Below are 57671 nucleotides of genomic sequence, written 5' to 3'. Positions count from 1 at the left end.
ACACCAACAGCCCCCCTCCGATGAGCAGATAGTAGATCAGCCCGAAAACCGCCCCGGCAGTTCCAAGACGGTTTGAGTAGGCCTGTAGCGCTGGTGCAAGAACATTGGGAATGGCCACGGCGAAGGCAAATGCGACGATTGCGACTGGCGCGACGAACAGAATGCTGGCGTTGAGGCTGACTACCAGAAGCCCGCCAATCACGATCAGCAGGCAGGCGGCGAGGACCAGGCGATCCGGCCGCCAGCCATACTGCAGCAATGTCCGGTTTGAGACGGCGCCAGCCAGGGTGCCGGCGGTCAGGACCACCCCGCTGTATCCGGTGGCAATTGCGGAGTATCCGAGGTCTTCAAAGTAGAAGGGCGCCAGCTGATAGTAGCTGAACAGACACAGGTTCAGGAGGGCGACCAGACCTGCGGACCGCCAGATATGTCGGTCCTGGAACATGTCCGCTATCGTCGCCCGAAGCGAGGGGGGAACGTGCTCGGTGCGACGTGTCTCGGGTAAACTCACGGCTGTCCAGACCAGAAGACAGAAGGCCAGCGCTGTCAGGGCGAAGAAGACTCCCTTGTGAGACGCCAGTTTGGCGATCAGCGCACCTGCCGCCATTCCAAGCGCCGGGCTGATCGCGATCGCGATACCGACGAGGGAGAACACTCTTGTCAGTTCCGCCCCCTGGAATCGATCACGCAGAATGGTCTGCGTACCGATAGAGCCAACCGCCGCGCCGAATGCCGACACCATCCGGGCCGCAAGCAATATCGGAAAGTCGGAACTCAAGAGCGCAGCCAGTGTGCCCAGGCCATAGACTGACAGGCCCAGAAGCATCGACGGTCGGCGTCCCGCCAGATCGCACAGGCGTCCCCAAAAGATGACGCCCGCCGCAAACCCTAGGAAATACAACGAAAGCGTCAGGCTGGCCGTCGATGTGGAAACGCCATGGGCCTTTGCGATGCTTGGCAGCGCAGGGCTGTAGATGGTTTCAACCACTTGCGGAAACATGAGGAGTGCGACCGCAAGGAACATGTTCGGTCTTCTGGGCATAATCCCTCCTAGAGGCTTGCAGGAGGTCTCCCTATAGCTTTAACGATTCTGGTTGGTTATAAACATTTGGACAAAAAACTTCTCAAATCGGACAGATCATGATGTGGCTCGATCGGGAATCCCAATTCGACCCTGACAGCGTCGGTCAGCCGGTGTTTGGCATTGCTGCCAGAGATTTGTCGCATCACGATTCAGGCTCGCATGCGCATCGGATGGCGCAGCTGTTGTTCGCCCGCAGGGGGTGTATGACGATCACCCTTGACGCCAAGCTCTGCCTCCTGCCGCCGACCCGTGCAGTCTGGATCCCGGCAGGCCTGGTGCACCGCGCCCAGATGAGATCGGCGGTTGACTACCGGTCGGTCTATTTCCACCCCACCTTTGCGCAGGATATGCCCCTGCAGATCGAAGTCTTTGAAGTTTCCGATATTCTGCAGGCGGCGCTTGAACGCATCGCGGTAGCGCCTCTGGATGCGGACTGGACCATGGGCGTCGCCGGGAATCTGCTTGCCGTGTGCATGGATGAGATCCGAAGGGCGCCCCGCGTTCCCACGCTTTTGCCGTTGCCATCCGATCCCCGGTTGGCGCGACTGGATACGGCCAGCCTGCCGCCGCCGCTTGGGCAACTGGCATGTGAGGTGGGCGCGGGCGAGAAGACCATCGGCCGGATATTCCGGCGCGAGACAGGTATGTCCTATCAAGAATGGCGGCAGCAATGGCGTCTGTTGAAAGCCTATGAGCTCCTGGTGGCCGGCACATCCATCTCCTGTGTCTCGCAAGAGTTGGGGTTCGCCAGCGACAGCGCGTTTATTTCCTTCTTCAAACGCTCGGCAGGGGTGACGCCGAAGAAATATGCGCGATCCTTTAAGCCTTGTGCCAATGCAGCCGCGACGCAAGAGACAGGGGCGTTCTGACCGTTTGGCGCGGGGAAACGGGGACTTTCGCTGTTCCCAGCAACAGCCAAGCGGCTTTCGTCCGAAATGCCTCTAGGCGGCTAGATCGAGCGCGGTCGTGATGCAGTCGCCAAGGGCGAGGAAATCCTGTTTGCGCGGGGAGGAGCGGCGCCAGGCAAGCCCGACGGAACGGCGTGGCTGCGGTTCGGTGAAGCGCAGCAGGGCCACCCGGTCGTCGCGGACTTCAAGCGGGGCGCAGATTTCGGGCAGCAACGTCACCCCGTATCCGGCCGCAACCATCTGCATGACGGTCGATAGGCTGGTCGCTCCGAAGGTGGAACGGGTCGAGGGCCGCAATCCCTCGCAGTAGTTCAAGGCCTGGTCGCGCAGGCAATGGCCTTCTTCCAGCAGCAACAGCGAGCCGCCGTCGACGGACGCCGGGTCGATCCGCTTGCGCTCGTCCAGCTCCGGCGTGGCGCGCACGGCCAGAAGGAAACGGTCGGCAAACAGAAGCAGCGTCTCCAGATCGGGGCCGCCAACGGGCAGGGCGGCGAGGATCACGTCCAGGTCGCCCTGCTTCAACTCGGCGACAAGCGCTTCGGTCAGGGTTTCGCGGACCCTCAGATCAACATTCGGGTAGGCGCGGGTCAGGGCGGGCAGAATGCGCGGCAGCAGATAGGGCGCGATGGAGGGGATGATGCCGAGACGCAGCGTTCCGGTCAGCACTTCGCCAGCATGGCGGCCATAGTCGATCAGGTCGCGGGTTTCGGACAGGATGCGGCTGGCGCGACGGGCGATCTCCTCTCCTTCGGCGGTGAGCCGCACCGCATTCGGACGCCGTTCCACCAGGGCAATGCCAAGGGTCGTTTCCAGCTCCTTGATCTGCATCGACAGCGCCGGCTGGGAGACCGCGACGGCCTCCGCCGCGCGGCCGAAATGGCGGTGGCGGGCAAGCGCCTCGAAATAGCGGAGTTGGCGGAGCGTGATCATGGTTATCAGATAAACTTATCAAGAGGCGATTTCAATGCGATTGGTGCTGATCATCCTGCCTGTGCCATGGTTGTCCTTGCAAGATCCGGGACGCGGCCAACTGGGGGAGCGGCGCCCGACATGAGGGAGACTGACCATGAGTGACAAGCCCGTTTTGACGACGACGGCCGGTGCGCCGATCTCCGACAACCAGAATTCGCTGTCCGCCGGTCCCCGCGGGCCGCTGTTGATGGAAGACTATCAGCTCCTGGAAAAGCTGGCGCATCAGAACCGGGAGCGCATTCCCGAGCGGGTGGTGCATGCCAAGGGCTGGGGGGCCCATGGCACCTTGACCATCACCAATGACATCACCCGTTACAGCAAGGCCAAGCTGTTTACCGAGGTGGGCAAGAAGACCGACATGCTGGCGCGGTTCTCCACGGTTGCCGGCGAGCAGGGGGCTGCGGATGCGGAGCGCGACGTGCGCGGCTTTGCGCTGAAGTTCTACACCGAGGAAGGCAACTGGGATCTGGTCGGCAACAACACGCCGGTGTTCTTCATCCGCGACGGCTACAAGTTCCCCGACTTCATTCACACCCAGAAGCGTCACCCGAAGACCAACCTGCGCTCGGCAACGGCGATGTGGGATTTCTGGTCGCTGTCGCCGGAAAGCCTGCATCAGGTGACGATCCTGATGTCCGATCGCGGGTTGCCGCCGAGCCCCCGGTTCATGAACGGCTACGGCTCGCACACCTACAGCATGATCAACGCCGACAATGAGCGGTTCTGGGTGAAGTTCCACTTCAAGACCATGCAGGGGCACAAGTACCTGACGAATGAAGAGGCGGCCGATGTGGTCGGCACGACCCGTGAGAGCTATCAGGAAGACCTGTTCGGTTCCATCGAGGCGGGCGACTATCCGAAGTGGCGCATGTGCATCCAGGTGATGCCGGAGGCGGATGCGGAAAAGACCCCGTACAATCCGTTCGATCTCACCAAGGTCTGGCCGCATGGCGACTATCCGTTGATCGAGGTCGGCATCATGGAGCTGAACCGCAATCCGGAGAACTATTTCGCCGAGATCGAGCAGGCGGCCTTTTCCCCGTCCAACAAGGTGCCGGGGATCGGTTTCTCGCCGGACAAGATGCTGCAGGCGCGGGTGTTCTCCTATGCGGATGCCCATCGCTATCGGCTGGGAACCCATTACGAGGCGCTGCCGGTCAACCGGCCGCAATGCCCGGTGCACCACTACCACAAGGACGGCAGCATGAATTTCTTCGGTCAGCAGACCGGGAATGTCGATGCCTATTACGAGCCGAACTCGATGAACGGCGCGGCCGAGGATCCGGCCTACGCCGAGCCGCCCTTGCGCATCTCCGGCGACGCGGAGCGCTACAATCACCGGGATGGCAATGACGATTACGTCCAGGTCCGGGCGTTGTTCAACCTGTTCGACGACGGCCAGAAAAGCCGCCTGTTCTCCAATACGGCGGCGGCGATGCAAGGGGTGCCGCAGTCGATCATCGATCGCCAGCTTGGGCATCTGGACAAGGTCGACAAGGCCTATGGCGACGGGGTCCGGGCGGCGCTGGCCGCTGCGGCGGGCGCACGCGACGCCGCCGAATAGGCCAAGGCGAAAGACCCTGCTCCTTCTTCCGAACCGCGGCGGCGCAAGCTGCCGCGGTTTTCGGTTGAGGCGCCTTTAAGTTTTGGCCGCGACACTGGCCGCCATCTGCGACGCTGGTTTTGGTCGCGAGAGGCGGGAGGTGCGTCCATGGCGGTAAGTGAACGGCGACCAGGGCTCGACCTTCTGCGTGTTGTCGCCGTCGCGGCTGTTGCCTGGTTTCACTTTGGCTTCCGGATGCAGGTCACCGGCGAGGCGGGGCCAGCCGATTTTGGCGCGCCCGGCGGTTTCGCACGCTATGGCTATCTCGGCGTCTCCGTCTTCTTTGCCATTTCCGGCTATGTGATCAGCATTTCGACCGAAGGACGCGGCGCCTATGGCTTCGCGGTCGCTCGCTTCGCGCGGTTGTGGCCGGGCTTCGTCGTCTGCATGAGCCTGACCGCGCTGGTGACGCTCTTGGTGCCCGGGCTCGGCTTTCCGATCACGGCCGCGCAGTATCTTGCCAATCTGACCATGGCGGCGCCGTTTCTCGGCCAGCCGTTCATGGATGGCGCCTATTGGTCGATCGTGGTGGAAATTCTGTTTTATGGCTGGGTGGCGCTGCTGATGGCCTGCGGTCTCTGGCAGCGCTGGCCGGTGGCCATCGCCATCGTCTGGCTGGTGATTGCCGCGCTCGACCAGGCAGTGATCGGCAGTGGCCTTCTGCGCAAGCTGTTCCTGACCGATTTCGCCGGGTTCTTCGTGTTCGGCATGATGCTGCGCGCGTCGGAACGCCAGGCCCCTGGGGCGCGGGTGGTGCTGGCCGCCGCGTTGGTGCAGGCGATCTCCGGCGGTGTGTTGTTTGCGGCGCGGCTGCCTGCGGTCTATGGCGGGGAGCTGTTCGATCCGCTGACGGTTGCCGGCCTCGTTCTGGGGTCGTTGCTGCTGTTTTTCGGGCTGTCGCGCCTGCGCTTGCCGGAGGGGCCGACAGCGGCCGCCGCGGTGGCCGGGCGGATGACCTATCCGCTCTATCTCCTGCATCAGCACATCGGCTATGCGATGTTTTTCCTGCTCGGGCCGGTGTTGGGCGGTGCGGGAAGCGCACTGGTGCTGGCCGTCGCGCTGGGCGGCGCGGCGCTGGTCATAACCGGATGGATCGAACAGCCAGCGGCGCGCGCGGTGCGGCGCGGCGGGATGTGGCTGGGAGAGTGGGCGCAGGCGCGCGCGGCGCCATTGCTTGTGGCCAGGCGGCGCCGTTGAGACCCTGCTTGTCGGGGAGTGCGGGACGCTGCCCCAGTGTCCACCTGCCAGGATGGGGCGGCTTGCTCTGGTTTCTGATCAAGCGCCTCTCCGTATTTATCCTTAATTCATTATCATTTTATGCAACTTTAAGAGTAGTTCTATTAATCATAATTCCAATTCTAAGTCTGATTTCGTTTAAAATAACTATTAAATTTCAGCTTCTGCTGTGAATTTTCATTCACGTGTCTTATGTAGTAATGACATTGTGATTCTTCGGCCCTCAGGATGATACGATGTCGAACCTACCTAATACGGAGTTGGTGAACTTCGAAGCGCTGGCGCGGGACGGGGATATGTCGCGTCGCAATGAGCTGGCGCAGAACGTTGCGGCATTGTTTTCTCTCACCTCCGAGAGCTGCTCGGACGAGCAGATGGAAATCTACGATTCGGTATTGCACCGTCTCTCCGAGATGGTTGAAGCGCAGGCGCGGGAGTTCATGGCCAGGCAGTTGGCCGCCCTGCGCCGTGCTCCTGAGCAGACCGTGCGCCGGTTGGCCGGTGACGAGATCGGTGTGGCTCGCCCTCTGCTGGAGCGCTCGACCATCCTGCGTGACCGGGATCTTGTGCAGATTGCCGAAAGCAACGGCGATGATCATCGGCTGGCGATTGCCGCGCGCGAGGTGCTGTCCGAACTGGTCACCGATGTGCTGGTGAAGACCGGCAGCGCGGGCGTGCAGCGGGCGGTTGCCGCGAACGAGGGGGCGAGCCTGTCGCGCGCGGGCGTGGACAGGCTGCTGGAGGCCTCTGGCCTCGATGAAGAGTTGCAGCTCGCGCTGGCCGGACGTGGAGACTTGGGTGAAGAGGATATCGCAGCGCTCGCGTCCTTTGCGAGTGAGCGGGTGCGGGTGCGTCTGTTCAGTGGCGGCGATGCCGCTACGCGGGATGACCTGCCGAAGGCGGCGCGGATCGCCGCGCAGCGTATGTCCAATGACTACTGGCTGAAACGCTACGACTTCGAGACCGCGATGGGCCGGGTGAAGGCCTTGGCCCGGGGGGAGGGGATCGACGAGGGAACCTTGCTGCGGTTCATCGACGAGGACCGGTTTGCCGAGGTGGTGGCGACCTTCTCGGTCCTCGGCGATATCGGTCTTGAAGAGGCCATGCACTGGATGGTGCGGATCGACACCGACCCGTTCCTGGTCGTGGCCCGGGCCTGTGGGCTCTCAGCGGAAACCGTTCAGAGGCTTCTGGCGATCGGGCCCTGGCGGCATCGGTTGCCGGATGAGCGGCGGAAGCAGGCGGTTGACCGTTACGCGACCCTCAACGTCAAGTCGGCGCGGCTGTTGCTCGACCAGTGGCGCGGCCGGATCGCCTGCTAGGGTCTGACCCTCAGGTCGCGCCTGGTCGATGTCGTTGAATATTCACACTGAAGAGCGGTCTGATAACCCTTTCTTCAGGCGTTTTTTCTACGCCTGACGCGACGGCGTGTGCAATACTGGATTGCAACGCCGAATGTTGGGGGTCGTCATGAGATTTTTTCAACAGGTCTTCAGTGGGTGTCTACGCAAACTGCCGATAGCGGCGGTGGCGTTTACTTGCTCGCTTCTTTTCATGATGACGGCTGGCGGCCCTCTTGCGGCTCAGGAGGTGAAGGCCACGGGCACCACGATGCCCGCTCCCTCCATGCTCCCCGGTGGCGGCGAGCAGATGAAGCTCATGTTCCAGGTTCGGGACGCCCTGGAGCAGACCTTGCGCTCCGCCGAGAATTTCTCGGAACTGTCGACATCCGTTCTCCTTTCCCAGTCTCCCGATGGCACGCTTGGTTGGCTCACGACGGTCGTTCTGGTGTTGGTCCTGTCAGCGGCCATCGGCCTGGCGGCGCTGCATCTGTGCGAACGCTGGGCGAGCGCGCGGTTTCTCCGCCTCTATGATCCGGAGCCGCAGCACCGGGCGGGAAAGATCGGCTATCTGCTCAGCCGGGCTCTGAGCATGGGCCTTGGCGTTGCCGCCTTCGCGCTCGTGTCGGTGCTGATCGCGCTCTTGCTTGTCTCCGGACATACGCCGAGCCGGATCTCGGTGTTTGCCGGGCTGGAAGCGCTTCTTGTGTTCCTGCTGCTGCGCATCGTCTTTCTCAACGTGCTTGCGCCGGACCGTTCCGCACATCGAATGGTGGCGATGGGCGACCGGGATGCCCATGGCCTGTATCGCTGGCTGATGGGTGTGTCCTTCATCACCTTTGCCGCCATGGGCGTGTGCAACTGGATGGCGGCAATGGGGCTTGAGGCGAGCGCGCACAAGCTGGCCCTGATCGGCACCGTGACTGTGTCCTGCCTTCTGCTGGCAGTCGTCATTGTCCTGTATCGCCGTCCGTTGGGGCGGCTCCTGGTGGGGGACCCGCAGGCGGAGGCGTCGGTCATCGGCTGGCGCCGGGTGCTGGCGCTGCTCTGGTTGCCTCTGGTGCTGGTGTATTTCCTCGCTGCCCTTGCGATTTCGGTGGTGCGGGTGCTGCTGGACCAGCCTTCCGCGCTCGGACTGGTCGCCGCGCCGGTGATGGCGGCGCTGCTCGGCAGCGTGCTTTACGGGGTCCTCGTTCTCTTGATCGACCGGTGGTTGCTGCCTCGCCTTGATACCGAGAAGGCCCGCCAGAAGTTCGAGGCGGAAGTCGCCCGCGCGACCGAGACCGCCCTTGGCGCGGAAGATGCGCAGGCGGAGGCGACAGAGGCACAGGCGCAGGCGGAGGCGCTGGATGCGGAAAACGCCCGCTCGCCCTATCGGCACCTGCTCGACCATGGCGCGGCCATTCTCTCCATTGCCGTCGCCGTCGGGTTCCTGTTGATCCGCTGGGGGGTTCCGCTGGCGGACGACCGGTTCCTGGTGGCCAATCTGTTCGAGATTTCGCTGGTGATTTTCGCCAGCTACATGGCCTATCACGCGGTGGCGATCACCATAGACCGGCAGATCGCCCGCGAGACCGGTAACGGCAACGGCAAGCCGGGTGAGGATACAGGGGAAATCGGCGGTAAGGGCGAAACCCGGCTGGCCACCCTGCTGCCGCTGTTCCGCAACTTCCTGCTGATCAGCATCGTCGCGATTGCCGCCATGCTGGCCCTGTCGGAGCTGGGGGTGAACATCGCGCCGCTGTTTGCCGGTGCCGGCGTCGTCGGGCTGGCGGTCGGCTTCGGCGCGCAGACCCTGATCCGGGACATCTTTTCCGGCGCGTTCTTCCTGTTCGATGATGCGTTCCGCAAGGGCGAGTACATCGACATCGGCAGCGTGAAGGGAACCGTGGAGAAGATCTCGATCCGCTCCATGCAGCTGCGTCACCACAATGGCCCGCTCAACACGGTCCCCTTCGGCGAGATCCAGTTCGTCAAGAACTTCTCCCGCGACTGGGCGGTGATGAAGCTGGCCTTCCGCGTCACCTACGACACGGATGTGGAGCGGATGCGCAAGCTGATCAAGAAGTTCGGCCAGGAGTTGCTGGAGCATCCCGAATACGGTCCGAAGTTCCTGGAGCCGGTGAAATCGCAAGGGGTGACGGCGCTTGAGGATTCGGCGATGATCGTCCGGGTCAAGTTCATGACCCGTCCGGGGCAGCAGTTCGAATTGCGCAAGGTGGTCTATGCCGGCATTCGCGATCTGTGCGAACGCGAGGGTATTCACTTCGCCCATCGCGAGGTGACCGTGCGCGTGTCGCAGGATCCGGACGATCCGCGCCAGTTCTCCGAGGAGGAGAAAAAGGCGATCGGCGGGGCCGCCTTGCCGGCGATCGAACAGCAGCAGGCCGCCGGACAGGCCAGTGCGGCGAGCAATGACGGGCGATAACCGGCGCTGACCCGGCCGGTGGAGCCTGGCCCCGCACCGGTCGGGTTGCCGGAAAGGCGGGGGCGGAGGGCTGGAAATGCGCAAGCTTGTCCTGTCGATGGTGATCAGTCTCGACGGGTTTGTCGATGCGCCCGGCGGCGAGTTCATCGCGCCGGACTGGTCGGCGGATCTCGATGGCTGGACGGACAGCATGGTGGCGCGGTTCGACACCCTGCTTTATGGACGGGCCGCCTGGGAACTGATGGCGGCCCATTGGCCCGCCGCCGCGCGGGAGGCCGGCGCCTCGCCGGCGCAGCAGCGTCTGGCCGCCTTCATGAACGCCTCGCGCAAGATCGTCTTCTCCCGTCGGCTCAAGGATGCCACCGCCTGGGAAAACTCGGTCATCGCCTCCGCCAGCCTCGTCGATACGGTGGCTGCGGAGAGGGGCAGGCCGGGCCGGGACATGGTGGTGTTCGCCGGGGCGAAATTCGCCCAGACGGCCATTCGCGCCGGGGTGGTCGACGAATACTGGCTTCTGACGCTGCCGATGCTGTTCGGCGGCGGGTCCCGGCTGTTCGAAGGGCACTGCCAGCGCGAGCGGCTCGCGCTGCTGGAGACCCGACCACTGGATACGGGGGCGGTGTTCACACGCCATGCGGTGCTGCGGCCGGAGCAGTGACGGGGTTGATCTCTCCTCAATTTAGGTATAAAGATATCTTTATATCTTCCTGAGGGATTCTGAGATGGACACAGCACCGCTGTTGAGCGCGGACCAGTTGCTCGCAGGCCTGCGCACGGTCGGCGAGGAGACCCGGCTTCGCCTGTTGGCCCTGCTGGCCGATGGCGAGTTGACGGTCAAGGACGCGACCGCGATCCTCGGGCAGAGCCAGCCGCGCATTTCCCGCCATTTGAAACTGCTCACCGAAGCCGGTCTGGTCCAGCGCTTCCCGGAAGGGGCCTGGGTCTACTATCGGCTCGGCGATGGACCGATGGGCGATCTTGCCCGGCTGTTGCTGACCCGGCTCGACCCGGACGAGGCGCTGTTTTCCGCCGACCGGGTGCGGCTTGCCGCCACGCGCCGGGCAAAGGCGGAGGAGGCGGCGGCCTATTTTGCCAATCGCGCCAAGACCTGGGATCAGGAACGCTCGCTGCATGTGCCCGAAGAGGCTGTGGAGAAGGCGATCCGCGAGGCGGTCGGCACGCGCCCGTTTGATGCGATGCTCGATCTGGGCACCGGCACGGGGAGCCTGCTGTCGCTGTTTTCCGATCAGTATGCCCGCGCGCTGGGGCTTGATGCCAGTCATGACATGCTGGCGGTGGCCCGCGCCAATCTGGACCGTCAGGGGTTGCGGCATGCACAGGTGCGACACGGCGACATCTACGCCTTGAACGTGCCGAAGGAGAGCTTCGATCTGATTGCCATCCATCAGGTGCTGCATTATCTCGACGACCCTGGCCGGGCGATCGGCGAGGCCGCGCGGGCATTGCGCCCGGGCGGGCGCATGCTGATCGTCGATTTCGCGCCGCACGGGCTGGAGTTTTTGCGCGATGCCCATGCGCACCGCCGGCTCGGCTTCGCCCAGGATCAGATGCGTCGCTGGCTGCGGGAGGCGGGGCTCGATCTGGTGAAGACCCGCGATCTCGTTCCCGACAGTCACGACAAGGAACACCTTACCGTCACCATCTGGCTGGCGCGCGACCCCAGGGTCGTCAGCGATTTGCCTGTTTTGAACCCAGCCCAAGAGGTTGCCTGACATGACATCCCCGGACAAGTTCCGCCGTTTCGAGCTGGGCAACCCCGGCGCCGTCTCCGTCTCCTTCGAGTTCTTCCCGCCGAAGAGCGACAAGATGGAGGCCAAGCTGTGGTCCGCCGTGGAGCGGCTGCAGCCGCTCGATCCGTCCTTCGTCTCCGTCACCTATGGGGCCGGGGGGTCGACCCGCGAGCGCACCCATCGCACCGTCTCCCGCCTCTTGACGGAAACGGCGATGGCGCCGGCCGCCCATCTTACCTGTGTCGGCGCCTCGCGCGGCGAGATCGACGAGATCGTGCGGGACTATGCCGACCTCGGCGTGCGGCACATCGTTGCCTTGCGCGGCGATCCGCTGGAGGGGATCGGGGCGGTCTATCGGCCGCGCGAGGATGGCTATGCCTACGCCTCCGATCTGGTTGAAGGCATTCGCCGGGTCGCCGATTTCGAGGTGTCCGTGTCCGCCTATCCGGAGCGTCATCCGGAAAGCGCCGACTGGAGCGCGGAGATCGACAACCTGAAGCGCAAGGTGGATGCGGGCGCGACCCGCGCCATCACCCAGTATTTCTTCGACAACGATCTGTTCGAGACCTTCCTGGACAAGGTGCGTGCGGCCGGCATTTCCATCCCGATCGTGCCGGGCATCCTGCCGATCACCAACTTCGAGCAGACCATGGTGTTTTCCGCCAAATGCGGCACCTCGATCCCGCATTGGCTGGCGCGCCGCTTTGCCGGGCTGGAACAGGACAGCGAGACCCGCAAGTTGGTGGCCTCGGCGGTGGCTTGCGAGCAGGTGCTGGATCTGGTCGATCGGGGGATCACCGATTTCCACTTCTACACCATGAACCGGGCGGATCTGACCTTCGCGATCTGCCATATGCTGGGCGTGCGCCCGGCGACTTCCGAACAGCAGGCGGCCTGAGACCATCATGACCAGCAAGACGACGCCCGCGCGCGCATTGACCGAGGCTGCGCGCAACCGGATCCTCGTTCTCGATGGGGCGATGGGAACGATGATCCAGGACCTGCGCCTGGACGAGGCGGGCTATCGCGGTGAGCGCTTCGCCGACTGGCAGCAGGACGTGAAGGGCAACAACGACCTTCTCAACCTGACGCAGGGCCCAGGCATTCGCGATATCCACGTGGCCTATCTGGAGGCTGGTGCGGATATCGTCGAGACCAACACCTTTTCTTCCACCACCATCGCCCAGGCCGACTACGGCATGGAGGCGCTGGCCTATGAGCTGAACCTTGTCGGTGCGCGTCTTGCCCGCGAGGCCTGCGATCTGGTCACCGCCCGCGATCCCTCGCGCCCGCGCTTTGCCGCCGGTGCGCTCGGGCCGACCAACCGGACCCTGTCGATCTCGCCGGATGTGAACAATCCCGGTTTTCGCGCGGTGACCTTCGATGAGTTGAAGACCGCTTATGCGGAAGCGGTGCGCGGGCTGATCGACGGCGGCGCCGACCTTCTGCTGGTGGAGACCATCTTCGACACCCTGAACGCCAAGGCGGCGTTGTTCGCCATCGACGAGGTGCTGGAGGAAAAGGGCGTCGATCTGCCGGTGATGATCTCCGGCACCATCACCGACCTGTCCGGCCGTACCCTGTCGGGCCAGACGCCGGAGGCCTTCTGGTATTCGGTGCGCCATTCCAAGCCGTTTTCCATCGGCCTCAACTGCGCGCTCGGCGCCAAGGAAATGCGGGCGCATGTGGCCGAGCTGTCGCGTATCGCCGACACGCTGGTCTGTGCCTATCCCAATGCCGGCTTGCCGAACGAGTTTGGCGAATATGACGAAAGCCCGGAGGCGATGGCGGAACTGGTCGGCGAATTCGCGTCGAGCGGTCTGGTCAACATCGTCGGCGGCTGCTGCGGCACCACGCCGGCGCATATCCGGGCGATCGCCGAGGCGGTGGCCAGTCACAAGCCGCGCGTTCCGGCAACGCCGGAGCGGCATATGCGTCTGTCGGGGCTGGAGCCCTTCGTGCTCACGCCGGAGGTGAATTTCGTCAATGTGGGCGAGCGCACCAATGTCACCGGCTCGGCGCGCTTCCGCAAGCTGATCAAGAACGACGACTATCCCACCGCGCTCGACGTTGCCCGCCAGCAGGTGGAGAGCGGCGCGCAGATCATCGACGTCAACATGGATGAGGGGCTGCTCGATTCCAAGGAAGCGATGATCACCTTCCTCAACCTGATCGCGGCCGAGCCGGATATCGCCCGGGTTCCGGTGATGATCGACAGCTCCAAATGGGAGGTGATCGAGGCCGGCCTGAAATGCGTGCAGGGCAAGGCGGTGGTCAATTCGATCTCGCTGAAGGAGGGCGAGGAGCCCTTTATCCAGCACGCGCGTCTCGTCAGGCGCTACGGCGCGGCGGTGGTCGTGATGGCCTTCGACGAGACCGGGCAGGCCGATACCCTGAAGCGCAAGACCGAGATCTGCGCGCGGTCCTACGACATCCTGGTCAACAAGGTGGGGCTGGCGCCGGAAGACATCATCTTCGATCCGAACATCTTCGCCGTTGCGACCGGTATTGCCGAACACGACAACTATGGCGTCGATTTCATCAATGCCACCCGGTTCATTCGCGAGAACCTGCCGCATGCGCATGTGTCCGGCGGCGTGTCGAACCTGTCCTTCTCGTTCCGCGGCAACGAGCCGGTGCGCGAAGCGATGCACTCGGTGTTCCTCTACCACGCCATTCAGGCGGGCATGGACATGGGCATCGTCAACGCCGGCCAGTTGGCGATCTATGACGATCTCGATCCGGAATTGCGCGATCTTGCCGAGGACATCGTGCTTAACCGCCGTGCCGATGCCACCGACCGGCTGCTTGACGCCGCGGACCGTTTCAAGGGCAAGGGGGGCACCCAGCGGGTCGTCGATCTGGCCTGGCGCGAGTGGCCGGTGGAAGAGCGGCTGAGCCATGCGCTGGTGAATGGCATCACCGACTACATCGAGGCGGATACCGAAGAGGCCCGGGCCAAGGCGGAACGGCCGCTGCATGTGATCGAAGGGCCGCTGATGGACGGCATGAACGTCGTTGGCGACCTGTTCGGCGCCGGCAAGATGTTCCTGCCGCAGGTGGTGAAATCCGCCCGGGTGATGAAGCAGGCGGTGGCCTATCTGATGCCCTTCATGGAGGCGGAGAAGAAGGCCAATGGCGGCGAGGGGCGGCAGAGCGCGGGCAAGGTGCTCCTGGCGACCGTCAAGGGCGATGTGCATGACATCGGCAAGAACATCGTCGGCGTCGTGCTTCAGTGCAACAACTTCGAGGTGATCGACCTGGGTGTGATGGTGCCGGCGGCGAAGATCCTGGCGGCCGCCAGGGAAGAGCAGGTCGACATCATCGGCCTGTCCGGACTGATCACGCCGTCGCTGGACGAGATGTGCCACGTGGCCGGGGAAATGGAGCGGGAAGGCTTCGATCTGCCGCTTCTGATCGGCGGGGCGACGACCAGCCTGATCCACACGGCGGTGAAGATTCATCCCAACTACCGGCGCTCGCAGGCGATCTATGTCACCGACGCGAGCCGGGCGGTGGGGGTGGTCTCCAAGCTGGTCGGCAAGGAGCAGCGTGTCACCTATATCGATGAGGTGCGCGCCGACTATGCCAAGGTGGCGGAAGGCCATGCGCGCTCGCGCGGTGCCTCGCGCCGCAGCTCGCTGGCCCAGGCGCGGGAAAACCGGTTCCGGCCCTCCTTCGAGGCGTACGCGCCGCAAGCCCCGAGCTTCCTCGGCACCAGGGCGATTGCGGATGTCTCGCTGGAAGAGCTGGCGGCGGTGATCGACTGGACGCCGTTCTTCTCCACCTGGGAGATCAAGGGCAGCTATCCGGCGGTGCTGACCGACAACCGCTACGGCCCGGCGGCCAAGGCGCTCTACGACGATGCCCGGCGGATGCTCGATGAAATCGTCGGCAAGCGTCTGCTGTCGCCGAAGGGCGTGGTCGGCTTCTGGCCGGCGGCGGCCCGCAACGACGATATCCTTGTCTATGCGGATGAGGAGCGGGCGGAGCTGCGGGCCACCCTGCACACGCTGCGCCAGCAGATGAGTCGGGACGGCAGCGCGCGCGCCAATGTCGCCATGTCCGACTTCATCGCCGATGCGGATAGCGGCGTGAAGGATTACGTCGGTGGCTTCGCCGTGACCTCCGGCCATGGCGAGGATGATCTTGTCGCCCGCTACGCGGCCGCTGGCGACGATTACAACAAGATCCTCGCCCAGGCGCTCAGCGACCGGCTGGCCGAGGCCTTTGCCGAGCGGCTGCATCAGATGGTGCGCACCGGTCTTTGGGGCTATGCCGCTGGCGAGGCGCTGTCGGCGGAGGATCTGATCGCCGAGCGCTATCAGGGGATCCGGCCGGCGCCGGGGTATCCGGCGCAGCCCGACCACACCGAAAAGCGGACGCTGTTCGATCTGCTGGGCGCCACCGAGGCAGCCGGTATCGAGCTGACCGAAAGCTACGCCATGTGGCCGGGGTCCTCGGTCTCCGGGCTTTATTTCGCCCATCCGGAAAGCCACTACTTCGGTGTGGGCAAGATCGAGCGGGATCAGGTCGCCGACTATGCGGCGCGCAAGGGCTGGGATCTGGCCACCGCCGAGCGCTGGCTGGCGCCGATCCTCAACTACGAGCCGGCGCGCATGGAGGCGGCGGAGTAATCCACCGGCTTGTGTGTGTTTGAGACGAAACGCCATGCCGCGCGGCGCGCCCGCGCGGCATGAAAACACCGTTCACGAAAACAGCCCTAATCCTTCGGCTCTTTTCATCATATCTCCATGTTCAGAGAACGGTGCTTGTCGCACCCCCTGATTGGAGATGTCGTGATGTCAAAGCCCCTGTCCATCCTGAAGATCGAATCCTCCGTGCGCGGCAATGCTTCGGTGACCCGCCGTCTTGCCGATCGTGTGGTCGCGGATCTGCTGCGCGGCGCTCCCGACGCCACGGTGGTGACCCGGGACGTGTCGGGTGGTCTGCCGCAGATCAATGAAGACTGGGTCGGGGCCAACTTCACCGATCCGGCGGAGCGCAACGCGGCGCAGAAAGAGACCCTGGCGCTTTCCGATACCCTGGTGGAGGAACTGCGGGCGGCGGACGTGCTGGTGATCGGCGCACCGGTCTACAATTTCGCCATCGCCTCGACGCTGAAGGCGTGGATCGACCAGATTGCCCGCGCGCGGGTCACCTTCCGCTACACGGAAAACGGACCGGAAGGGCTTCTGACCGGCAAGCGGGCCATCATTGCCTTTGCCTCCTCCGGCACCGGTCTCGGCTCCGACATCGATTTCGCCTCGGGCTATCTGCGCCATATCCTCGGCTTTGTCGGCATCACCGACGTGACGGTCGTGGCGGCGGACCAGATGCTGACGCTTGGAGAAACGCAGGTCGAGGCCGCTGAGCGGCAGGCTGAAGAAGCCGTTGCCCGGCTGCTCGCCGCAGCCTGAGGCCGGCACGATCGGATTCCTGACCGGGGCCCTGCCGCCCGGACCGGTACTGCACGCCAAAGTAGAGAGAACCCAGGGGGCGCCTCGCCGCGTAATGCGGCGAGGACGTTTACCAAAGGGATGAGAGCGTTAGCGGGCTGTTGTTATGGTTGGCGCCATGAATTGCGCCTTAGAGAAGCCCGACGACAATTGCGCCAACGAAGACAAAGGCGGCGCAGAACGCAATGAGATTCAGATTGCGGACATGTGACATGTGTTAGCCTCCCGCTATCTATCCACGTCGTAACTTTATGTTACCGGCGGCTTTCGTCAAAGCGAAAATAATGTTGCGCTGCGAAAAATGCACTCATTGCGCGCAATCGACCTTGGCGAGAATGTTGGTTTTCCGGGAGAAATCTGGCCGCGCGCCGGCTCGGATTTTTTCTGCGGACAAAGAACGCATGCAGGCGTTCGAATAGGTGCCGCTCGGTGGAATCGGTCAAGTGCGGTCGTTGCAAGGGCGCGGTGTGCTTATGCCGCTCTCCCTCCCGGTCTGTTTCGAGGTGGGCCGAGTTGAAGTTGGGTAACAAGCTCATGCGACTGAAAATGAACACTTATTCTCCGTAGATGAGAATTAACGGGACGGAAACTCACCCTTCGTAACATGGCATATGGTTTGTGATGCAGGGGTTGCAAGATGAAGGTCAGCGAGCTTTCCGGACTGGCAAGGGATGGGTCCGCGCAAAGTACGGGCGTTCTGGTTGCAGCGCTTACGGATTTGTTTTGTCAGGCAAAGGCGGAGGAGCGGGAGCGGGTCAGTCAGCTGTTCGGTGAGGTCGTCGTTCGGGTGTTGGGTCGACTGGAGGTTGCGGCGCGGGAGATCCTGTCCAAGCGGATCTGTGCCCATGCGGGCGCGCCGAAGGATCTGGTCTGCGCTCTGGCCACCGATGAGGAACTGACGGTGGCCGCGCCCGTTCTTGAGCAATCCCCCATTCTCGAAGACGATGACCTGGCGAAGATTGCCGGCTCCATTTCCGGCGGTCACCTGCAAGCGTTGTGCCGGCGCGGCAGGCTCAGCCGCGAGGTCACTCGGGTTGTCGCGCTTGCCGGGGAGCAGGAGGTCCTGCACAGTCTGGCGCGCAATCATGCGGCCCATCTTGGCCCCAATTCCTTCGATCTTCTTGTCGCCCGGTCGCGCAAGGATGAGGAACTGCAGATCGCCCTGAGCGAGCGGGCCGACCTGCCGGCGGCGGCGGCGGAGCGACTGGTGCCGTTTCTGTCCCGTGAACTGGCACAGCGGATCAAGGACCTTGGCGACAACGAGGTTCTGGTCAAGGCGATTGCCGAGCGCGCGGCACGCGAAGTCGAGATTCAGCTTCGCGAGTTCAAGGGGGCGAAGTCGAAGACCGAACAACTGATCGACGGGGCGCTGGCCGGCAAGGTGCCGATCGAGCAGATTGTCACGGTCTTTGCCGAGAAGGACCGGGCCTTCGACCTGGGACAGCTTCTTGCGCGCAAGATCGGCTGGCCGGACAATGCGGTCGTCTCCCTCGTCTTCCGTGAGGATGACCAGCCATTGATGCTGCTGTGCCGGTTCGCGAATGTCTCCGATGAAGTCTATGAAAAGGTGGTGCGGATGCGCGCCAAACGGATGCGGCTCTCCTCGTCGACCTCAAGAGAAGCGCTGCACCGCTATCGTCTGATGACGGAGGAGGCGATGCGCCCCGCTCTCAAGGCGCTGGCGCTCAAGATGAAGATGCCCGCGCCGAAATTCTGAGCCCTGCGCGCTTCCTCAGACCTGCCCACGTCCGAGGCAGGCCTCCAGCCAGGCGGCGGCGGCAAGGGCCACCTTGTCGCCATTCCGGGGGCCGAGCACCTGTACCCCAAGTGGCAGGCCAGCGTTGTTGTAAAGGCCGGGCACGTTGACCGCCGGCACCCCCATCAGCGTCCAGATGCGGTTGAACTCCGAGGAGCCGGTGGAGCCGAGCCCGCGGGGCGCGGCGCCGGGGGCGGAGGGCAGCAGCAGGGCATCGATGCCGGAGAACAGATCCTGGCAGGCGCGGCGGGCGTCGGCAGCCGTTGCCTGGCCGGTATCGTAATCGGCGGCGGTGAGGGTCCAGCCTTCGTCGAGGGTCTGGCGCAGATGGTCGCTGAGCTGGTCTGCGGCCAGGTCCCGCTCCGCCGCCAGCGCGCGCGCCGCCTCATAGTCCTGAATGGTCTTGTGGGCCCTGAAGGCGTCCGCGAACACCTCCGGCAGGGAGAGTTCGACGAGCCGGGCGCCGCAGGCCTCGGCGCTGCGTATCGCCGTTTCCAGTGCGGCCTGCATCTGCTCGTCGGCCTCGGCGCCGGGCTGCTGGCGCAGAATGCCAAGGGTGGGAGCGGCGGACAGCTCTCCGTCGACACGCCAGTCGCGCCCGGCCAGGACGCCGGCGGCAAAGGCCGCGTCCTGAACGGAGGCGGCGAACAGGCCGAGCGTGTCGAGGGACCAGGAGAAGATCTTGACGCCCACCACCGGCAGCCGGCCGTAGCTGGGCTTGAAGCCGGCAACACCGCAGAAGGCGGCAGGCCGGACCACCGAGCCGCCGGTCTGGGTGCCAAGGGCGAGCGGGAAGAAACCGGCGGCGACGCCGGCCGCCGATCCGGAGGAGGAGCCGCCCGGTGTGTGCTCCGGATCGTGCGGGTTGCGGGTCGGGCCAGGGTGGAAGAAGGCAAACTCCGTGGTCACCGTCTTGCCGGGAATGACCGCGCCAAGGCGGCGGGCCAGGGCGACGATGGCGGAATCGACCGCCGGTCGATGGCCGGCATGGATCGGCGAACCGTATTCGGTGACGAGATCGCCGGTGTCGATGTTGTCCTTGACCGCGAGCGGCAAGGCGCGAAGGGGGCCGGTGGCGGTGCGCGCCGCCGCCCGGGCGGCGGCGAGATCGCGGCAGGTGAAGGCGCGGATCGTGTCTTCGCGCTTGGCAATGGTGGCTTCGATCCGGTCGAACAGGGCGTCGGGCGTCAGGGTCCCCGCTTCCAGCTCCCGCGCAAGGTCAAGTGCAGACAACATTCGGCTTTCCTCCCTCTTGTCAGGAAGATGTTGCCCATATCCGCACCGGCCGCAAGCGGCGGCGCGGTTTCAGCCGCTGCGCTTGGCGTCCGGATGCAGGGATTTGCCGAGAATATGGGTATCGCGTCCGATCACATGGGAACTGGAGCCGACGATCAGGTTGTCGGGACCGCGCACCAGCGACAGGTTCTTGTTCGGGTAGGGCAGGTTGGCGAGAAAATGCTGCATGCAGTTGATGCGTGCCCGTTTCTTGTCGTCCGACTTGACCACGGTCCAGGGGGCGTCAGCGGTATCGGTGTAGAAGAACATCGCCTCCTTGGCCTCGGTGTAGTCGTCCCACTTGTCCATCGAGGCACGGTCGATCGGCGACAGCTTCCATTGCTTCAGCGGATCGGTCTCGCGCGCGCCGAACCGCCGGCGCTGTTCCTCGCGTGAGACGGAAAACCAGTATTTGAACAGTCGGATGCCGGACTGGACGAGCATCTGCTCCATCTGCGGGCATTGCCGCATGAAGTCGAGATACTCATTCGGCGAGCAGAAGTTCATCACCCGCTCGACCCCGGCGCGGTTGTACCAGGAGCGGTCGAAGAAGACGATTTCCCCACCAGCGGGAAGCCACTCGATGTAGCGCTGGAAATACCACTGGCTGCGTTCCCGCTCGGAAGGCTTGGTCAGCGCGACCACCCGCGCGGCGCGCGGATTGAGATGTTCCATGAAACGCTTGATGGTGCCGCCCTTGCCGGCCGCGTCGCGCCCCTCGAACAGAAGCACCACCTTCTGGCCGGTCTCCTCCACCCAGCGCTGGGCCTTCAGAAGCTCCACCTGGAGGGCCGCCTTCTGCCGTTCATAGACCTTGCGCTGCATCCTGGCGGCATAGGGATAGGTGCCGCTCTCGAACATCTCGCGCACCGCTTGCGGATCATGGCGCATTTCGGCAAGCGCGTGGCGACGCGCGCCCCCGGATCGGGATGCGCTCTCCGCTGCCGGTTGTGGGGTGGCGGCGCCTGCCGGACCTTCCGGGATCTCCGGCGCGACCGTGTGGCCGTCCGGCGTCGTTGTGTCGCTGGGGGCCGGGTCGGGGGCTGCTTGCTCCGTCGGCGTTCCGGCGGCGGTGGTTCCGGTGGCGTCGTTATTCTTGTTCATGTCAGTGCCCCTTGCCCTCAACGTTCGGCGCCGGCCAAGCGGGTGCCGACAAGAAAGTCCTAGCGGTTTTACCGCGCGCCCACGTTGACCCTCATCAAGCTTGGGGGCGAAGAGGCGAGCGAAGACGACACATGCGCCGCCTGGTGGGACGGCGCATGTGTCGCTGAGTGTCGGAAAGCGGGGAAGCCCGTCAACGGCAGAGCTTTTTCACGCCGGAGTAAGTGGTGAACTGGCCGGTGCGAGGATCGAAGCTGCGGTATTTCGCCGAGCAATAGCGGTACCACTCCTGGGTCCAGGGCTCGGGACCGGCGCGGCCAACCACGACCGGACGAGCGGGGCGATAGCCGCGCGGCGCGTTGTAGTTGTCATCGTAATAGTCGTCATAGTACCGGTCGGCCCGGGCCGGGCCGCCGTAGCCCCGGGGGCGGGGCGGCACATAGACCGGATCCGGGTCGATGGGCTCCGGTGCGCTGAGGGCGGAGCCGATGATCGCCGCAGCGGCGAGACCGATGACCCCGGCGGCGACGGCTGCGCCGACATCGTTGTTGTTTTTCTTCTTGTAGTGGTGGCGCGGGCGGTGAGGGCGGTGCCCCTGGTGGTGTCCGCCATGCTGGCGCCAGTGCTTGCGTCCTCCGCCCGCCTCGGCGCTGGTCAGGGTCGGCAGAACCAGTGCGGTGGACAGGACAAGAGCGAGACAGGAGGAAGTCACATGCTTGATGGTCATTGGGCATTCCCTTGGCGGTCAGCTTCGAGTGACGATGGCCCTGTTGTGCCATCGCGCCATTGAACCCTTGCTGAGGCCGCTGTTCATCTGGTGTTCAGCTTCGCGCCATTCCTGTCAGCGACAGAAGCGATAGCGACCGGAATAGGCCAGGTAGTAGCCGGTATCCGGATTGAAGCTGCGATACTTGCGGCTGCAATAGCGGTACCAGCTCGGCGTCCATGGCTCGTAGCGCCCGCGCCGGACCTGCACCGGCGGGTCGATGTAGCGAGGCTGACCGAGGCCTTGGCCGATGATGACGCCGAGAATGCCAGCCGCGGCCGCGCCGCCCCAGTCGTATCCGTATCCGTATCTGTAGCCGTAGTAAGGCCGATAGGACCGGTAGACCGGATAGGGACGATAGGGCCGGTAGGGTCGGTAGGCATGGTTCCGGGGATATCCGGGGCGATAGTGTCGGGGCGCGCGATAGCCACGATATCCGCGATAGTGCTTTCGCTGTCCGCGGTACACCGGGCCGCCATAGCGGCGCTGTCCGCGGCCCCCGATCAGGACAACGGGTGCATCGCCGGTGGCGAGACGGGCCGGCCCGGCCTGTGCCGGCAGCGGAGCGAATGATGCCGGCAACGCCAGGGTCAGCGCCAGAGCACCACACACGCACCATGTCCTGCCGCGACGGGTCAGGTCAGCCATTGTGGTTTTCATGATCTTGTCCCCTGTTGTTGGTGAGGCACCGCAAGCGATGAATGACCCTCAATATGGCGCGAGCGTGGCCCGGCAGGTTCCCGGGGGCTGTTGCGCGCGTGCCTTGCGCCAGTGCGTGTTGCAGGGCAAAACGGGTGACAGAGGCGGCAAGGATGGAGCGGAGCGCACTCGATCGTGCGGCGATCCTCGTAAATATGACAGGTGGCGGGTGAGCGAAGCAAATCAAACCACGGTGATACGTCCCACCGACGATGAGGCGCGCGCCTTGGCGCGGCGGCTGGTGCGGCTTGCCCGCCATGGGGCGCTGGCGGTGCTCGATCCACGGGACGGGGCGCCGTTTGCCTCCCGGGTGGCGCTTGCCACCGAGATGGACGGCACCCCGGTGATGCTTGTGTCGCGCCTGTCGCAGCACACCGAGGCCCTGGCGGCGGATGCCCGCTGCTCGCTGCTGGTGGGAGAGCCGGGCAAGGGCGACCCGCTGGCCCATCCACGTCTGACCCTCGTCGGGCGAGCCGAGCGGATCGCGGCGGACAGCGCCGCGTGCGGCCATGTGCGCCGGCGCTTTCTCGCCCGCCATCCGAAGGCGCAGCTCTATGTGGACTTCCCGGATTTCGCGTTCTTCCGCATCTCTCTCGACCGGGCGAGCCTGAACGGCGGCTTCGGCAAGGCGTATCTGTTGGAGCCGGGCGATCTCTTGCTTCCGCGCCGGGGGCTCGATCGGCTCCAGGCGATGGAGGAAGAGGCGGTGGCGCATATGAATGCCGACCATGGCGAGGCGGTGGAGCTCTATGGGCGGGTGCTCGCCCGTGCCGGGGAAGGCGCCTGGCGGCTGACCTCGCTGGACCCGGAGGGGCTGGATCTGGCCGCCGGCGACAAGGTGGCCCGTCTGGCCTTCACACCGCCGCTGGCTGAGGCGGGGGAGCTGCGTCCGCGTCTGGTGGCGCTTGCGAAACAGGCCCGCGCCACCGCATGATCGGCGGCGATGCTTGGGCCCGATTCGCGACGGTCCGGCGCCGCCATTCATGGAATGCCCCATTCAGGGAACGCCCAAGGAGTGCCCGTTCGTGATGCTGTCCCTTCGCCGTCTTGCCATCGGGCTTGCCGCTCTTGTTGTCGCGGCCACCGCCATGGAGGCGGAGGCCGGCTACCGGCTGGCGCCGTTCAAGGACAGCCTGTTCGACTACCCCGGGCTTTTGTCCGGGCGGCCCGAGGATCCGTTCGTCATTGTCGACTATGACAAGCGCCGGGACATTCACCGCCGCGACAAGGTGTGGGAGCGGCAGGTGCACGGAGAATATGTCTCCATGCGACCGCGCAGCTCCCAGGAAGACCTGACGCTGAAGGCCAATGGCCGCGAGGTCACCTACATGCGCGTGGGCCGGCCGCGTGGTGCCAAGGCGATCGTGATCTACATTCACGGGCAGGGCGGCAATCGGTTCCAGGGCATGAATGACGTCAGTTTCGGCGGAAATTTCAACCGCATCAAGAACCTGATGGTGAGGAACAATGGGCTCTACCTGACCCTCGACGTCAAGAACTTCAAGGACCGGGGCGCCGCCGATGTCACCGCCTTGATCCGTCACTATTCGGCGGCCTCGCCGAGCGCGCCGGTGTTCGTCGCTTGCGGTTCCATGGGCGGCGCGCTGTGCTGGCGGCTGGCCAAGAGCCCGGAGGTGGCGGGCAAGATGGGCGGGATGCTGCTGCTCGGGTCGACCTATGACGAAAGCTTCCTCCGTAGCGCGACCTTTCGCGGTGGCCGGCTGCCGATCTATTTCGGCCATGGCAGCTGGGACAAGGTCTATGATTGGAAGACCCAGGCTCGCTACTACGAGCAGCTCAAGGCGCGGGCGCCCGCCTATCCGGCGAAATTCGTGCTGTTCGAGACCGGAACCCACGGCACGCCGATCCGCATGACCGACTGGCGGCTCATTCTCAACTGGATGCTTGCCGCAACCGGCAGATAGGCATCGCCCCCCCGGTCCGCGCTCCGGCGACAGGGGCGGGGGAAGCCGCAAGCAACCGGGAGCCAGGAAAATGGTCGGAGTCACTTCCCTTTATGCCGCGCTGTTCGCAGTGTTTTTTCTGGTCCTGAGCGCTCGTGTGGCGTGTGCCCGGCAAAGACTCTGACAGCCCTGGGGGATGGCGGCGATCCGGTTCTGTTGCGGCGCATCCGGGTTCAGGGAAACTGTGTCGAAGATGGGTCCACTGGCGTTACTGCTGATGGGGCTGGCAGAGCTTCAGGGCGCGCCGGGCCTGCTTGTCCATGCGCTGGCACGATGCTGCTTGGCGGGCGGCTCCTGCACGCCTACGGGCTCTCTCAGGTCGATGAACTGAACCGGTTCAGGGGCTGCGGAATGACCCTGACATTCTTCTCCATCGGCTTCAGCGCCCTGACGCTGGTGTGGCTGGCCTTCGGCTGACACAAAAACCGCCCCGGGCGGGGCGGTTTCCGATGTCGTTGTGAAAGGCCCGAGAAGCCTACTCGGTGCCTTGAATGGCCGCGAGCATCCATTCGTCGCCCTTCCGGCGGCGGAAGGTCCACAGTTCGGTGCTTTCCTGGGGTTCGTCCAGGCTGCCTGAAAGAACCTGGCCCGAGTTGCGGTCGAGGACGGCGTCTCGGGCGGAGAAGCGCATGGCGACCGTCGCATAGTCGTCATTGCCCTCGCTCCAGGCTTCCGACAGGTCGCCCTGCAGGAGCTTCACGTCCGAGACGCTGTTGCGCTTGCCGGCGGAGGCGAGTTCGCCCAGCTCCTCGGCGAGGAAGGACATGGCTTCGGGTGTCGCCAGACGGCGCAGCGCGGCGTAGTCCTCGCGGCCGTAGGCTTCCTGCACCTCGCCAAGCATCTGTTCGAAACGGTCGAAGTCGGCTCCTTCCGGCTCGAACGGCGTTTCCATGACCGGAGCCTGAAACGAGGCGGTGGCGCTGGCGCTATCGCCGCCGTTGCCGCCGAAGCTGAACGGCGTGCGTGTCGTGTCTGCGGCGTTGCCGCCGAAATCCGGACGGGCTCCGCCGGCCGCCACGGCCGCCGGCTGCTGGCGCCGGGCACCGAAGAAGCGCATCGCCAGGACGACGAGGAAGCCGATCAGGGCCACCTGCAGGATCAGGCCGATGAAGCCGGCAAAGCCGCCGAGGCCACCGCCGAAGAGCATGCCGAGCAGACCGCCCATCAGCAGGCCGCCAAGAAGGGCGCCACCCATGCCGCCGAAAAGGCCGCGCGAGGGCTGCGCAGCCTGCTGCTGCCGGGCGGCGGCGCCGGGTGCTGCCTGCTGACCCTGTGCGGGCTGCGGCGTCATCGTGCGCTGTACAGGCGAGGCGGTGCCGGGGGCGGTGTTCGTCGGGGCGGGCGCGGAGAAGGTGCGGGCGCCGCGGCTGCCGAAGCCGCTGCTGCCGGCCCGCCGGGCTTCGGCAAAATCGACGGCGGCAAAAAGAGCGGCGATTCCAAGGGCAACAACGGCTGTCGTCTTGCGCATCCGGCGGGCGGCAGCTTGCATCAGGGATTTCCTCCACGAGGTTCAAGTCGAGAACAACGTGCGTCATATGGGAGGGCGCCCGGCGCATTACCAGCGCAAAGGAAGCTTCTTTCCCCTTGTTTGCGCAAGAAAAGGGGCGGCGCTGGCCGGCGCCGGCTGCATGGAATGTGAGGTGCATCACGCTGGGACGATGGAGGCAGGGTCGCGCCATCGCTCTGGAGCGAGGCGTAGGCGTGCCGCGCGATAGCCGGCAAGGTTCTCTGCGGTGGCGACGGAAAACCCGTGACCCGCGAAAACGAGCGGCCTGGCCAGTGGGGCGGACCAGCGATACGGCGTGTCGCCCCAGAAAAGCGTTTGGCAGGGCCTTTCGGCATCAGGTGTGGCGAGCAGCAGCTCTACAAGACATCCCTTGAATGTAAAGGCGCGTTTATGATGGAAGCGCTTGGCGGCGATGGGCTGTGCCTCGGGTAGGGCCCGGACCAGCACCCGTTCCAGAGAAGAGAAGTTGGCGGCCTCAAAAAGCAGGTCGATGTCGCTGTGTGGCCCGGGCGCCCGGAGTTCGCGTGCCTCCTCGGCCCATCCGCCAAAGAGGTGGCAGTTGAGACCGGCTTGCTCAAGCGCATCGGTCACCTGAATAAGCAGGAAAAGACTCGATGTCATGGCCGACCTCGCGGAATTGGGGCATGTGACAGGAAAGCGCGGACAGCTCGCTCCTCGAAGGAGTCTTCAAAGCCAGCCCTTGCGATGACTATAGGGAGAGCGGGCGTCTGGCTGCAACGTCATCGACCAATGGGGCTCGTTTGCGTTCCGGCGCCAAAGACGCTGAAGGCGGCGAGGGCTTTCGCCGTCGCCGCCTTCGCGTCATGTGTTTATCCGCCTGTTGGCGGGGCGAGGGCGTTTCTGCCCTTATGCCTTGCCCCAGCCGCCGGCGGTCGGGGTGATGACGGTGACCGCCTCGCCCGCCTTCAGAACGGTCTGGTCGCAGCCGGCCAGTTCCTCGACCGTGCCGTCGAGACGACGGACGAGGGTCTTGCCGAGCTGGCCGTCCTCGCCGCCTTCCATGCCCTTCGGCGGCAGGGTGCGGTGGGAGGAGAGGATCGCGCAATCCATTTCCTCAAGGAAGCGGATGGTGCGCTTGGTGCCGTTGCCGGCCGACCATTTGCCCTTGCCGCCCGAGCCCTCGCGGATGTGGAAGTCCTCCAGGAGCACCGGATAGCGGAACTCCAGCACCTCCGGATCGGTCAGGCGCGAGTTGGTCATGTGCACGTGGACACCATCGGTTCCGTTGAAACCCGGACCGGCCGGCGAGCCGGAGCACAGGGTCTCATAGTACTGGTAGGTGTCGTTGCCGAAGGTCAGGTTGTTCATCGACCCCTGGCTGTTGGCCATGGCCTTCAGCGCGCCGAACAGGGCGTTGGTGACATGCTGGCTGGTTTCCACGTTGCCGGCGACGACGGCGGCCGGATAGGTCGGCTTCAGCATGCAGCCATCGGGGATGATGATGTGGATCGGCCGCAGGCAGCCGGCGTTCATCGGGATGTCGCCATCGACCATGACGCGGAAGCAATAGAGCACCGCCGCGCGGGTCACCGGTTCCGGCGCGTTGAAGTTGTTCGGCTTCACCTCGCTGGTGCCGGTGAAGTCGACGGTCGCTTCGCGGTTCTCCCGGTCGACGGTGATCTTCACCTTGATCACCGACCCCTGGTCGGTCGGGTACTCGAAGGTGGAATCGGTCAGCGCCTCGATCACCCGGCGCACGCTTTCCTCGGCGTTGTCCTGCACATGGCCCATGTAGGCCTGCACCACGTCGAGGCCGAAATGCGCCACCATCTTGCGCAGTTCCTTGACGCCCTTCTCGTTGGCGGCGATCTGCGCCTTCAGGTCGGCGACATTCTGGGTGACGTTGCGCACCGGCCAGGGGTGGTCGGTCAGGAGCTCGATCAGTTCCGGCTCGCGGAAATGCCCCTTGTCGACCAGCTTGAAGTTGTCGATCAGCACACCTTCCTCGTCGACGCTGGTGGCGCGCGGGGTCATGGAGCCCGGAGCCGAACCGCCGACATCGGCATGGTGACCGCGCGAGGCGGACCAGAACAGGATCTCCTTGCCCGCATCGTCGAACACCGGGGTGACCACGGTGATGTCGGGAAGGTGAGTGCCGCCATTGTAAGGCGCGTTGAGGGCGAAGACGTCGCCCGGCGCGATCTTGCCCGCGTTCAGCTTGATCACGGTCTCGACCGACCGGTCCATGGAGCCCAGATGCACCGGCATGTGCGGGGCATTGGCAACGAGGGCGCCGGAGGCGTCGAACACGGCGCAGGAGAAGTCGAGCCGCTCCTTGACGTTGACCGAATAGGCGGTGTTCTGCAGCGTCACGCCCATCTGCTCGGCGATGGACATGAACAGGTTGTTGAACACCTCCAGCATCACCGGATCGGCCTTGGTGCCGATGGCGGCGGCGCGGTCGAGGGCAACCACCCGGCGCAGCACCACATGGTCCTTGGCGGTAACCTCCGCCTGCCAGCCCGGCTCCACGACGATGGTCTGGTGCGGTTCGACGATCAGCGCCGGCCCCATCAGCTTGTGGCCCGGCTTCAGGCCGGCGCGGGCGTAGAAGGCAGCATTGTGCCATTCGCCATCGGCAAAGACCGACCCGGTGTCGGTGGGGGCGGGCGTCTCGGTGGACAGCGGCCGGTCGGTCTCGGCGATGCCGGAACCGCCGCCGATGGATTCCACTTCCAGCGCCTCCACGACAATCGGCTTGTCCTCATAGACGAAGCCGAACTGAGCGCGGTGGGCGTCGGCGAAGGCGTCGGTCATGGCGGCGATGTCATCGCGGGCATAGGCGACGGCAATCGGCGTGTCCGTGCCGTCGTAGCGCAGGAGCGCACGCGGCAGGTCGCGGATCTCGGCCTCCGGCACACCCTGGCCGGCCACCTCGGAGCGGGTTTCGGCAGTGAGCCGGTCGGCGAGCGCCGCAAGATCGGCAAGGGCGGAGGGCTCCAGCCGCTTGACCACCGCCTGCTGGCGGGTGGAGCGGATGTCGGCAAGGCCCATGCCATAGGCGGAGAGAATGCCGGACAGCGGATGCACGACCACGGTGGTCATGCCGAGGCTGTCGGCGACCGAGCAGGCGTGCTGCCCGCCGGCGCCGCCGAAGCAGGTCAGGGCGTATTCGGTGACGTCATAGCCGCGCTGCACCGAGATCTTCTTGATGGCGTTGGCCATGTTCTCGACGGCGATCTTGAGGAAGCCCTCGGCAACTTCTGCTGCGGTGCGGCCATCGCCGATCTCGGCGGCCATCGCCTCGAACCGGGCCGCGACCGCGTCCCGGTCGAGCGGCTCGTCGCGGCCGGGACCGAAGATCTTGGGGAAGAAGTCCGGGCGCAGCTTGCCGACCATGACATTGGCGTCGGTGACGGCGAGCGGGCCGCCGCGCCGGTAGCAGGCCGGGCCCGGATTGGCGCCGGCGCTGTCCGGACCGACCTGGAAGCGGCCGTCGCGATAATGCAGGATCGAGCCGCCGCCGGCGGCGACCGTGTGGATCATCATCATCGGCGCGCGCATGCGCACACCGGCGACCTCGGTCTCGAAGGCGCGTTCGTATTCGCCGTTGAAATGGGAGACGTCGGTGGAGGTGCCGCCCATGTCGAAGCCGATCATGGCGTCGAAACCGGCCATCTTCGAGGTTTCGACCGCGCCGACGACGCCGCCGGCCGGACCGGAGAGGATGGCATCCTTGCCCTGGAACAGATCGGCGGCGGTGAGACCGCCGGAGGACTGCATGAACATCAGCCGGCAGCCGGTGCCCTCGAGCTGCAATTCGCCGGCGACCTGCTCCACGTAGCGGCGCAGGATCGGCGACAGATAGGCATCGACCACGGTGGTGTCGCCGCGCCCGACCAGCTTCATCAGCGGCGAGACCTCGTGGCTGACGGACACCTGCGGGAAGCCGACGCGGCGGGCGACCTCGGCCACCTGGCTTTCATGGGCCGGGAAGGCATAGGCGTGCATGAAGACGATGGCGACCGAGCGGATACCGCTGTCATAGGCGGCCTTCAGGTCCTTTTCGACAGCGGCCAGATCCGGCGTTGCCTCGATGGTGCCATCGGCACGCACACGCTCGTCCACCTCGACGACGCGCTCATAAAGGAGTTCCGGCTTGATGATCTCCTTGGCGAAGATCTCGGGCCGGGCCTGATAGCCGATCTCCAGCGCGTCGCGGAACCCCTTGGTGGTGACCAGCAGGGTGCGGTCGCCCTTGCGCTCCAGAAGGGCGTTGGTGGCAACAGTGGTGCCCATCTTGACGGCGGCGATCTGCTCGGCCGGGATGCGTTCGTCCTGGCTGAGCCCCATCAGGTCGCGGATGCCCTGGATGGCGGCATCGCGGTAGGCTTCGGGGTTTTCGGAGAGCACCTTGTGCGCCTTGATGGCGCCTTCGGGATCGCGGGCGACGATGTCGGTGAAGGTGCCGCCACGGTCGATCCAGAAATCCCACTTGCCCGTCGTCATGATGCGTCTCCCGGAATTGTTGTGTCGTGTGACCGGCGCGAGAATGCCGCCGGCCGAAGCTGGTGCTTGATATCAATAATTTATCGACAAAATGTCAATGTCAAACTTGGTAGGTTGGCGACCGGGGCGTTTCCCCGCTGAGGGGGCGCCCCGGTCAAGGCGCTGAAGTTGCGCCGGTTTTCGGCAAGAAGGCGGATTATCCGGCGGGACCGGTCCGCATGTTTTCCGGCAGCCAGGTGGCGAGATCGGGGACCGCGATCAGCACGAACACCATCAGCACCATGATCGCGAACATCGGCAGCGCCGCCTTGGAGATGTAGCTCATCTCGTGCCGGGTCATCCCCTGGAGCACGAACAGGTTGAAGCCGATCGGCGGGGTGATCTGCGCCATCTCGACGACGACGACGATGAAGATGCCGAACCAGATCAGGTCGATGCCGGCGGCGCGCACCATCGGCTCGACCACCGCCATGGTCAGCACCACGGAGGAGATGCCATCGAGGAAACAGCCGATGACGATGTAAAACACCAGCAGCGCCATCAGCAGTTCGAACCGGCTGAGCTCAAGATGGGCGATCCATTCGGCGAGCGCGCGCGGCAGGCCGGTGAAGCCCATCGACAGCGACAGGAAGGCGGCGCCGGCCAGAATCAGCGCGATCATCGCCGAGGTGCGGGTGGCGCCCATCAGGCTCTCGGTGAAGGTGCGCCAGCTCAGCGAGCCCTGGGCGGCGGCGAGCACCAGCGAACCGATCACGCCGATGGCCGAGGCTTCGGTCGCCGTGGCGATGCCGGTGTACATGGAGCCGATCACGGCGGTGATCAGCAGGAGAACGGGGATCAGGAAGCGGGCGTTCCAGAGCTTTTCGCCGAAGGTCATGGGCGGCTCGGGGGTCGGATTGTAGCTGTCCGACAGGCGGGCATGGATTGCCGCATAGCCCATGAACATCAACGCCAGCACCAGACCGGGCAGGATGCCGGCCATGAACAGCTTGGAGATGGATTCGTTGATGGTCACCCCGTAGACGATCAGGGTGAGCGAGGGCGGGATCATCAGCCCCAGGGTCGCCGCGCCGGCCAGGGTGCCGATCACCATGTGTTCGGGGTAGTTGCGCTTGCGCAGCTCGGGCACCGACATCTTGCCGACGGTGGTCAGCGTCGCCGCCGAGGAGCCGGAGACGGCGGCGAACACGGTGCAGCCGACGATGTTGGTATGAAGAAGCCCGCCGGGCAGCCGGGCCATGAAGGGGGACAGCCCCTTGAACATGTCTTCCGACAGGCGGGTGCGGAACAGGATCTCGCCCATCCAGATGAACATCGGCAGGGCGGTGAGCGTCCAGGAGGAGGAGGCAGACCAGATCGTCGTGATCATGGTGTCGCCGGCCGGGCGCGAGGTGAAGAGCTCCATGCCGACGAAGGCGACGCCAAGCAGGGCGAGGCCGACCCAGACACCGGTGCCGAGCAGCAGGAAGAGAATGAACAGGAAGATCGCGATGAGCTGGAATTCCTCCATGCGGGGTCAGTCTCCGTGGCTCTGTTCGACGAGGTCGGGTTTGATGCGGTGGTTGCCGCTGATCAGCACATGCAGCAGATGGTCGGTGAGGGCGATGGCGAAGATGCCGGCGCCGATCACCATGGCCATCTGCGGGATCCACAAGGGGGTGGCGTCCTGCCCCTGGCTGATGTCCTTGAACTTCCACGACCAGTAGGCGGCGCGGCCCGCGTACCAGGCGAAATACCAGGCGAGCGCCGTGCCGATGCCGAAACACCAGGTCTCCAGCAGCCGGCGCGGCAGGCCCTCAAGCATGTTGAGCACCAGGCTGACGCGGATATGCGAGCCGTGGTTGAGCGCATGGGCGAAGGCGAAGAACGAGGCCGCCGCCATGCAATAGCCGGCGTAATCGGGCGCGCCGGGGAACACTTCGCCAGTCCAGCGGGCCAGCATCTGCACCACGATCAGCGCCAGGATGGCCACCAGAAAGATGGCGGCGACAACGCCGCTTGCAAAATACAGTTTGTCGAGCCCCGACCGCAAAAGCCGTGGTGCCGTCATCGCCGATCCTCCGCGCCGGTTCGGGAAAAGGGGTGCGGAAGGCCTGGAGGCCTCCCGCACCGGTGTTTTTTGTTACTGCATGCCCTTGTAGGCGTCGACGATGGCCTTGCCATCCTCGCCGGCGGCCTCCAGCCATTCGGTGGTCATGGTCTCGCCGATGATCTGCAGCTCGCCCGTCAGCTTCTCGCTTGGGCGCTGGACGGTCATGCCGTTCTCACGCAGGCCGTTGACGGTAAACTGGGTGTATTCCACCGCGCGCCAGGTGCCGGCGTATTCGGCCAGCTCGGCGCAGCCGCGAATGACATTGCGGTTGGCGTCGCTGAGCCCCTGCCAGACATCCTTGTTGACCATCACCGTGTTGCGCGGCAGCCAGGCGTCGACCTCGTAGAAATGGGTCAGGCTTTCCCAGACCTTGCGATCATAGCCGGTGGAGCCGGAGGTGATCATGGATTCGGCAACGCCGGTGGCGAAGGCCTGGGAGATTTCCGCCGCCTCGATGGTCACCGGCAGCATGCCGGTCAACTCGGCGATGCGGGCCGTTGCGTTGTTGTAGGAGCGGAACTTGGCGCCCTTCATGTCTTCGACGGAGTTGATTTCCTTCTTGAAGTACAGCCCCTGCGGCGGCCACGGCACGGAATAGAGCATGACCAGATTCTGCTCATCGAGGACCTTCTCCATGGTCGGCTTGGCCGCCTTCCACAGCTTGGCCGCATCGTCGAAGGAGGTGGCGAGGAAGGGAATCGAATCGATGCCGAAGATCGGATTCTCGTTCTGGTGAGCGGAGAGAAGACGCTCGCCGATCGGCGCCTGACCGGTCTGCACCGCGCGCTTGATGTCCGCGCCCTTGAACAGGGAGCCGGAGGGATGGGTGACGATTTCGATATCGCCGCCGGTACCGGTGGTGACGCATTTGGCGAATTCCGCCCCGGTCGCGGAATGGAAGTTGCTGGGGGAATAGGCCATCGGCATATCCCATTTCTCGCCCGCCAGCGCCGGAGCGGCGAGGCTCAGGGTGAAGGCGGCCAGCGAGGCAAGGCCGGTGGTGGTTTTCAGAAAGCGCGATGTCATGGTGTTCTCCTCCAGTTGGTGGTTCGCGTTTCGTGGTTGGTGAGGTTCCGTGTCCGGTCCGTTCCTTGCAGTTTTAACGGGCATAACGGCCGGGCGCATAGGGGTGCATGTCGATATTGGGATTTCGTCCGGAGACGAGATCGGCGATCAGGCGCCCGGTGCGCGGGCCCCCGGTCAGGCCGACGTGATGGTGACCGAAGGCCATCAGCACATCCGGGTGGCGCGGAGACGGTCCGATCAGGGGGATGGAATCGGCCGGCGCGGGGCGGTGGCCCATCCATTTCGTTGTCGCGCGCCAGGTCAGTCCCGGCATGGCCTTGCGCAGCTCCGTTTCCAGAACGCGGAAGGGCGCTTCGCTGGGCGGGGCCGTCAGCCCACCAAATTCGACGATGCCGGCAAGGCGAATGCGCCCGTCCATCGGCGTGATCACGAATTTTCCCGAAGCGATCATGCAAGGGGCGATGGGGTAGGCGCTCGGCTCCTCCAGCTCCAGATGATAGCCCCGCTCGCTTTCCAGCGGCACATTGACGCCGAGACGGCGGGCGAGGTCCCTGGACCAGACCCCGCCGGCCAGCACCGCCCTTGCACAGGGCAGCGGTCCCCGGTCCGTCTCCAGCGCCGAAAGCCGGCCATCCTCGAAGCGGAAATCGCGAACGTCGGCGCGGTGGATCTTGCCGCCCAGGGTTTCGAAATGGGCGGCCAGATCCTTCACATAGCGGCCGGGGTCGCGGATGTGGCCGTGATCGGGAAGGCGGACGGCGAAGCTGTTCCGGGGGCCAAGCAGCGGATCGTACCGGTTGAGCGTCTCGGCCTCCAGCTCTTCCCACCCGAACCCCGAGGTGCGGCGGAGATCCCAGGCGAAGGCATCGGCGCGGAAGGCCGCGCGGTCCTTGTAGACATAAAGATAGTCGGAAGGGCGCAGCCATTTCTCTGCCGGGGTGCCGCCGGCAAGCGCCTGGTGCTGCTCCAGACTGTCACCGATGATCGGCGTGAGCGCGGCGGCGATCCGCCGGGTTTCCTCAGGGCGGCAATGCGCAAGATAACGGGCCAGCCAGGGCAGGAGCTTCGGCAGGTAGGACCAGCGCAGGAACAGCGGGCTCGACGGGTTGGCGAGCATGCCGGGGGCCTTGCGCATCAGCCCGGGAACGGTCACCGGGACAACGGCGCAGGAGGCAAGCACACCACCATTTCCATGGGAGGTGGCTTCGCCGGGCGGCAGGCGGTCGACCAGAATCACATCGTGACCGTCGCGGGCCAGCCAGACGGCCGCCGACACGCCGACGATGCCAGCCCCGATCACCGCGATCGTATTGTCGTTCCGTTCTCCCTGCACGCACCCCTCCCAAGGCGATAGGCCGGCAGTTTCCGTTGGTGGCTTCTGTAAGTCAATGATTTATCGATAAAATATCGGCATGTCGCGTGGGTTGATTTTGGTTTGAAGAAACTACTTTTGGTAGGTGTCCGTTGTCGGTTCACGGGAGGGACGTGCTTTTTCGGTTCGTCGATCCCGGGTTACGCTGACGCTTGGCTGGGCTTACGCCTGGAGGGGGCTTTGTCGCTTGTCAGCACCTGGTGCGTTCCAGAAAGGCGCCTGCTGCACCTGCGCATGTTGCTCTTGCCGGCGCTCCCGGCGTAGCTTGGATCACATGGTTCACGTTCAGGACGAGTTGCATATGAGCGATACATCCGGCCCCGCCGGGGAAACCCGTGGCGGCATCGGACCGGTGGTGTCCGCCGCGCATCTGGCATCCGGCGCCATGCCGGCGTTGTCGGAGGTCGAATTCGCGGTGACGATGATGGTCAACGCCTATCACCGCTGGATGGTGCGCTGCATGGCGGCGGCGGGCAGTGCGGGCATGAGCCCGCTGGATACCCTGGTGCTGCACACGGTGAACCATCGCGACCGGCCGAAATCGCTGGCCGATATCTGCCTGGTCCTCAACATCGAGGACACGCATGTGGTCACCTATGCCCTGAAGAAGCTGGAGAAATCCGGGCTGATCGTTACCGGCAAACGGGGCAAGGAGAAGATGGTGGAGATCACCGCGGCGGGCGAGGCGATCTGTCTTGAGTACCGCCGTTTGCGCGAGGCGCTGCTGGTCGGTCCGGTGAAGGCGCTGGGCATGGACGAACAGGAGCTGTCGCGCCTGGCGGCCACCCTGCGCTCGGTGTCCGGTCACTACGATCAGGCTGCGCGGGCGGCGGCGGCGATGTAGCAGGGCGCCGGCGCGCGGCCTAGCTCTGGCCTGTCCGCCGGGAGGGGGCCGGATCGGCGAAGGCGGGAGACCCGTCGGCGGGAAGGGTCATCGGCCGCCCGAACAGGAAGCCTTGCACCTTGTCGCAACCGGCGGCGCGCAGAAGGGCGACCTGGTCCTCACTCTCGACCCCCTCGGCGGTGATCGTCACGTCGAGCGAGCGTCCAAGGCCGACAATCGAGGCGACAATCGCATCGGTCGTCGGGTTCTTGCCGAGGGTGGCGACGAAGGAGCGGTCGATCTTGATGGTGTCGAAGGGAAAGCGCGAAAGATAGCTGAGGCTGGAATAGCCGGTGCCGAAATCGTCCATGGCGACCGAAACCCCCATCTCGCGGATCGTGCCCAGGGTGGAGACCACCGCGTCGGTGTCGGAAATCAGCAGGCTTTCGGTGATCTCGATTTCCAGGCGCTGGGGGGGCAGGCCGCTGGCCTCAAGCGCCTCGCTGACCCGCTGTTCGGTCTTGCCGGGCCGGAACTGGGCCGGCGAGACATTGACCGAGATGGTCAGGTGATCCTCGTGCCAGGCGGCGGCCTCCTGACAGGCGCGCAGCAGCACCCAGGAACCGATTTCCTCGATCAGGCCGGCATCCTCGGCGATGGGAATGAACACCGTCGGCGAGATCGTGCCCTTTTCCGGATGCTCCCAGCGCAGCAGCGTCTCGTATCCGGTCAGGCTGCGGTCCCGCAGGGAGAATTGCGGCTGGTACAACAGCCGGAACTGATCCTGCTTCAACGCCTTGCGCAGGTCCATCTCCAGCGCCTTGCGCCGCTTCGCATCGGCGTCCATGTCGGCGGTATACCAGATGAAGGTGCCGCGCCCGCTGTGCTTCGCCCGGTAGAGCGCCAGATCCGCGCAATGCAAAACCCGTGACGCCCGCCAGGCGGCGTCCCTGGCTTGGGCAACACCGATCGACAGCGAGATCGGCAGTTCGCGGCCGTCGATCTGTGTCGGCGTCCGGGTCGCGGCGATCATCGCGGCGGCATAGCGGGTCACCTCCTCGCGGTCGCCGCCGTTCGCCAGCAGCACGGCGAATTCGTCGCCCGACAGGCGGGCGACCAGATGGTTTCCGAAGGTCGCGGTGAGCCGGTCGGCGATGACCTGCAGGAACAGGTCACCCACCGCATGGCCATGGGTGTCGTTGACCTCCTTGAACTTGTCGACATCGACCAGCATGACGGCGATGTCGGTCGCCTTGGACTGGGAGATCCGCAAGGCCTCGTTCAGCTTGGTGCTGAACACGGTGCGGTTCGGCAGGCCGGTCAGGGCATCGTGATGTGCAAGGAACTGGATCGTCTGGCTGGCTTCGAGCCGGTCGCGAAAGCGGATCCAGACGAACAGTCCGGCCAGCAGCATGGCAGCGAAGCACATGGCCAGCACGATGATGATGCCCTTCTTGACCACATCGCCGAGGAATTCTCCGGTGGTCGCCTGGTTGAAGGACAGCAGCATCGCGCCGACAGGTCCGTTCTCGCCCGGCAGCGGCAAAGCCAGCAATGTCGGCTCGGCCTGGTCGGTGAAGAGATTGTCTGAGATGAACACCTGTGGCTTGCCGGAGGCCTGGAGCTCACGCAACAGCGATGCAAGCCGGTCGGCCGGAATGGCGTCCATGACCTGCGGTTCGGCGGGAATGATGGTTTCTGACCCAAGCGCGGTGTCGACCGGTCCTTGACCGAACCAGATCACCGCAAGGGTGCGCACGGTTTCATGCATCTCTATGTGTCGCATGAAGCTGGCAAGATCGCTGTTCGACATGTCTTGTGTGAACAGCGGCCTGTGGCCCTGAGCAGCAAGGGAGTCCGCGTCGAGCGTCTGGCGCAGGCCATTTTCGGAGAGCGGGCGGGGGGCGTTTGTCTGCCCGTTCTGAAGGACCCGTTCGAGGTGTCCCAGTTCCTCGGTCAGGCGTGCGGCGGCCTCCCGGGCATCGCGGGTGTACAGGGCATGGGAGAAGAAATAATTGGTCGCCTGGATTGCCGCTGCGAAAAGGGCGACGATCAGGATGCCAATTGCTATGCCGTAGATCGGCTTGAGGGTCCGCAAGATAGGCCTGTTCCGCGAAGGGGTTGTATTTCCTATAGAGTTGCAAGGCACTATGACAGGGCAAGGTTTCCAGACCGTGAAACGGCTTCGAATGGGGAAAAACGGCGACCAGTCGGGGTTCGCAGGGCTTGGTTGCGGGAAAGCGAGGACAGGATGAGCGACGGACGGAAAACCCGGATCGAAACCGACTCGATGGGCGAGGTGGCGGTTCCCGCCGATCGCTACTGGGGCGCGCAGACCCAGCGGTCGCTGCATCACTTTTCCATTGGCAGCGAGAAGATCCCGCTGGAAGTCATCCACGCCCTGGCGCAGGTGAAGCGGGCGGCGGCGGTCGCCAACCGCGCGCTTGGCGTGTTGCCGGCGCGGATCGCCGACCTGGTCGTGGCGGCGGCGGATGAGGTGATCGATGGCCGGCTCGACGATCATTTCCCCTTGCATGTGTGGATGACCGGCTCCGGCACCCAGGCGAACATGAATGTCAATGAGGTGATCGCCAACCGGGCGATCGAACTGGCCAGCGGCACCATCGGGTCCAAGGATCCGGTGCATCCCAACGATCACGTCAACCGTTCGCAATCGTCCAACGATGTGTTCCCGACCGCGCTGAATGTCTCGGCGGCATTGATGATCGAGACCCGGCTGCGGCCGGCGCTGGTCGGCCTGCGCGATGCGCTGGAGGAAAAGGCGGTCGCCTGGCGCGATCTGGTAAAGATTGGCCGCACCCATATGCAGGATGCGGTGCCGGTGACCCTCGGGCAGGAGTTTTCCGGCTATGTCGGTATGCTGGACGACAATCTGGAGCGGCTCGCCTTCGCCCGGCAGGGCTTGATGCGGCTGGCGCTGGGCGGCACGGCGGTCGGCACCGGCCTCAACGCGCCGAAGGGCTTTGCCGTGGCCGCCACCGCCGCGCTGGCCCGGCGGACGGGGCTGGCGTTCGAGCCGGCGCCGAACTTCTTCACGGTGATGGGCGCCCATGACGCGGCAGTGATGGCCTCCGGCGTGCTGCGGACGCTGGCGGTGTCGCTCTACAAGATCGCCAGCGACATTCGCCTTCTGGCCTGCGGCCCGCGCGCCGGCTTCGGCGAATTGCGCCTGCCGGAAAACGAGCCGGGCTCCTCGATCATGCCGGGCAAGGTCAACCCGACCCAATGCGAGGCGCTGACCATGCTGGCGACCCAGGTGATGGGGATGGATGTGGCGACCGGCTTCGCCGGCGCTGGCGGTGCGCTGGAGATGAACGTCTACAAGCCGATGATGGCCTACAACCTGATCGAAGCCTGCCGGATGATGGCCGACGGGATGACCAATTTCACCGCGTTCGCCATCCGCGGCATGGAGGCGGATGAGGCGCGCCTTGCCGAGACGGTGGAGCGGTCCTTGATGCTGGTCACGCCGCTCGCCCCGGTGATCGGCTACGACAAGGCGGCGGAAATCGCCCATCGCGCGCACCATGGCGGCGGCACCTTGCGCGAGGCGGCACTGGAGCTGGGTTATGTCACCGCCGAGGAGTTCGACCGGATCGTCGATCCGGCGGCGATGACCGGCCAGCGCAAGGGGCGGGGCTGATCAACCGCAGGCCCAGCTGTGGCAAAATGCCGGTGCGGCGGCGTGATTGCCGGTGGGAAAATCTGCTAGGAAGGCGGTGAGTGCGGCGCGCGAATCGGGAGAGGACCATGGACGGAAAGGTGGTGTTGCTGACGGCAGCCGGCAGCGGCATGGGGGCGGAGATTGCCCGGCATCTGGCGAATGAGGGTGCGCGGGTCGCGATCCTTTCCTCATCCGGGCGCGGTGCGGAGCTCGCCACCGCGCTTGGCGGCTACGGTCATACCGGTTCGAACCTTGACCCTGCGGATCTTGCAGCCTTCGTCGACGGCGCCAAGGCGCATTTCGGCCGGATCGATGCGGTGGTGAACAGCGCCGGGCATGGGCCGAAGGGCGATCTTCTGTCGATCTCCGACGAAGACTGGCACCTTGGCATGGACTATTACCTGCTCAACGTGGTGCGCATGTGCCGGCTGGTGACGCCGGTGTTCGAGGAAGGCGGCGGCGGGGCAATCGTCAACATCTCCACCTTCGCCGCATTCGAACCGGAGGAGAGCTTCCCCACATCAGGGGTGTTCCGGGCAGGGCTTGCCGCCTTTACCAAGCTCTATTGCGACCGCTATGCCGAGGCTGGCGTCCGCATGAACAACGTGCTGCCAGGCTTCATCGACAGCCTGCCGGAGAAGGAAGACCGGCGCGCCCGCATCCCGATGGGACGCTATGGCACGGTGGGCGAGATTGCGGCCACGACCGCGTTCCTGCTGTCGGAGGGCGCCGGGTATATCACCGGGCAGAACCTCAGGGTCGACGGCGGCGTCACCCGGTCGGTGTAGGTCGGAAACGGGCATGACCATCTGGGACAGGATCAGCGCCGTGGTATCGGCGATCGGCGCGGGCGGCGTGCAGGTGGTCGACCGGCTGGTGCAGTTCATCGTCAATGCGGGGGATGGGCGCACCGGCGACCGCTCGGTCGCCTTCACGGTAGCGATGATCGCGCTGTCGGCGAAGATGGCCAAGGCGGATGGTGTCGTGACGGGGGATGAGGAGATCGCCTTTCTCGATGTGTTCGACATTCCCGCCGGCGAGGAGCGCAATGTGGCGCGGCTGTTCAACCTCGCCAAGCAGGATGTGGCCGGGTTCGAGACCTATGCCCAGCGGCTCGCGGCGCTGTTTCCCGACGACCCGGAAACCCGCGTCGACATTCTCGATGTGCTGTTCCACATCGCCAAGGCCGACGGGGTGGTGCACGAACACGAATTGGCCTACCTGCGCCGGGTGGGGGAGATCTTCGGGCTCGATGCCCGCGCCTTCAACCAGCTTCTCGCCCGGCACACCCGCGGCGGCGGCGACCCCTACCGGGTGCTCGGCCTTGATGAGACCGTTCCGACGGAGGAGCTGCGCCGCCACTATCGCCGTCTGGTGGGGGAAACCCATCCGGATCGGCTGATCGCGCGCGGTGTGCCGGAGGAGTTCGTGAAGATTGCCAATGACCGGCTGGCGGCGCTCAATGCCGCCTATGCCCAGATCGCGGCGGAGCGCCGCCTGTAAGGACTGTCCATGGGACTGAAGAGCGACACTGGAGTGAACGGCGTGCGGATGCGGCCGTCGCCGAACCACAATGAACGTCCGGCCGGATCGGCCATCGACATGCTGCTCTTGCACTATACCGGCATGAAGAGCGCGGAAGAGGCGTTGCAGCGGCTGTGCGATCCGCGTGCCGAGGTCTCCAGCCACTATCTGGTGGAGGAGGACGGGACGATCTGGCAACTGGTGCCGGAGGCGCGCCGGGCCTGGCATGCGGGGGCGTCGTGCTGGAAGGGCGAACGGGATGTCAACGGTTGCTCGATCGGCATCGAGATCGTCAATCCCGGTCATGAATTCGGCTACCGGCCGTTTCCGGAAGCGCAGATCGAAGCGCTCATCGGACTGTGCCGGGATATCCTCGCCCGGCACGCGATCCCGGCGGAGCGGGTGCTGGCCCATTCGGACGTGGCGCCTTCGCGCAAGGAGGATCCGGGCGAGCTGTTTCCCTGGGGCCGGCTTGCCGCCGAAGGGATCGGGCTTTGGGACGAGCCGTCGCCTATCTCCGGCGGGCGGTTCTTTCAGGCCGGCGATGCCGGCCAGCCGGTCGAGGCGCTGCAATCCATGCTTGCCCTGTTCGGCTATGACGTGTCCGTCGACGGTCGGTTCGAGGCGCGCACGCAAGCGGCGGTTGCCGCGTTCCAGCGCCATTTCCGGCCCGAGAGGGTCGATGGCGTCGCGGATATGTCCACCATCGAGACATTGCACCGGTTGCTGACGAAGCTGCCGTCGCTGACCTAGGCGTGTGGTCGGGCGGGTCCCGGCCTCATCTGCCGGCTCGATGGCGCGGCGTTGTGCCGTGACGGCATCAGGCTTTGGCCACAGGATCGCGCGCATCCAGCCCCATTGTCGCCATATGCGGAGACAATGGCCGATTTTCGCCGTTTTTTCCTGAGTTTTTCGTAATATTTCGTGATTTGCAGGGTCGGATTTTCGACCCATCCCCCCGTCATACCCCGCCGCCTATCCACAGACGGACGAAAAAGGTCAGGCTATATGACGATGACACGACACGCGCCGCGTGCCGCAGCACTCCTTCTTGCGCTCGGGCTTGGCGCCTGCCAAACCGTGAATGTCGCAACCACGACCGTGGATCCGGCGATCCTCTCGGGCGGCGGCGGGGCGAAGGCCTACGACGCGCTGATCCGCAAGGAGGCGCGCAGCCACGGAATTCCGGTGAAACTTGCTCATGCGATCGTCAAGGTCGAGAGCAACTACAATCCGAAGGCGCGCGGCCGTGCCGGCGAAATCGGGCTGATGCAGATCAAGCCGGCGACGGCGCGCGGTGAAGGCTTCCGCGGCAAGACCTCGAAGCTGTACGATCCGCAGACCAACATCAAATACGGCATGAAGTATCTGGCCGGCGCCCACAAGCGGGCGGGCGGCGATATCTGCGGCACGGTGCTGCGCTACAACGCGGGGCATTACGCCAAGCGGATGAACCCGATCAGCAAGCGCTACTGCAGCAAGGTCCACCGGATCCTCAAGGGCAAATCCTGAACAAGAGCGGGGGCGATGCCGCCGGTGAGCCCGGCGGCGGCTGTCAGGTCGACCGGTTCGGCGCGGTCTCCGCGCCCGGCGTTTCCTGCAGGCCCTCAAGCGAGGCCGGCCGTTCGATACCTGCGCCAAGGCGCGGGTCGTCATCGACGGCGGTCACTGTCTCCGCGAGGTGGACAACCCCGGCCCAGACCGGCAGGGCATAGTCCTCCTCGTCATCGATTGGCGGTCCATCGCGCATCTTCATGGTGAGATGCTCGATATCGAGCGCAAGCACGCCGGTGGACCGGCGTTCCTTTTCGCTCATGGGCCGCACTTCGCCCCATCGCCCCGGCAGCATGTGATCCGTCAGGGCGATGAGTGCATCTTCCTTTTCCCGTGCATCGGTGACATGCCGCGCCTGGCCATGGGCCACGACCGAACGATAGTTCATGGAATGGTGGAACGCGGAGCGGGCGATCACCAGCCCGTCGAGCAGGGTCACGCTCAGGCAGATCGGGGCGCTGTCGTCCATGCCCTTGATGATTCGCGTGGCCTTGGCGCCATGCAGGTAGAGCCGCTCGCCGATGCGGGCGTAGATCATCGGGATGACCATCGGCCGTCCCTCGGCAACGAACCCCACATGACCGACCCTGCCGGCGTCGAGCACCGCATGGGCCGCCTCCCGTTCGCCGACGGCGCGCTTGCCGACGCGGACCTTGGCGAAGGCCGGTGCGGCGGCGTCGCGGGCCGTGGCGCCCTTTTTCTTGTCTGACATGATGCGTGTCCCCTTTCTGGTTTCGGGGAACTATGCCAATGAACTGGTTCTGTGTTAGGTCCACTTATTGTAAATAAACAGGGTCCGGTTCATGTTGGGTGGTCTTCTGGAGCTGGAGCGCGATGGCACCTTGCCGTTGCCGGAGCAGATCTATCGCGGCTTGCGGGCGGCGATTTCCGCCGGGCGGGTGGCTTCCGGAGACCGGTTGCCCTCCAGCCGCGCCCTGGCGGCCTCGCTCGACGTTTCGCGCAACACGGTCAATGCCGCTTATGAGCTTCTGGCGGCGGAGGGGGTGGTCACCGTCCGCTCGGGGGCGGCGCCACGGGTTGCCGCCCTCGACGCACCGGAACGGGTCGGATTGAGTGTGCCGGCGGAGCAGGAGGGGCCTGGGCTCTCCCGGCGCGGGCTGGAGATCGCCGCGACCCGCCGGGCGTCCGAGGGGCGCCGGGTGGAGGGGCGGTTGCAGCCCGGCGTTCCGGCGCTCGACTGCTACCCGGTCGACGGCTGGGCGCGGACCCTGCGCCGGGCGGCGCGAACCTTGCGCGGCGGCGCGCTGTACTATGAAGAGCTCGCCGGATATGCGCCGCTGCGTCGGACCTTGGCCGCCTATCTGTCGCGGGAGCGGGGCTTGCGCGTGCGGGCGGAGCAGATCCTGGTCACCCCATCCACCCAGGCGAGCCTCTATCTCTTGGCAAATGCCCTGGCCGATCCGGGAGAGGTCGCCTGGCTGGAGGATCCGGGATACCTCGGCGCGCGCGCGGCCTTCACAGCGGCCGGGTTGGCGATCCGGGCGATGCCGGTTGACGAACAGGGGGCGGATCCGGGCGCCATGGCAGCGGCGCCGCGTCCGCGCCTGATCTATGTCACGCCGTCGCATCAGTACCCGCTCGGGCTGCGCATGTCGTTGCCGCGCCGGCTGCGGCTTCTTGAGGTGGCGCGCAGCGCCGGGGCGGTGGTGCTGGAGGATGACTACGACAGCGAATTCCTGTTCACCGGCCGGCCGATCGCGGCGTTGCAGGGGCTGAGTTCGGCCTCGCAGACCGTTTATCTCGGCACCTTCGCCAAGAGCATGATGCCAAGCTTGCGAGTGGCCTATGTCGTGGTGCCGCCGCAGCTTGTCGCGCCCCTGCGTTCGGTCCAGCACAACACCGGCGCCTTCGCCAATGTGGCGACCCAGGCGGCCCTGGCCGATTTCATCGAGCGCGGGCACTACCGGGCGCACCTGAAGCGCATCCGCGCGGTGTATCAGCAGCGGGGCGATGCGCTGGTGGGGGCGCTGCGGGCCGAGCTTGGCAATGCCATCTCGGTTTCGCTGCCGGCGGGCGGTATTCAGCTCTCCTTGCGTTTTGCGCCGGAGGTGGATGACGCGGCGATTGCCGCCGATCTCAACGGGCAGGGCTACGCCGTCTCGCCCCTGTCGCGTTACACCCTGGAAGCGCCGCTCTCCGGTCTGGTGGTGGGGTTTGCCGCGGCGACGCTGGAGGATGTTCGCGGCGGCGCGGCTGCCATCGCCGCGGCGCTGCGCCGGGCCGGGGTCGTGGACAAGGCTTGACCGACGCCCCGGCGCGGCCTACCTGTCGCGGGTCAGCCGGCCGGACGGCCGCTCCCGCAAGCGCGGAAACGCCGCGGGGGAGGAAAGTCCGGGCTCCACGGAAACACGGTGCCGGGTAACACCCGGCGGGGGCGACCCCAGGGAAAGTGCCACAGAAAGCAAACCGCCCCGGGCGATCCGCCAAGGGGTAAGGGTGAAAGGGTGGGGTAAGAGCCCACCGCGCGACCGGTAACGGAAGCGGCACGGTAAACCCCACCGGGAGCAAGACCGAATAGGGGCGGCATGGGATCCTCGCGATCCCCGTCGGTTTCCAGGCCAGCCGCCCGGGTTGGTTGCGTGAGGCGCTCGGCAACGAGCGTCCCAGATGAATGGTCGTCACGTACGGCGGGTCTCCCGCCGTGCCTTACAAAACCCGGCTTACAGGCCGGCTGACATTTTCTCCTTCTTCTTCAGCATGTTCGCGAAAGTCCCCGGTTTTCCGGGGCGTTCGCGCGCGCGGTTTTCAGCGCCAGGCGGCCTGGAAACCCAATCTTAAGGTTAACAGTGGATAACTTTCCGGTGGTGCAAGCTGCGCCGAGGGGAGGGGGCTGATTCCATTGGATTCCATTGACGCCCATGAGGTCCCATGTTATCCCAAATCATCCCGTTTCGAGCTGCTGCGTCCCAGCTAGTCCGGCCCTTCGGGCCAAGGTGTTGGCAGAGCGTCCGGCGGGATTTTGCCGTGTATCGCATCAGTCTGTCCGTTGATCGGGAGATTTGCAGGAGCCGGGCCGGGTGTGTCCGGACGTGGGGCGAGGGGTTTTATGGCCGGCTTCGTGTCGCACTACACAAATCGGCTCGATGCCAAGGGGCGGGTCTCCGTTCCCGCGCCGTTTCGGCAGGCGCTCGCACGCGATGGCTACGAAGGGCTCTACTGCTTCCCCTCCCTGCATCAGCCAGCGGTGGATGCGGGCGGGCATCAGCTGGTGGCGGAAATCCAGAAGCGGCTCGATGGTCTGGCAACCCTGACCGAGGATCACGATGCGCTGTCGACGGCGCTGTTCGGCGCGAGCGAAACCTTGAAGATAGATGGGGACGGGCGGATCATGCTCTCCGAAATGATCCGTGCGCATGCCGGGATCGCCGATCAGGTGACCTTTGTCGGTCAGGGCTACAAATTTCAGATATGGCATCCGGACGGGTTCCGCGCACATCGCGCGGAGGCGATGAAGCGCGCCATGTCCTTGTTGTCGTCGGCGGCCAGGCCCGCCGGCGAGGGGGCGTGACGATGTCCGCCGTTCACGGCGAGGGCGCGCAACCGCATGTTCCGGTGATGCTTGCGGAGGTTCTGGAGGCGATGCAGCCCGGGCCGGGCTGCGTCGTCGTCGATGGGACCTTCGGTGCCGGTGGCTACACCCGGGCGATCCTGCGCGCTGGGGCGGAGGTGATCGCCATCGATCGGGACCCCAATGCGATTGCCGCCGGGCAGGACCTCGTCGCCGCCGAGGCTGGTCGGCTGACCCTGGTTGCCGGACGATTTTCGCAGATGGATGCGCATGTGGCCGCGCTCGGTCGGTTGTCCGTGGATGCGGTGGTTCTCGATCTCGGGGTTTCCTCGATGCAGCTCGATCAGGCCGAGCGGGGGTTCTCCTTCCGCAGCGACGGGCCGCTCGACATGCGGATGGAACAGGCCGGGCCGTCGGCCGCCGATGTGGTCAATCATCTGCCGCAGAAGGACCTGACCCGCGTCATTGGCCTTCTCGGTGAGGAAAAGCGGGCTTCCGCCGTCTCGCGGGCCATCGCCGAGCGGCGCAAGGAGCGTCCGTTTGCCCGGACCGCCGATCTGGCGGCGCTGGTGGAGAAGGTGGTGAAACGGCCGCCGCGCGGTCGTCAGATCCATCCCGCGACACGCACCTTCCAGGCCTTGCGGATCTATGTGAATGGCGAGTTGAACGAGGTTGCCGAGGCGCTTGGCGCCGCCGAGCGGGTGTTGCGCCCCGGTGGGCGGCTGGTGGTGGTGACCTTCCACAGCCTTGAGGACCGCATCGTCAAGCGCTTCTTCGCCGACCGCAGCCGCACCCGGGCGGGCGGCTCGCGCCATCTGCCGGAAGGGGAGGTGCCGCCGGCGACCTTCGAGCTGATCGGGCGTGGTGCGCGCGACCCGGGCGAGGCGGAGGTGGAGGCCAATCCGCGGGCGCGATCGGCCAGGCTGCGGGCGGGGGTGCGAACCGAAGCGCCGGCGCGCGATCTCGATCTGTCCATGCTCGGGGTGCCGCGTCTGGCGCCTCTTGGCGATGCGGGGGAGTGACATGATGACCCGCTACATGAATCTTCTGCTCGTCATTGGCGTCCTGATCGCGGCGGCGATGGTCTACGACATGAAGCATGATGCCGAACGCTCGGCCGAGCGGGTGGCGGAGCTTCAGCGGCAGATCGAAGAGGAGCGGGAGCGGTTGCAGCTCCTGCGGGCCGAGTGGAGCCTGCTCAACGATCCGAGCCGCCTGCAGACGCTGGTCGAGCGCTACAATGATCGCCTGCAGCTCGTTCCGCTCGAGGTCGACCAGATCACGCCGATCGAGAACGTTCCGGCGCGGCCGGTGCAGCTGGCGCCGATCAACGGATCGGCGACGCTGGGCGGATATGCCGGCGCCGCGCCGGTGGTGAGGTAGGAGGGCGATATGGAAGACGCTCGTCCGGTGTCCTTTTTGCAGCGCCGCACCCATCGTGAGCGCCACGCGCCCCGTCCGCCGTCGGCCCGGGCGGGAAGGTCGCGCGTCGTCATGGCGATGGGCATGTTCGCGCTGGTGTATCTGGCCATCGGCGGACGGCTCGTGCTGCTGGGCATGAGCGAGCCGACCGAGGCGGCCCATTACATCTCGGCCAAGGAGAGCGTTGCCGCCTCGCGGCCCGATCTCGTCGACCGCAACGGCCAGATTCTTGCCACCGACATCAAGACCGCGTCGCTCTATGCCGAGCCGCGCAAGATCCTCGACGTCGATGAGGCGATGGAAGGCATCGCCAGCGTGCTGCCGGAGCTGAACAGCGACACGGTGCGCCGCCGGCTGGCGAGCAAGGCGGGCTTCATCTGGCTGAAGCGGGAACTCACACCGCGTCAGCGGGTGGCGCTGCATGACCTTGGCATTCCGGGGCTCGGATTCCTTGAGGAAAACAGTCGTTTCTATCCTGGCGGTCCCACTGCCAGCCACATCGTCGGCTCGGTGAACATCGACAACCAGGGCATCTCCGGCATGGAGCTGGCCGTGGACCGTTCCGGCTTGGGCGATCTTCAGGCGCTCGGCTTTGCCCGGGACCGGCCGATGGAGCCGGTGGCGCTGTCGATCGACCTGCGTGCGCAACATGTGGTTCGGGACGAATTGTCCAAGGCGCTGGAGCGGTACCAGGCGATTGCCGGCATCGGCGTTGTGCTCGACGTGGACACCGGCGAGGTGATCGCCATGTCCTCCCTGCCCGATTTCGACCCGAACGACCGCAGTCAGGCGCTGGACAGCAACCGGTTCAACCGCGCTTCGGGCGGTGTGTTCGAAATGGGCTCGGTGTTCAAGGGCTTCACCGTTGCCATGGCGCTCGACAGCGGCAAGGTGACGATGGACGACAGCTTCGATGCCACCCGGCCGCTCCGGGTCGGGCGGCGGACGATCAACGACTTTCACGGCAAGCGCCGGATCCTGTCGGTGGCCGAGACCTTCATCTATTCCTCCAACATCGGCACGGCGAAGATGATGCTCGCCGCCGGGGTGGCGACGCAGAAGGCGTTCATGGAGCGGCTCGGCCTCACCAGCCGGCTGAAGACGGAACTGCCGGAGGTGGCGACGCCGCTGCTGCCGCCGAAGTGGAACGAGCTGGCGGCGATGACCATCTCCTTCGGGCATGGCATTTCCGTCACGCCGCTGCAAACGGCGGTGGCCACCGCCGCGCTGGTCAATGGTGGGCGGCTGATCCCGCCGACCTTCAAGCCGCGCAGCCGGGAAGAGGCCGAGGCGCTGGAAACGCGGGTGATCGATGAGCGGACCAGCGCGATCATGCGGTATCTGTTCCGGCTGAACGTGATGTCCGGCTCGGGGCGCCGGGCCAAGGTTCCCGGCTATGTGGTCGGCGGCAAGACCGGGACGGCGGAAAAGATCGAGAATGGGCGCTATGTATCCAACAAGCGCCGCAATTCTTTCCTTTCTGCCTTCCCAATGGACAAGCCGCGCTACGTGGTTCTCGTCGTGCTCGACGAACCCAAGCCGGAGCGAAAGGGAATTGGCGCCACTGCGGGTCTCAACACCGCGCCGGTCACCTCGGCGATCATTCGCCGGATCGCGCCGATGCTGGGCGTGTTGCCGAAGTTCGGAGACGAAAGCGAGACGATCTCGATAGCCTATTGACCGGATCCGCGCGGAACGGGGTCGCACCAAAGTTCCGACGGGTTCAGATGACGATGCACAACGGATATTGGCATAGACCATGCTGCTCAAGGATCTAACGGGCGAACAGGTGCTCGCCGCCGCTGAGGGCGAAACCGAGATCGCCGGCCTTTGCGCCGACAGCCGGGCGCTGTCCGGCAATCAGCTCTTCGCGGCGCTGAAGGGTGCGCGCGCCGATGGGACCAGATTCATCGGCGATGCCTGCGAGGCCGGCGCCGGGGCGATCCTGGTCGGCTCCGATGTGCCCTATGAGGCGCTGGAGACGGTCGCCGGTCGCTGCCCGGTGATCGTCAGCGACGATCCGCGCCGGACCCTGGCGCTGATGGCGGCCCGGTTCTACCAGCGCCAGCCGGAGACCATCGTCGCGGTGACGGGCACCAGCGGCAAGACCTCGGTCGCGGTCTTCGTTCGCCAGATCCTCGCCGCCGCCGGTCATGCGGCGGCCAGCCTCGGCACCATCGGCACGGTCACCTCGCAGGGCGCGCAGTATGGCAGCCTGACGACCCCCGATCCGATTTCACTGCACGAGACCCTGGCGCGGCTCGCCGATGACGGGATCACCCACGCGGCGCTCGAGGCATCGAGCCATGGGCTCGACCAGCGGCGCCTCGATGGGGTGCGCATTCGCGCCGCCGCCTTCACCAACCTGGGCCGGGATCATCTCGACTACCATCCGGACGTGGAGCATTACCTCGCCGCCAAGCTGCGTCTGTTCGATACCTTGCTGGAGCCGGGCGGGACGGTGGTGCTGGAGCCCTCCGCCCCTTACGCGGATCGGGTGGCGGCCTGTGCCGCCGAGCATGGGCATCCGGTTTTCACCGTCGGCGAGGGCGGCAAGGACATTGCCCTTCTCGATATTCGCCACGATGGCTTCGTCCAGGTCCTGACCCTGGAAACGGTGGAAGGCACGCGGGAGGTGCGGTTGCCGCTGGCGGGGCGCTTCCAGGTGTCCAACGCGCTGATCGCCGCCGGGCTGGCGATTGCCGCCGGTGTGCCCACCAGCCAGGCGCTCGATGCGCTGGAGCATCTGGAAGGCGCGCCGGGGCGACTGGAGCTGGTTGGCGAGACCTCCGGCGGTGCGATGGTCTTTGTAGACTATGCCCACAAGCCCGATGCGCTCGACACGGCGCTGGCGGCGCTGCGTCCGTTCGCGTCCGGTCGGCTGCTGGTGGTGTTTGGCGCTGGCGGCGACCGGGATGCCGGCAAGCGTCCCTTGATGGGCGCCGCGGCGGCGCGGCAGGCCGATCTGGTGATCGTCACCGACGACAATCCGCGCTCCGAAGACCCCGAGGCCATTCGCGCGGCCATTCTTGAGGCGGCGCCTGACGCGGTGGAGATCGGTGACCGCAAGGCGGCAATCGAGGCTGCGGTGGACATGCTGCAGCCCGGTGACGTGCTGTGCATCGCCGGCAAGGGGCATGAACCGGGCCAGATCGTCGGCGACCGGGTGTTGCCCTTCTCCGACCACGAGGTGGCGCGGGCAGCCCTTGCCCAGAACGAGACGGTGGACGAGGACCTGTTCCTGTCGGAGATGGTCGACGCCATGCTGGCCGGCAGGCGCGGCGCCAGCGGCGATGAGGAACTGGAGCTGCTCGATGACCTTGACGCCCCCAAGGCACCGGAAGCCTCCGAGGCGGCCATGGAGCCGGAGGAGGGCGGGGACGATCTGCTGGACGTGGCGCAGGATGATGGCCTGTTCGCAGACGAGATGGCGCTTGTCGAGACGCAGACGTCGGACATTCTTTCCGAGCCCGAGCCCGAGCCCGAGCCCGAGCCCGAGCCCGAGCCCGAGCCCGAGGCCGCGTTGGAAGAGGTCGAGGAACCTGAAAACGTGCCTGCAATGGACAGCGCGCAGGTGGCCGCGCGGGCAGACCATGCGGATGAAGCGGCGGCCGATGAGCTGCCTGGCCCAGAAGAGGTCGCTCCTGAGGTGACTGCCCCTGAGGTGGTCGAAGGGGCGCCCGCCGAGCCGTTTGTCGAGACCCATCCTGCGGCGGAGTCAGAAGACGAATTCACCGAGGAAGTGGCCGCGGTTGCGCCCATGACTGCTCCGGAAGAGGCCGAGGTGGAGCCATTGGAGCCGCGCCCGCTGTGGTGGCTGCATGAGATGATCGAGGCCACCGGGGGGCGCTGCGTCGGCATTTCCGCCGCCGAGATCGACGGGACCGAGATCGGCGGAATTTCCATCGACAGCCGCACGCTGGAGCCGGGCGATGCCTTTGTCGCCATCCTTGGCGACCGGTTCGATGGCCATGACTTTGTCGCGGCGGCGCTCGGCGCCGGGGCGGCGATTGCCATCGTTGCGGAAGACCGGCTGGGCGATCTGGCGCCGGACGGACGCTATCTGGTCGTCGCCGATCCGCTGGACGCGCTGCGCGCGCTCGGCCGGGCGGCGCGGGCGCGCAGCCATGCCCGGATCGTCGCGGTGACCGGATCGGTCGGCAAGACCAGCACCAAGGATATGCTGGCGCTGGCGCTTGCGCCCTCCGGGCAGACCCATGCGGCGGTGTCCTCCTTCAACAACCACTGGGGCGTGCCGTTGACCCTAGCGCGCATGCCCGTGGAGGCCAGATACGGCATCTTCGAGATCGGCATGAACCATGCCGGCGAGATCACGCCGCTGGTCCAGATAGTCCGCCCGCATGTGGCGATCATCACCACGGTGCAGCCGGTGCATCTGGAATTCTTCGGCTCGCTGGAGCGGATTGCCCAGGCCAAGGCCGAGATCTTCACCGGGATCGAACCGGGTGGGCTGGCCCTTCTGAACGACGACAACAGCCAGTTCGATCTCCTTACCTTCCTGGCCAAGACGGCGGGCGTTCGCCGCATCGCCACCTTCGGGCGCGAGGGGCAGGCCGATGCCCAGGCGCTGATGGTCAAGGCGAAAACCGGATGCACCTCGATTTCCGCGCGGATCTTCGATCGGGACATCACCTACAAGGTGGGCGCGCCGGGCACCCATCTGGTGACCAACAGTCTGGCGGTGCTGGCCGCCGTCGCCGAACTGGGCGGGGATCTGGCGCTGGCCGGTCTGGAGCTGGCGAAGTTTCGGGCGCCGAAGGGGCGGGGCGCGCAGGTTGAGCTTCGCCTTGCCGAAGGGCGGGCAACGCTGATCGACGAGAGCTACAATGCCAATCCGGCCTCGATGCGTGCGGCGCTGCGTCTCCTGGGAGAAACGCCGATCAGCCGTCCAGGCCGCAGAATCGCCGTTCTTGGCGACATGCTGGAGCTGGGCAAGGTGGAACGGGCAATGCATGCGGATCTGCTGGCGCCGCTGGAGGCGTCCGGCGTCGATCTCGTCTACTGCGTCGGCACGCGCATTCATGCGCTGTGGGACGCTTTGCCCAAGGCGCTGCGCGGGGCCTACTCGGAGGACGCGGCGAGCCTGCGTCCGCTGCTGATTGAGGATGTGCGCCCCGGGGACGTGATCATGATCAAGGGGTCGCTTGGAACCCGTATGGGACCACTGGTTGAGGCGCTGCGGCGCGAATTTCCCGTCGAAGACGACGGCGCCGAATAGGAACGCCTGACAGATGCTGTATTTTCTCGTCGAATTCTCCGATCAGTTCTCCGCGCTGAACGTGTTTCGCTACATCACGTTCCGCACCGGCGGCGCGATCATGACGGCGCTCCTGTTCATCTTCCTGTTCGGCCCGGCAATCATCTCCTCGCTGCGGGTGCGGCAGGGCCACGGCCAGCCGATCCGCGCGGACGGGCCGCAGAGCCATCTTCTGACCAAGAAGGGCACGCCGACCATGGGCGGGCTGATGATCCTGTCGGGCATGATCGTCGCCACGCTGCTCTGGGCCAACCTGCTCAACCCCTATACCTGGATTGTGCTGGGGGTGACCGTCGGCTTCGGCCTGATCGGTTTTTACGACGACTATCTGAAGGTGACCAAGGCGTCGGATCGCGGCTTCAGCGGCCGGCACCGGCTGCTGCTTGAGTTTCTGATCGCCGGCACGGCGGCCTGGTGCGTCACTCTCCTGGAGGGCGATTCCTATGGCAGCTCCATCGCCTTTCCGGTGTTCAAGGACCTGGCGCTGAACCTTGGCATCTTTTTCATTCCCTTCGCTGCCTTCGTCATGGTTGGCGCCGGCAATGCGGTCAATCTGACCGACGGTCTCGACGGGCTGGCGATCGTGCCGGTGATGATCGCCTCGGCGTCTTTTGCGCTGATCGCCTATCTGTCGGGCAATGCGGTGTTTTCCGAGTATCTGCAGATCCACCATGTGCCCGGCTCCGGCGAACTGGCAGTGCTGTGCGGCGCGGTGATCGGTGCGGGGCTCGGGTTTTTGTGGTTCAATGCTCCTCCGGCGGCAATCTTCATGGGCGACACCGGCTCGCTGGGGCTCGGCGGCATGATCGGCGCCATCGCCGTGGCCACCAAGCATGAGGTGGTGCTGGCGATCATCGGCGGTCTGTTCGTGCTGGAGGCGGTGTCGGTGATCGTTCAGGTCGCCTCGTTCAAGCTGACCGGCAAGCGCGTCTTCAAGATGGCGCCGATTCATCATCACTTCGAACATCTCGGCTGGACCGAAAGCCAGGTGGTGATCCGCTTCTGGATCATCGCGGTTGTGCTGGCGCTGATCGGCCTTGCCACGCTGAAGCTGAGGTAACGAGATGAGCGCAGCCTATGGTTTTTCCGGAAAGACGGTCGCGGTCTTCGGGCTCGGAGCATCGGGGCTTTCGGTGGCGCGGGCGTTGGTCGCCGGCGGCGCCCATGTGCTGGCCTATGACGACAATCGGTCCCGGGTTGCCGATGCGCATGCGGCGGGATTGGAAAGCTCCGACCTGACCAGCGCCGACTGGACGAAGATCGACGCCCTGGTGCTTTCGCCGGGGGTGCCGCTCACCCATCCCGAGCCGCATTGGAGCGTTCGTCTCGCCCGCCAGCAGGGGGTCGAGGTGATCGGCGATGTGGAGCTTTTCTGCCGGGACCGGCAGCGGCTCGCGCCGACCGCGCCGCTGGTCGCCGTCACCGGGACCAACGGCAAGTCGACGACCACGGCGCTGATCGCCCATTGCCTCGATCATGCGGGCCGCGATGTTCAGATGGGCGGCAACATCGGGGTGCCGATCCTCGATCTTGCACCGCCGGCGCCAAACCGGGTGCATGTGATCGAATGTTCCTCCTATCAGATCGACCTGGCGCCGAGCCTCGCGCCATCGATCGGGGTGCATCTCAATCTTTCGCCGGACCATATCGACCGGCATGGCACCTTCGAGCATTATTCCGCTGTCAAGGAACGGCTGAGCGCGGCGAGCGATGTGGCGGTGATCGGTATCGATGACCCGAAGAGCGCCGAAATCGCGGATCGGGTCGAGGCCGGGGGGCGGAAGGTGCTGCGCATCTCCGTTCACCAGCCGGTCGAGGACGGGGTCTATGCCGAGGGCAGCCAGCTGATGCTGGCCCGGGCCGGGGAGCAGGAGCCGTTCTTCGATCTGGCCGGGGCCCGTGCCTTGCGCGGCGCGCACAATGCCCAGAACGCGGCGGCGGCCGTGGCGGTCTGCCTCGAACTTGGCGTCGACCCGGACCGGCTGCGGGCGGGGCTTGCCTCCTTTGGCGGTCTCGATCACCGAATGGCGCAGGTGGTGCAGGCGGGCCGGGTGCTGTTCGTCAACGACAGCAAGGCGACCAATGCGGATGCGGCCGAACGGGCGCTCCTGAGCTTTGAGCGGATCTACTGGATTGCCGGCGGCCGGCCCAAGGCCGGGGGCATCGACAGCCTGCGGCCGCTGTTCGGGCGGATCGCCCGGGCTTACCTCATCGGCGAGGCCGCCAGCGATTTTGCCCATGTCCTGGAAGGCGCGGTCGATGCCGTGCAATGCGAAACCCTGGACGTGGCGGTTGCCGCGGCGGCCCGGGACGCGGCCGCCGATCCGCACGCCGAACCGGTGGTGCTGCTGTCGCCGGCCTGTTCCTCCTTCGATCAGTTTCCCAATTTCGAGGCGCGCGGGCATGCCTTCGCCGAAGCAGCCCGTCTGGCGGCCGATGAACTGAACGGGCAGGAGGGTTCCTGAGATGGTCAGCCGCGCGGATCGCAGCCCCTTCGCCGAATGGCTCTGGACGGTGGACCGGTATCTGTTTGCCGGGTTCGTCCTCTTGATGGTCGGCGGCATTGTCCTGTCCTTCGCCGCCAGCCCGGCCGTGGCCGAACGGCTGGGCATCGACAGCTACCATTTCATCAAGCGTCAGGCGCTGTTCCTGTTGCCGGCGCTGGGGTTGATGCTGGCGGTCTCGGCTCTCAGCCCGCGCATGGTGCGGCGGACGGCGCTGGTGGTCTTTGCCGTGTCGCTGGTGCTGATGGTGGTGACCCTGTTCGTCGGTCTGGACGCCAAGGGCGCCCGCCGCTGGATCAACATTCTCGGCTTTTCGGTGCAGCCTTCGGAATTCCTCAAGCCGTCGCTGATCGTGCTGGTGGCATTTCTGATGTCGGAGTCCGGTCGGCGGAGCGAGGTTCCGGGCTCGCTGTTCTCGATCCTGCTGTTCATGATGTCGGCGGCGCTGCTGGTGGCGCAGCCCGACTTCGGCCAGACCATGCTCCTGATGCTGGTGTTCGCGGCGCTGTTCTTTCTGAATGGATTGCCGTGGATCGCCATCGTGCCGATCGGTGCGCTCGGCTTCGGCGGGCTTGTCGCCGCCTATGCGTTCCTGCCGCATGTGCAAAGCCGCGTGGACCGGTTTCTTGACCCCAGCTCGGGCGATACGTTCAACGTCGACCGGGCGCTGGAGGCATTCATCTCCGGGAGCTGGTTCGGGCGCGGGCCGGGCGAGGGCACGATCAAGCGGATCCTGCCGGAAAGCCATACGGACTTCATCTTCGCCGTGGCGGCGGAGGAGTTCGGCATCGTCGTCTGCCTGATCCTGGTGCTGGTGTTCACCTTCGTCGTGCTGCGCGGTCTCGGCCATGCAGCGCGTGACAGCGATGCCTTCGGCCGCCTGGCGACCGCCGGGCTGATGGTGCTGTTCGGCATCCAGTCCTGCATCAACATGGCGGTCAATCTCAATCTCATGCCGGCCAAGGGCATGACCCTGCCGTTCATTTCCTATGGCGGCTCCTCCCTGCTTGCGACCGCCTTGTCGATGGGCTTCGTCCTTGCCCTCACCCGGCGCCGGCCCCAGGCCGCCGGAACCGACAGCGTTGTCGTCACCCGGCTGTCGCCAGCGAGCCTTGTCTGATCATGACCTCACGCAGCATTCTTCTCACCGCCGGGGGAACCGGCGGTCACCTGTTTCCCGCCCAGGCGCTGGCCGATGAACTGGTCCGGCGCGGGCATGTGGTCGATCTGGCGACCGACGAGCGGGTCGGCGCCCTCGGTGACGCCTTTCCCGCACGCAAGGTGCATCTGATCGCCTCGGCCACCGTGAAGGGGCGTTCTCCCTTCGCTCTGGCGCGCACCGGCTGGCGTCTGCTGCGCGGCACCTGGCAGGCGCGCGGCATTCTCAAGACCACCCGTCCGGATGTGGTTGTCGGCTTTGGCGGATACCCTACCTTCCCGCCGATGTTTGCCGCCTTCCTGTCGGAGGTGCCAAGCATTCTGCATGAGGCCAACGCGGTGATGGGCCGGGCCAACCGGATGCTGGCGTCCCGGGTCGATGCGATCGCCACCAGCTTTCCGCTGACCGGCGACGGCGCGAGCGGCCATGAGGGCAAGCTGGTGCAGACCGGCAACCCGGTACGCGAGGCGGTGATCGCCGCCGCGAAGGTGGATTACGACCGGCCAGAGGCCGATGGACCGTTTCGCTTGCTGGTGTTCGGCGGCTCGCAAGGGGCCCGCTTCTTCTCCGATGCCGTGCCGCCGGCGCTGGCGCTGATGGAGCCGGACATCCGCGCCCGGATGAAGGTGGTGCAGCAGTGCCGCCCGGAGGACCTTGAGCAGGTGCGCGTGGCCTATGACAGGCTGGAGGTGCGCTGCGAGTTGGCGCCGTTCTTTTCCGACATGGCCGACCGGATCGCGGCGGCGCATCTGGTGGTCTGCCGCTCGGGCGCTTCGAGCGTCAGCGAACTGGCGGCCATTGGCCGCCCGGCGGTGCTGGTGCCGCTGCCGCATGCGCTCGACAATGATCAAGGGCGCAATGCGGAGGTGCTGGCCGAGGCTGGCGGTGCCTGGCCGGTTGCCCAGAGCGAGCTTCAGCCGGGGCGCCTGGCGGCGCTGCTCACGGAGCTGATGGGGGCGCCGGACCGGCTTGCGACTGCTGCGGCGGCCGCACGCTCGGCCGGACGGCCGGATGCGGTGCTGCGGCTCGCCGATCTGGTGGAACACATCGCTGGCGGCGGGCGCGTCGCCGATTTTTCCCAAGGCCGTTCCCGGAACGGTGAGAGCAATGGAGACGCATCATGAAGATGCCCCAGGATATCGGGCCGGTGCATTTCGTCGGCATTGGCGGCATCGGCATGAGCGGCATTGCCGAGGTTCTGCATATGCTCGGCTACACCGTGCAGGGCTCTGACGTGAGCGAAAGCGCGAATGTCAAACGGCTGCGCGACAAGGGCATTCCGGTGATGGTCGGTCACAGCGCCGAAAATCTCGCCGACGCCCGGGTGGTGGTGGTCTCCTCGGCGATCAAGCGGGATAATCCGGAGCTGATCGCCGCGCGTGAG

General features: G+C 65.5%; 46 protein-coding genes and 1 other RNA gene (2 of these 47 only partly in view). 32 read left to right on the top strand and 15 right to left on the bottom strand.

Translation table 11 applies throughout. The annotated features are described in order from the left end of the window. Positions 1 to 1024, bottom strand: the 5' portion of a protein-coding gene (locus LC062_RS11695) for an MFS transporter (RefSeq protein ID WP_224911204.1). The gene continues 107 nt to the left of window position 1, outside the view; 1024 of the gene's 1131 nt are visible here — the first part of the coding sequence; it begins with the start codon at positions 1022 to 1024; its stop codon lies off the left edge, out of view. Positions 1025 to 1140: 116 nt separating this feature from the next. On the opposite strand from LC062_RS11695, the gene LC062_RS11690 reads away from it, so the two are divergent. Continuing rightward, entirely contained in the window at positions 1141 to 1953 is an 813-nt protein-coding gene (locus LC062_RS11690; protein WP_224911203.1) for an AraC family transcriptional regulator, read from the top strand. A gap of 72 nt (positions 1954 to 2025) precedes the next feature. On the opposite strand, the gene LC062_RS11685 is transcribed toward LC062_RS11690, so the two are convergent. Further along, the gene (locus LC062_RS11685; RefSeq protein ID WP_224911202.1) at positions 2026 to 2922 is read right to left on the bottom strand and encodes a hydrogen peroxide-inducible genes activator; all 897 of its coding nucleotides are present in this window, start codon (positions 2920 to 2922) and stop codon (positions 2026 to 2028) included. 136 nt (positions 2923 to 3058) lie between these two features. Between LC062_RS11685 and LC062_RS11680 the strand changes: the two genes are divergently transcribed. From LC062_RS11680 to LC062_RS11635, 10 genes are all read left to right on the top strand, one after another. Next, positions 3059 to 4528: a catalase gene (locus LC062_RS11680; protein ID WP_224911201.1), complete on the top strand. Its 1470-nt coding sequence runs from the start codon at positions 3059 to 3061 to the stop codon at positions 4526 to 4528. Between the two features lie 147 nt (positions 4529 to 4675). After that, on the top strand, positions 4676 to 5764 hold the full coding sequence (locus LC062_RS11675) for an acyltransferase family protein (RefSeq protein ID WP_224911200.1): 1089 nt from the start codon (positions 4676 to 4678) through the stop codon (positions 5762 to 5764). A gap of 275 nt (positions 5765 to 6039) precedes the next feature. Further along, on the top strand, positions 6040 to 7125 hold the full coding sequence (locus LC062_RS11670) for a DUF2336 domain-containing protein (protein WP_224911199.1): 1086 nt from the start codon (positions 6040 to 6042) through the stop codon (positions 7123 to 7125). Between the two features lie 289 nt (positions 7126 to 7414). Next, positions 7415 to 9571 (top strand): mechanosensitive ion channel family protein, encoded by a 2157-nt coding sequence (locus tag LC062_RS11665; RefSeq protein ID WP_224911198.1) that lies wholly within the window; start codon positions 7415 to 7417, stop codon positions 9569 to 9571. A gap of 76 nt (positions 9572 to 9647) precedes the next feature. Beyond that, entirely contained in the window at positions 9648 to 10229 is a 582-nt protein-coding gene (locus tag LC062_RS11660) for a dihydrofolate reductase family protein (RefSeq protein WP_224911197.1), read from the top strand. Positions 10230 to 10293: 64 nt separating this feature from the next. Beyond that, positions 10294 to 11304, top strand: a complete 1011-nt coding sequence (locus LC062_RS11655; protein ID WP_224911196.1) for an ArsR/SmtB family transcription factor — start codon at positions 10294 to 10296, stop codon at positions 11302 to 11304. Position 11305: 1 nt separating this feature from the next. Next, positions 11306 to 12220 carry a methylenetetrahydrofolate reductase [NAD(P)H] gene (gene metF / locus LC062_RS11650; RefSeq protein ID WP_224911195.1) on the top strand — a complete coding sequence of 305 codons (915 nt, stop codon included), beginning with the start codon at positions 11306 to 11308 and terminating at the stop codon, positions 12218 to 12220. Between the two features lie 7 nt (positions 12221 to 12227). Next, a complete protein-coding gene (gene metH / locus LC062_RS11645; protein WP_224911194.1) occupies positions 12228 to 15959 on the top strand; it encodes a methionine synthase in 3732 nt (1243 codons plus the stop codon). A 165-nt stretch (positions 15960 to 16124) separates the two neighbouring features. Further along, a complete protein-coding gene (locus tag LC062_RS11640) occupies positions 16125 to 16742 on the top strand; it encodes an FMN-dependent NADH-azoreductase (RefSeq protein WP_224911193.1) in 618 nt (205 codons plus the stop codon). Between the two features lie 676 nt (positions 16743 to 17418). Beyond that, complete coding sequence (locus LC062_RS11635) at positions 17419 to 18498, top strand: DUF2336 domain-containing protein (RefSeq protein ID WP_224911192.1); 1080 nt, start codon at positions 17419 to 17421, stop codon at positions 18496 to 18498. A 15-nt stretch (positions 18499 to 18513) separates the two neighbouring features. Here LC062_RS11635 and LC062_RS11630 read toward each other — a convergent pair whose 3' ends face one another. The 4 genes from LC062_RS11630 to LC062_RS11615 all read right to left on the bottom strand — a co-directional run bounded on the left by LC062_RS11630 (position 18514) and on the right by LC062_RS11615 (position 22339). Further along, entirely contained in the window at positions 18514 to 19773 is a 1260-nt protein-coding gene (locus tag LC062_RS11630) for an amidase (RefSeq protein WP_224911191.1), read from the bottom strand. A gap of 69 nt (positions 19774 to 19842) precedes the next feature. Further along, complete coding sequence (gene ppk2 / locus LC062_RS11625) at positions 19843 to 20916, bottom strand: polyphosphate kinase 2 (RefSeq protein ID WP_224911190.1); 1074 nt, start codon at positions 20914 to 20916, stop codon at positions 19843 to 19845. Between the two features lie 190 nt (positions 20917 to 21106). After that, positions 21107 to 21640, bottom strand: coding sequence for a BA14K family protein (locus LC062_RS11620; protein WP_224911189.1), 534 nt, complete (start codon positions 21638 to 21640; stop codon positions 21107 to 21109). A gap of 114 nt (positions 21641 to 21754) precedes the next feature. Next, positions 21755 to 22339 carry a BA14K family protein gene (locus LC062_RS11615; protein ID WP_224911188.1) on the bottom strand — a complete coding sequence of 195 codons (585 nt, stop codon included), beginning with the start codon at positions 22337 to 22339 and terminating at the stop codon, positions 21755 to 21757. A 208-nt stretch (positions 22340 to 22547) separates the two neighbouring features. Between LC062_RS11615 and LC062_RS11610 the strand changes: the two genes are divergently transcribed. The 3 genes from LC062_RS11610 (at position 22548) to LC062_RS11600 (ending at position 24759) form a co-directional block, all read left to right on the top strand. Continuing rightward, complete coding sequence (locus tag LC062_RS11610; protein WP_224911187.1) at positions 22548 to 23312, top strand: HugZ family pyridoxamine 5'-phosphate oxidase; 765 nt, start codon at positions 22548 to 22550, stop codon at positions 23310 to 23312. A gap of 94 nt (positions 23313 to 23406) precedes the next feature. Next, a complete protein-coding gene (locus LC062_RS11605) occupies positions 23407 to 24303 on the top strand; it encodes an alpha/beta hydrolase (RefSeq protein WP_224911237.1) in 897 nt (298 codons plus the stop codon). A 141-nt stretch (positions 24304 to 24444) separates the two neighbouring features. Continuing rightward, positions 24445 to 24759, top strand: a complete 315-nt coding sequence (locus tag LC062_RS11600; RefSeq protein ID WP_224911186.1) for an MAPEG family protein — start codon at positions 24445 to 24447, stop codon at positions 24757 to 24759. A 58-nt stretch (positions 24760 to 24817) separates the two neighbouring features. On the opposite strand, the gene LC062_RS11595 is transcribed toward LC062_RS11600, so the two are convergent. The 7 genes from LC062_RS11595 to LC062_RS11565 form a co-directional block, all read right to left on the bottom strand. Continuing rightward, complete coding sequence (locus LC062_RS11595) at positions 24818 to 25831, bottom strand: TIM44-like domain-containing protein (protein WP_224911185.1); 1014 nt, start codon at positions 25829 to 25831, stop codon at positions 24818 to 24820. A gap of 156 nt (positions 25832 to 25987) precedes the next feature. Then, positions 25988 to 26470, bottom strand: coding sequence for a nucleotidyltransferase domain-containing protein (locus LC062_RS11590; RefSeq protein ID WP_224911184.1), 483 nt, complete (start codon positions 26468 to 26470; stop codon positions 25988 to 25990). Positions 26471 to 26716: 246 nt separating this feature from the next. Then, a complete protein-coding gene (locus tag LC062_RS11585; protein ID WP_224911183.1) occupies positions 26717 to 30319 on the bottom strand; it encodes a hydantoinase B/oxoprolinase family protein in 3603 nt (1200 codons plus the stop codon). A gap of 196 nt (positions 30320 to 30515) precedes the next feature. Further along, a complete protein-coding gene (locus LC062_RS11580; RefSeq protein WP_224911182.1) occupies positions 30516 to 31829 on the bottom strand; it encodes a TRAP transporter large permease in 1314 nt (437 codons plus the stop codon). Between the two features lie 6 nt (positions 31830 to 31835). Next, the gene (locus LC062_RS11575) at positions 31836 to 32369 is read right to left on the bottom strand and encodes a TRAP transporter small permease (RefSeq protein WP_224911181.1); all 534 of its coding nucleotides are present in this window, start codon (positions 32367 to 32369) and stop codon (positions 31836 to 31838) included. Between the two features lie 72 nt (positions 32370 to 32441). Beyond that, positions 32442 to 33437: a TRAP transporter substrate-binding protein gene (locus tag LC062_RS11570; protein WP_224911180.1), complete on the bottom strand. Its 996-nt coding sequence runs from the start codon at positions 33435 to 33437 to the stop codon at positions 32442 to 32444. A 73-nt stretch (positions 33438 to 33510) separates the two neighbouring features. Continuing rightward, a complete protein-coding gene (locus LC062_RS11565; protein ID WP_224911179.1) occupies positions 33511 to 34770 on the bottom strand; it encodes an NAD(P)/FAD-dependent oxidoreductase in 1260 nt (419 codons plus the stop codon). Between the two features lie 340 nt (positions 34771 to 35110). Between LC062_RS11565 and LC062_RS11560 the strand changes: the two genes are divergently transcribed. Continuing rightward, positions 35111 to 35653, top strand: a complete 543-nt coding sequence (locus tag LC062_RS11560; protein ID WP_224911178.1) for a winged helix DNA-binding protein — start codon at positions 35111 to 35113, stop codon at positions 35651 to 35653. 19 nt (positions 35654 to 35672) lie between these two features. Here LC062_RS11560 and LC062_RS11555 read toward each other — a convergent pair whose 3' ends face one another. Continuing rightward, entirely contained in the window at positions 35673 to 37730 is a 2058-nt protein-coding gene (locus LC062_RS11555) for a putative bifunctional diguanylate cyclase/phosphodiesterase (RefSeq protein WP_224911177.1), read from the bottom strand. A gap of 153 nt (positions 37731 to 37883) precedes the next feature. Between LC062_RS11555 and fumC the strand changes: the two genes are divergently transcribed. The 5 genes from fumC (at position 37884) to LC062_RS11530 (ending at position 42353) form a co-directional block, all read left to right on the top strand. Next, entirely contained in the window at positions 37884 to 39296 is a 1413-nt protein-coding gene (fumC, locus tag LC062_RS11550) for a class II fumarate hydratase (RefSeq protein WP_224911176.1), read from the top strand. 107 nt (positions 39297 to 39403) lie between these two features. Continuing rightward, a complete protein-coding gene (locus tag LC062_RS11545; RefSeq protein ID WP_224911175.1) occupies positions 39404 to 40105 on the top strand; it encodes an SDR family oxidoreductase in 702 nt (233 codons plus the stop codon). Positions 40106 to 40118: 13 nt separating this feature from the next. Further along, the gene (locus LC062_RS11540; RefSeq protein WP_181759306.1) at positions 40119 to 40820 is read left to right on the top strand and encodes a J domain-containing protein; all 702 of its coding nucleotides are present in this window, start codon (positions 40119 to 40121) and stop codon (positions 40818 to 40820) included. 9 nt (positions 40821 to 40829) lie between these two features. Further along, on the top strand, positions 40830 to 41594 hold the full coding sequence (locus tag LC062_RS11535; RefSeq protein WP_224911174.1) for an N-acetylmuramoyl-L-alanine amidase: 765 nt from the start codon (positions 40830 to 40832) through the stop codon (positions 41592 to 41594). Positions 41595 to 41849: 255 nt separating this feature from the next. Beyond that, positions 41850 to 42353, top strand: coding sequence for a lytic transglycosylase domain-containing protein (locus LC062_RS11530; RefSeq protein WP_224911173.1), 504 nt, complete (start codon positions 41850 to 41852; stop codon positions 42351 to 42353). 43 nt (positions 42354 to 42396) lie between these two features. Here LC062_RS11530 and LC062_RS11525 read toward each other — a convergent pair whose 3' ends face one another. Then, the gene (locus LC062_RS11525) at positions 42397 to 43107 is read right to left on the bottom strand and encodes a pyridoxamine 5'-phosphate oxidase family protein (RefSeq protein WP_224911172.1); all 711 of its coding nucleotides are present in this window, start codon (positions 43105 to 43107) and stop codon (positions 42397 to 42399) included. 91 nt (positions 43108 to 43198) lie between these two features. Here LC062_RS11525 and pdxR point away from each other — a divergent pair, with 91 nt between their 5' ends. The 12 genes from pdxR to murC form a co-directional block, all read left to right on the top strand. Continuing rightward, positions 43199 to 44659: a MocR-like pyridoxine biosynthesis transcription factor PdxR gene (gene pdxR / locus LC062_RS11520; protein WP_224911171.1), complete on the top strand. Its 1461-nt coding sequence runs from the start codon at positions 43199 to 43201 to the stop codon at positions 44657 to 44659. A gap of 32 nt (positions 44660 to 44691) precedes the next feature. Further along, positions 44692 to 45095, top strand: an RNA gene (gene rnpB, locus LC062_RS11515) — RNase P RNA component class A. A gap of 367 nt (positions 45096 to 45462) precedes the next feature. Next, positions 45463 to 45924 (top strand): division/cell wall cluster transcriptional repressor MraZ, encoded by a 462-nt coding sequence (gene mraZ / locus LC062_RS11510; RefSeq protein ID WP_224911170.1) that lies wholly within the window; start codon positions 45463 to 45465, stop codon positions 45922 to 45924. A gap of 2 nt (positions 45925 to 45926) precedes the next feature. After that, entirely contained in the window at positions 45927 to 46946 is a 1020-nt protein-coding gene (gene rsmH / locus LC062_RS11505; protein WP_224911169.1) for a 16S rRNA (cytosine(1402)-N(4))-methyltransferase RsmH, read from the top strand. Between the two features lie 4 nt (positions 46947 to 46950). Continuing rightward, entirely contained in the window at positions 46951 to 47307 is a 357-nt protein-coding gene (gene ftsL, locus LC062_RS11500) for a cell division protein FtsL (RefSeq protein WP_224911168.1), read from the top strand. 9 nt (positions 47308 to 47316) lie between these two features. Then, positions 47317 to 49026: a peptidoglycan D,D-transpeptidase FtsI family protein gene (locus tag LC062_RS11495; RefSeq protein ID WP_404829711.1), complete on the top strand. Its 1710-nt coding sequence runs from the start codon at positions 47317 to 47319 to the stop codon at positions 49024 to 49026. Between the two features lie 79 nt (positions 49027 to 49105). Next, positions 49106 to 52585, top strand: coding sequence for a UDP-N-acetylmuramoylalanyl-D-glutamyl-2,6-diaminopimelate--D-alanyl-D-alanine ligase (locus tag LC062_RS21485; protein WP_318246103.1), 3480 nt, complete (start codon positions 49106 to 49108; stop codon positions 52583 to 52585). A gap of 13 nt (positions 52586 to 52598) precedes the next feature. Beyond that, positions 52599 to 53684 (top strand): phospho-N-acetylmuramoyl-pentapeptide-transferase, encoded by a 1086-nt coding sequence (gene mraY, locus LC062_RS11480; protein ID WP_224911167.1) that lies wholly within the window; start codon positions 52599 to 52601, stop codon positions 53682 to 53684. Between the two features lie 4 nt (positions 53685 to 53688). Then, positions 53689 to 55089 carry a UDP-N-acetylmuramoyl-L-alanine--D-glutamate ligase gene (murD, locus tag LC062_RS11475; protein WP_224911166.1) on the top strand — a complete coding sequence of 467 codons (1401 nt, stop codon included), beginning with the start codon at positions 53689 to 53691 and terminating at the stop codon, positions 55087 to 55089. A gap of 1 nt (position 55090) precedes the next feature. Further along, positions 55091 to 56248 (top strand): FtsW/RodA/SpoVE family cell cycle protein, encoded by a 1158-nt coding sequence (locus LC062_RS11470; RefSeq protein WP_224911165.1) that lies wholly within the window; start codon positions 55091 to 55093, stop codon positions 56246 to 56248. Between the two features lie 2 nt (positions 56249 to 56250). Continuing rightward, positions 56251 to 57411 carry an undecaprenyldiphospho-muramoylpentapeptide beta-N-acetylglucosaminyltransferase gene (murG, locus tag LC062_RS11465; protein WP_224911164.1) on the top strand — a complete coding sequence of 387 codons (1161 nt, stop codon included), beginning with the start codon at positions 56251 to 56253 and terminating at the stop codon, positions 57409 to 57411. Beyond that, on the top strand, positions 57408 to 57671 hold the start of the coding sequence (gene murC / locus LC062_RS11460) for a UDP-N-acetylmuramate--L-alanine ligase (protein ID WP_224911163.1). 1155 nt of this gene lie beyond the right edge of the window; only the first 264 of its 1419 coding nucleotides appear in the window; the start codon lies at positions 57408 to 57410; its stop codon lies beyond the right edge, outside the window. The genes murG and murC overlap by 4 nt, the downstream gene beginning before the upstream one ends.

Origin of the sequence: Stappia indica (assembly GCF_020177335.1) — a bacterium.
Classification (GTDB): Bacteria; Pseudomonadota; Alphaproteobacteria; order Rhizobiales; family Stappiaceae; genus Stappia; species Stappia indica_B.
This window is presented reverse-complemented; position numbering and strand designations above follow the sequence as displayed.

Bases quoted from the DNA above. Each gene is read 5' to 3' on its own strand.
- LC062_RS11640 (WP_224911193.1), top strand. From the start codon at position 16,125: ATGTCAAAGCCCCTGTCCATCCTGAAGATCGAATCCTCCGTGCGCGGC.
- LC062_RS11470 (WP_224911165.1), top strand. From the start codon at position 55,091: ATGGTCAGCCGCGCGGATCGCAGCCCCTTCGCCGAATGGCTCTGGACG.
- LC062_RS11685 (WP_224911202.1), bottom strand. From the start codon at position 2,922: ATGATCACGCTCCGCCAACTCCGCTATTTCGAGGCGCTTGCCCGCCAC.
- ppk2 (WP_224911190.1), bottom strand. From the start codon at position 20,916: ATGAACAAGAATAACGACGCCACCGGAACCACCGCCGCCGGAACGCCG.
- LC062_RS11560 (WP_224911178.1), top strand. From the start codon at position 35,111: ATGAGCGATACATCCGGCCCCGCCGGGGAAACCCGTGGCGGCATCGGA.
- LC062_RS11675 (WP_224911200.1), top strand. From the start codon at position 4,676: ATGGCGGTAAGTGAACGGCGACCAGGGCTCGACCTTCTGCGTGTTGTC.
- metH (WP_224911194.1), top strand. From the start codon at position 12,228: ATGACCAGCAAGACGACGCCCGCGCGCGCATTGACCGAGGCTGCGCGC.
- LC062_RS11590 (WP_224911184.1), bottom strand. From the start codon at position 26,470: ATGACATCGAGTCTTTTCCTGCTTATTCAGGTGACCGATGCGCTTGAG.
- mraY (WP_224911167.1), top strand. From the start codon at position 52,599: ATGCTGTATTTTCTCGTCGAATTCTCCGATCAGTTCTCCGCGCTGAAC.
- LC062_RS11665 (WP_224911198.1), top strand. From the start codon at position 7,415: ATGCCCGCTCCCTCCATGCTCCCCGGTGGCGGCGAGCAGATGAAGCTC.
- pdxR (WP_224911171.1), top strand. From the start codon at position 43,199: ATGTTGGGTGGTCTTCTGGAGCTGGAGCGCGATGGCACCTTGCCGTTG.
- LC062_RS11635 (WP_224911192.1), top strand. From the start codon at position 17,419: ATGAAGGTCAGCGAGCTTTCCGGACTGGCAAGGGATGGGTCCGCGCAA.
- LC062_RS11680 (WP_224911201.1), top strand. From the start codon at position 3,059: ATGAGTGACAAGCCCGTTTTGACGACGACGGCCGGTGCGCCGATCTCC.
- metF (WP_224911195.1), top strand. From the start codon at position 11,306: ATGACATCCCCGGACAAGTTCCGCCGTTTCGAGCTGGGCAACCCCGGC.
- mraZ (WP_224911170.1), top strand. From the start codon at position 45,463: ATGGCCGGCTTCGTGTCGCACTACACAAATCGGCTCGATGCCAAGGGG.
- LC062_RS11580 (WP_224911182.1), bottom strand. From the start codon at position 31,829: ATGGAGGAATTCCAGCTCATCGCGATCTTCCTGTTCATTCTCTTCCTG.
- LC062_RS11495 (WP_404829711.1), top strand. From the start codon at position 47,317: ATGGAAGACGCTCGTCCGGTGTCCTTTTTGCAGCGCCGCACCCATCGT.
- LC062_RS11530 (WP_224911173.1), top strand. From the start codon at position 41,850: ATGACGATGACACGACACGCGCCGCGTGCCGCAGCACTCCTTCTTGCG.
- LC062_RS11540 (WP_181759306.1), top strand. From the start codon at position 40,119: ATGACCATCTGGGACAGGATCAGCGCCGTGGTATCGGCGATCGGCGCG.
- LC062_RS11630 (WP_224911191.1), bottom strand. From the start codon at position 19,773: ATGTTGTCTGCACTTGACCTTGCGCGGGAGCTGGAAGCGGGGACCCTG.
- LC062_RS11670 (WP_224911199.1), top strand. From the start codon at position 6,040: ATGTCGAACCTACCTAATACGGAGTTGGTGAACTTCGAAGCGCTGGCG.
- LC062_RS11595 (WP_224911185.1), bottom strand. From the start codon at position 25,831: ATGCAAGCTGCCGCCCGCCGGATGCGCAAGACGACAGCCGTTGTTGCC.
- murD (WP_224911166.1), top strand. From the start codon at position 53,689: ATGAGCGCAGCCTATGGTTTTTCCGGAAAGACGGTCGCGGTCTTCGGG.
- LC062_RS11655 (WP_224911196.1), top strand. From the start codon at position 10,294: ATGGACACAGCACCGCTGTTGAGCGCGGACCAGTTGCTCGCAGGCCTG.
- LC062_RS11690 (WP_224911203.1), top strand. From the start codon at position 1,141: ATGATGTGGCTCGATCGGGAATCCCAATTCGACCCTGACAGCGTCGGT.
- LC062_RS11545 (WP_224911175.1), top strand. From the start codon at position 39,404: ATGGACGGAAAGGTGGTGTTGCTGACGGCAGCCGGCAGCGGCATGGGG.
- murG (WP_224911164.1), top strand. From the start codon at position 56,251: ATGACCTCACGCAGCATTCTTCTCACCGCCGGGGGAACCGGCGGTCAC.
- LC062_RS11525 (WP_224911172.1), bottom strand. From the start codon at position 43,107: ATGTCAGACAAGAAAAAGGGCGCCACGGCCCGCGACGCCGCCGCACCG.
- LC062_RS11605 (WP_224911237.1), top strand. From the start codon at position 23,407: ATGCTGTCCCTTCGCCGTCTTGCCATCGGGCTTGCCGCTCTTGTTGTC.
- LC062_RS11575 (WP_224911181.1), bottom strand. From the start codon at position 32,369: ATGACGGCACCACGGCTTTTGCGGTCGGGGCTCGACAAACTGTATTTT.
- ftsL (WP_224911168.1), top strand. From the start codon at position 46,951: ATGACCCGCTACATGAATCTTCTGCTCGTCATTGGCGTCCTGATCGCG.
- rsmH (WP_224911169.1), top strand. From the start codon at position 45,927: ATGTCCGCCGTTCACGGCGAGGGCGCGCAACCGCATGTTCCGGTGATG.
- LC062_RS21485 (WP_318246103.1), top strand. From the start codon at position 49,106: ATGCTGCTCAAGGATCTAACGGGCGAACAGGTGCTCGCCGCCGCTGAG.
- fumC (WP_224911176.1), top strand. From the start codon at position 37,884: ATGAGCGACGGACGGAAAACCCGGATCGAAACCGACTCGATGGGCGAG.
- LC062_RS11585 (WP_224911183.1), bottom strand. From the start codon at position 30,319: ATGACGACGGGCAAGTGGGATTTCTGGATCGACCGTGGCGGCACCTTC.
- LC062_RS11570 (WP_224911180.1), bottom strand. From the start codon at position 33,437: ATGACATCGCGCTTTCTGAAAACCACCACCGGCCTTGCCTCGCTGGCC.
- LC062_RS11615 (WP_224911188.1), bottom strand. From the start codon at position 22,339: ATGAAAACCACAATGGCTGACCTGACCCGTCGCGGCAGGACATGGTGC.
- LC062_RS11535 (WP_224911174.1), top strand. From the start codon at position 40,830: ATGGGACTGAAGAGCGACACTGGAGTGAACGGCGTGCGGATGCGGCCG.
- LC062_RS11620 (WP_224911189.1), bottom strand. From the start codon at position 21,640: ATGACCATCAAGCATGTGACTTCCTCCTGTCTCGCTCTTGTCCTGTCC.
- LC062_RS11660 (WP_224911197.1), top strand. From the start codon at position 9,648: ATGCGCAAGCTTGTCCTGTCGATGGTGATCAGTCTCGACGGGTTTGTC.